This is a genomic window from Sedimentibacter sp. (assembly GCF_032080165.1).
Taxonomy (GTDB): domain Bacteria; phylum Bacillota; class Clostridia; order Tissierellales; family Sedimentibacteraceae; genus Sedimentibacter.
The window spans coordinates 57,672-115,342 of sequence record NZ_DAMASY010000005.1 but is presented as its reverse complement, the minus strand read 5'-3'; the positions used below and the strand labels follow the sequence as shown (position 1 = coordinate 115,342).

Annotated in this window: 46 protein-coding genes and 1 pseudogene (2 of these 47 cut by a window edge); 12 read left to right on the top strand and 35 right to left on the bottom strand. The window is 36.6% G+C overall.

What is annotated here, in order from left to right; all coding sequences use genetic code 11:
* The 4 genes from RT412_RS08755 to RT412_RS08740 all read right to left on the bottom strand — a co-directional run.
* Positions 1–215, bottom strand: partial view of a toxic anion resistance protein gene (locus tag RT412_RS08755; RefSeq protein WP_313340111.1) — the start only. Its footprint begins 937 nt before the window's first position; 215 of the gene's 1,152 nt are visible here — the first part of the coding sequence; the start codon lies at positions 213–215; the stop codon falls past the left edge of the window.
* A 19-nt stretch (positions 216–234) separates the two neighbouring features.
* Positions 235–1,500 (bottom strand): 5-bromo-4-chloroindolyl phosphate hydrolysis family protein, encoded by a 1,266-nt coding sequence (locus tag RT412_RS08750; RefSeq protein WP_313340109.1) that lies wholly within the window; start codon positions 1,498–1,500, stop codon positions 235–237.
* A 326-nt stretch (positions 1,501–1,826) separates the two neighbouring features.
* A complete protein-coding gene (locus tag RT412_RS08745; RefSeq protein ID WP_313340107.1) occupies positions 1,827–3,434 on the bottom strand; it encodes a hypothetical protein in 1,608 nt (535 codons plus the stop codon).
* Entirely contained in the window at positions 3,431–4,339 is a 909-nt protein-coding gene (locus RT412_RS08740; protein ID WP_313340105.1) for an ABC transporter ATP-binding protein, read from the bottom strand. The genes RT412_RS08745 and RT412_RS08740 overlap by 4 nt, the downstream gene beginning before the upstream one ends.
* Positions 4,340–4,494: 155 nt before the next feature.
* Between RT412_RS08740 and RT412_RS08735 the strand changes: the two genes are divergently transcribed.
* Positions 4,495–5,094 carry a TetR/AcrR family transcriptional regulator gene (locus tag RT412_RS08735; protein ID WP_313340103.1) on the top strand — a complete coding sequence of 200 codons (600 nt, stop codon included), beginning with the start codon at positions 4,495–4,497 and terminating at the stop codon, positions 5,092–5,094.
* A gap of 100 nt (positions 5,095–5,194) precedes the next feature.
* Here the strand turns inward: RT412_RS08735 and RT412_RS08730 are convergent, their stop codons facing one another.
* The 8 genes from RT412_RS08730 to RT412_RS08695 all read right to left on the bottom strand — a co-directional run bounded on the left by RT412_RS08730 (position 5,195) and on the right by RT412_RS08695 (position 13,787).
* The gene (locus RT412_RS08730; protein ID WP_313340101.1) at positions 5,195–6,547 is read right to left on the bottom strand and encodes a DUF3788 family protein; all 1,353 of its coding nucleotides are present in this window, start codon (positions 6,545–6,547) and stop codon (positions 5,195–5,197) included.
* Between the two features lie 154 nt (positions 6,548–6,701).
* On the bottom strand, positions 6,702–6,947 hold the full coding sequence (locus RT412_RS08725; RefSeq protein WP_179238998.1) for a type II toxin-antitoxin system prevent-host-death family antitoxin: 246 nt from the start codon (positions 6,945–6,947) through the stop codon (positions 6,702–6,704).
* Positions 6,948–7,093: 146 nt separating this feature from the next.
* On the bottom strand, positions 7,094–7,552 hold the full coding sequence (bcp, locus tag RT412_RS08720) for a thioredoxin-dependent thiol peroxidase (RefSeq protein WP_313340098.1): 459 nt from the start codon (positions 7,550–7,552) through the stop codon (positions 7,094–7,096).
* A complete protein-coding gene (yaaA, locus tag RT412_RS08715; protein ID WP_313340418.1) occupies positions 7,524–8,303 on the bottom strand; it encodes a peroxide stress protein YaaA in 780 nt (259 codons plus the stop codon). Before yaaA ends, bcp begins: the two co-directional genes overlap by 29 nt.
* A gap of 96 nt (positions 8,304–8,399) precedes the next feature.
* Positions 8,400–10,061 carry an AAA domain-containing protein gene (locus RT412_RS08710; RefSeq protein WP_313340416.1) on the bottom strand — a complete coding sequence of 554 codons (1,662 nt, stop codon included), beginning with the start codon at positions 10,059–10,061 and terminating at the stop codon, positions 8,400–8,402.
* Between the two features lie 135 nt (positions 10,062–10,196).
* Complete coding sequence (locus RT412_RS08705) at positions 10,197–11,405, bottom strand: AAA domain-containing protein (RefSeq protein ID WP_313340096.1); 1,209 nt, start codon at positions 11,403–11,405, stop codon at positions 10,197–10,199.
* Between the two features lie 299 nt (positions 11,406–11,704).
* A complete protein-coding gene (locus RT412_RS08700) occupies positions 11,705–12,763 on the bottom strand; it encodes a 5-bromo-4-chloroindolyl phosphate hydrolysis family protein (protein WP_313340095.1) in 1,059 nt (352 codons plus the stop codon).
* A 460-nt stretch (positions 12,764–13,223) separates the two neighbouring features.
* The gene (locus RT412_RS08695) at positions 13,224–13,787 is read right to left on the bottom strand and encodes an SLOG family protein (protein ID WP_313340094.1); all 564 of its coding nucleotides are present in this window, start codon (positions 13,785–13,787) and stop codon (positions 13,224–13,226) included.
* A gap of 104 nt (positions 13,788–13,891) precedes the next feature.
* Here RT412_RS08695 and RT412_RS08690 point away from each other — a divergent pair, with 104 nt between their 5' ends.
* Positions 13,892–14,188 carry a helix-turn-helix transcriptional regulator gene (locus RT412_RS08690; RefSeq protein ID WP_312813810.1) on the top strand — a complete coding sequence of 99 codons (297 nt, stop codon included), beginning with the start codon at positions 13,892–13,894 and terminating at the stop codon, positions 14,186–14,188.
* Positions 14,189–14,231: 43 nt separating this feature from the next.
* Here the strand turns inward: RT412_RS08690 and RT412_RS08685 are convergent.
* The 4 genes and pseudogenes from RT412_RS08685 to RT412_RS08670 form a co-directional block, all read right to left on the bottom strand.
* Positions 14,232–14,762: pseudogene (locus RT412_RS08685) on the bottom strand (O-acetyl-ADP-ribose deacetylase); the annotation flags it as partial.
* 296 nt (positions 14,763–15,058) lie between these two features.
* Positions 15,059–16,060 carry a DNA cytosine methyltransferase gene (locus RT412_RS08680; RefSeq protein WP_313340092.1) on the bottom strand — a complete coding sequence of 334 codons (1,002 nt, stop codon included), beginning with the start codon at positions 16,058–16,060 and terminating at the stop codon, positions 15,059–15,061.
* Between the two features lie 136 nt (positions 16,061–16,196).
* The gene (locus RT412_RS08675) at positions 16,197–17,153 is read right to left on the bottom strand and encodes a HaeIII family restriction endonuclease (RefSeq protein ID WP_313340090.1); all 957 of its coding nucleotides are present in this window, start codon (positions 17,151–17,153) and stop codon (positions 16,197–16,199) included.
* Between the two features lie 2 nt (positions 17,154–17,155).
* Complete coding sequence (locus RT412_RS08670) at positions 17,156–18,157, bottom strand: DNA cytosine methyltransferase (protein ID WP_313340088.1); 1,002 nt, start codon at positions 18,155–18,157, stop codon at positions 17,156–17,158.
* A 289-nt stretch (positions 18,158–18,446) separates the two neighbouring features.
* Here RT412_RS08670 and RT412_RS08665 point away from each other — a divergent pair, with 289 nt between their 5' ends.
* Positions 18,447–19,271 carry a MerR family transcriptional regulator gene (locus tag RT412_RS08665; protein ID WP_313340087.1) on the top strand — a complete coding sequence of 275 codons (825 nt, stop codon included), beginning with the start codon at positions 18,447–18,449 and terminating at the stop codon, positions 19,269–19,271.
* Between the two features lie 88 nt (positions 19,272–19,359).
* Here the strand turns inward: RT412_RS08665 and RT412_RS08660 are convergent, their stop codons facing one another.
* Entirely contained in the window at positions 19,360–21,165 is a 1,806-nt protein-coding gene (locus RT412_RS08660) for an ABC-F family ATP-binding cassette domain-containing protein (RefSeq protein WP_313340086.1), read from the bottom strand.
* 285 nt (positions 21,166–21,450) lie between these two features.
* On the opposite strand from RT412_RS08660, the gene RT412_RS08655 reads away from it, so the two are divergent.
* Positions 21,451–22,140 (top strand): LytTR family transcriptional regulator DNA-binding domain-containing protein, encoded by a 690-nt coding sequence (locus RT412_RS08655; protein WP_313340084.1) that lies wholly within the window; start codon positions 21,451–21,453, stop codon positions 22,138–22,140.
* Positions 22,141–22,434: 294 nt separating this feature from the next.
* Positions 22,435–23,115 carry a LytTR family DNA-binding domain-containing protein gene (locus RT412_RS08650; protein WP_313340082.1) on the top strand — a complete coding sequence of 227 codons (681 nt, stop codon included), beginning with the start codon at positions 22,435–22,437 and terminating at the stop codon, positions 23,113–23,115.
* Between the two features lie 140 nt (positions 23,116–23,255).
* Here the strand turns inward: RT412_RS08650 and RT412_RS08645 are convergent, their stop codons facing one another.
* The 18 genes from RT412_RS08645 to RT412_RS08560 all read right to left on the bottom strand — a co-directional run bounded on the left by RT412_RS08645 (position 23,256) and on the right by RT412_RS08560 (position 48,407).
* Positions 23,256–23,624 carry an HIT family protein gene (locus tag RT412_RS08645; RefSeq protein ID WP_313340081.1) on the bottom strand — a complete coding sequence of 123 codons (369 nt, stop codon included), beginning with the start codon at positions 23,622–23,624 and terminating at the stop codon, positions 23,256–23,258.
* 8 nt (positions 23,625–23,632) lie between these two features.
* Positions 23,633–25,867 carry a DEAD/DEAH box helicase gene (locus RT412_RS08640; protein WP_313370221.1) on the bottom strand — a complete coding sequence of 745 codons (2,235 nt, stop codon included), beginning with the start codon at positions 25,865–25,867 and terminating at the stop codon, positions 23,633–23,635.
* Positions 25,868–25,983: 116 nt separating this feature from the next.
* Positions 25,984–26,757, bottom strand: a complete 774-nt coding sequence (locus RT412_RS08635; protein ID WP_313340079.1) for a radical SAM protein — start codon at positions 26,755–26,757, stop codon at positions 25,984–25,986.
* Positions 26,754–27,983 (bottom strand): three-Cys-motif partner protein TcmP, encoded by a 1,230-nt coding sequence (gene tcmP / locus RT412_RS08630; protein WP_313340077.1) that lies wholly within the window; start codon positions 27,981–27,983, stop codon positions 26,754–26,756. Before tcmP ends, RT412_RS08635 begins: the two co-directional genes overlap by 4 nt.
* Before the next feature lie 238 nt (positions 27,984–28,221).
* A complete protein-coding gene (locus RT412_RS08625) occupies positions 28,222–28,917 on the bottom strand; it encodes a hypothetical protein (RefSeq protein WP_313340076.1) in 696 nt (231 codons plus the stop codon).
* Positions 28,918–28,922: 5 nt separating this feature from the next.
* Positions 28,923–29,447, bottom strand: a complete 525-nt coding sequence (locus RT412_RS08620; protein ID WP_313340074.1) for a hypothetical protein — start codon at positions 29,445–29,447, stop codon at positions 28,923–28,925.
* A gap of 174 nt (positions 29,448–29,621) precedes the next feature.
* Entirely contained in the window at positions 29,622–29,864 is a 243-nt protein-coding gene (locus tag RT412_RS08615) for a methionyl-tRNA formyltransferase (protein ID WP_313340072.1), read from the bottom strand.
* A gap of 507 nt (positions 29,865–30,371) precedes the next feature.
* Entirely contained in the window at positions 30,372–30,593 is a 222-nt protein-coding gene (locus RT412_RS08610; RefSeq protein ID WP_313340070.1) for a PC4/YdbC family ssDNA-binding protein, read from the bottom strand.
* Positions 30,594–30,613: 20 nt separating this feature from the next.
* Positions 30,614–32,719, bottom strand: a complete 2,106-nt coding sequence (locus RT412_RS08605) for a Z1 domain-containing protein (RefSeq protein WP_313340068.1) — start codon at positions 32,717–32,719, stop codon at positions 30,614–30,616.
* Between the two features lie 20 nt (positions 32,720–32,739).
* Complete coding sequence (locus tag RT412_RS08600) at positions 32,740–33,450, bottom strand: hypothetical protein (protein ID WP_313340066.1); 711 nt, start codon at positions 33,448–33,450, stop codon at positions 32,740–32,742.
* A 10-nt stretch (positions 33,451–33,460) separates the two neighbouring features.
* A complete protein-coding gene (locus RT412_RS08595) occupies positions 33,461–36,640 on the bottom strand; it encodes a type I restriction endonuclease subunit R (RefSeq protein WP_313340064.1) in 3,180 nt (1,059 codons plus the stop codon).
* A complete protein-coding gene (locus RT412_RS08590) occupies positions 36,641–37,882 on the bottom strand; it encodes a restriction endonuclease subunit S (protein WP_313340063.1) in 1,242 nt (413 codons plus the stop codon). It lies immediately after the preceding gene.
* A complete protein-coding gene (locus tag RT412_RS08585; RefSeq protein WP_313340061.1) occupies positions 37,872–39,353 on the bottom strand; it encodes a class I SAM-dependent DNA methyltransferase in 1,482 nt (493 codons plus the stop codon). The genes RT412_RS08590 and RT412_RS08585 overlap by 11 nt, the downstream gene beginning before the upstream one ends.
* Positions 39,354–39,363: 10 nt before the next feature.
* Complete coding sequence (locus RT412_RS08580; protein WP_313340060.1) at positions 39,364–40,947, bottom strand: restriction endonuclease subunit S; 1,584 nt, start codon at positions 40,945–40,947, stop codon at positions 39,364–39,366.
* A gap of 112 nt (positions 40,948–41,059) precedes the next feature.
* Positions 41,060–44,245, bottom strand: coding sequence for a reverse transcriptase domain-containing protein (locus tag RT412_RS08575; protein WP_313340058.1), 3,186 nt, complete (start codon positions 44,243–44,245; stop codon positions 41,060–41,062).
* A 38-nt stretch (positions 44,246–44,283) separates the two neighbouring features.
* Positions 44,284–47,571 (bottom strand): DEAD/DEAH box helicase, encoded by a 3,288-nt coding sequence (locus RT412_RS08570; RefSeq protein WP_313340056.1) that lies wholly within the window; start codon positions 47,569–47,571, stop codon positions 44,284–44,286.
* A 366-nt stretch (positions 47,572–47,937) separates the two neighbouring features.
* Positions 47,938–48,147 (bottom strand): DUF2922 domain-containing protein, encoded by a 210-nt coding sequence (locus RT412_RS08565; RefSeq protein ID WP_313340055.1) that lies wholly within the window; start codon positions 48,145–48,147, stop codon positions 47,938–47,940.
* A gap of 35 nt (positions 48,148–48,182) precedes the next feature.
* Positions 48,183–48,407 (bottom strand): DUF1659 domain-containing protein, encoded by a 225-nt coding sequence (locus tag RT412_RS08560; RefSeq protein ID WP_313340054.1) that lies wholly within the window; start codon positions 48,405–48,407, stop codon positions 48,183–48,185.
* Positions 48,408–48,635: 228 nt separating this feature from the next.
* On the opposite strand from RT412_RS08560, the gene RT412_RS08555 reads away from it, so the two are divergent.
* The 7 genes from RT412_RS08555 to RT412_RS08525 all read left to right on the top strand — a co-directional run.
* Entirely contained in the window at positions 48,636–49,250 is a 615-nt protein-coding gene (locus RT412_RS08555) for a TetR/AcrR family transcriptional regulator (RefSeq protein WP_313340053.1), read from the top strand.
* A 65-nt stretch (positions 49,251–49,315) separates the two neighbouring features.
* Positions 49,316–51,073, top strand: a complete 1,758-nt coding sequence (locus RT412_RS08550; RefSeq protein ID WP_313340052.1) for an ABC transporter ATP-binding protein — start codon at positions 49,316–49,318, stop codon at positions 51,071–51,073.
* Entirely contained in the window at positions 51,070–52,806 is a 1,737-nt protein-coding gene (locus tag RT412_RS08545) for an ABC transporter ATP-binding protein (RefSeq protein ID WP_313340051.1), read from the top strand. Before RT412_RS08550 ends, RT412_RS08545 begins: the two co-directional genes overlap by 4 nt.
* 97 nt (positions 52,807–52,903) lie before the next feature.
* Positions 52,904–53,518: a TetR/AcrR family transcriptional regulator gene (locus tag RT412_RS08540; RefSeq protein ID WP_313340049.1), complete on the top strand. Its 615-nt coding sequence runs from the start codon at positions 52,904–52,906 to the stop codon at positions 53,516–53,518.
* A 177-nt stretch (positions 53,519–53,695) separates the two neighbouring features.
* A complete protein-coding gene (locus tag RT412_RS08535) occupies positions 53,696–55,465 on the top strand; it encodes an ABC transporter ATP-binding protein (RefSeq protein ID WP_313340047.1) in 1,770 nt (589 codons plus the stop codon).
* Positions 55,462–57,249: an ABC transporter ATP-binding protein gene (locus RT412_RS08530; RefSeq protein WP_313340045.1), complete on the top strand. Its 1,788-nt coding sequence runs from the start codon at positions 55,462–55,464 to the stop codon at positions 57,247–57,249. The genes RT412_RS08535 and RT412_RS08530 overlap by 4 nt, the downstream gene beginning before the upstream one ends.
* Positions 57,242–57,671: the 5' end (the start) of an MATE family efflux transporter gene (locus RT412_RS08525; RefSeq protein WP_313340043.1), read on the top strand. Its footprint extends 956 nt past the window's final position; the window shows 430 of its 1,386 coding nt (coding positions 1–430); the start codon lies at positions 57,242–57,244; its stop codon lies off the right edge, out of view. Before RT412_RS08530 ends, RT412_RS08525 begins: the two co-directional genes overlap by 8 nt.

Here is a 57,671-nt window from a genome sequence, read left to right as displayed (position 1 = left end):
CCATACTGAAGAATCTGATTTGATTTTGTTAAGTCAATTTGATTTACAAAATCATCAATCATCTTTTTCTCTTCCGATGTCAGTGTACTTTCATCAAATACCGGCTTTTCAATCTGAGTGCTGTCCTTTTTTGCTGTTTCACCGTATAATTCCCCTTTAGCAGATACCTCATCACTAAAAGGTTCAAGGATTAATTTAGGTACTTCATTATTCATTGTTTTCTTCCCCTATAGTTTATTTTATATTCTTTTGGGCTAATCCTTCCTGCGCAAGCATGGTCTCCAATACAGATATATCTGTAGATACATCCATTGCTGCATCCTGGAACAGATCATCCAGCAAATTCTCAAATGCAAGATTAATAGTATCCATGGTATCTTCTATCTCTTTCTTGGCAGTTGATATATTTTCGCCTCTTACAGAATGGTAATCAAATTCTCTGTACGCATCCAGTAACTTTAATGTTGTTGGTAAAAAATACTCCGTAAATTTCTTTATTTCAGGAAATTTTTCAGGATGAGACTCCACATAATCAAAAATTTTTCCGGTTACTGCTTCAAGTCTGTCTAATTTTCGGGAGATTTCTTCTCCCGGTATCTCGCTATTTGCATTTCTGATTTTCCGAACATATTGCCGTCCTTCATTAATTGCTTTTCTGATTTCCGGCTCCAATGTATCCTTCTTAATAAATCTATCTTTCTGCGCCTGTTTCTGACGCAAGATCTCTTCTTTATTTTTTGCCTGTTCCTCCATTTCCCTCATTCTCATATTTTCCTGTAATTTAAGATACTGTTCATAGCTTTCGTTATTTAACATAAAACAGGTCTGTTTTTCATCAATATGCCCTTCAGGGAACATTCCGATATCAATCATTTTCCGCAAATCCTTAGCTATATATTTGCTGCTTCGTCCTGTAGCAGATGAAAAGTCCTTAATCATGAAGTAATTGCGGTCATGCATCTGTGCTACATACCTTTGGAACCTCTTTAATCTCTTTCGGATTCTGCCTCCGTTCAATAATAAAGCCGTACTTACCACAAAGCAGGGCAGTAGTATAAAGGTTATGATATCATACATAATGCCGATTCCAAGCTTATAGCCTATTATTGCCAATACGATTGATGCAATTAAAAGTATACTGCTTCCGATTGAACCAAATACAGTAAGTAACATGCCTGAAACCTTTCCAACCGGGACAGCAATTTTATCCGACTTAGGAACCGATTTATTTTTTTGATATCTTCGTTGATTATTATTAAAATTCCATGTTTGTGAAAATCTGTCATGACCATACTGATAATCATTACCCTTCCACGACTGATTATTCCATGTCTTATGATTGGCATGATTTCCTGCAATTGACCTTCTGGCCTCATCAAGTGCACCATTAACAACATTCCTGACATCATGATTCAGTCTATTAAAATCCATATTGTTCACCGCATCTTGAACAATATTACGAATTTCCTCACCTAAATTTAAACCTCCACGGTTATTCATATTAGCCTCCAAGCTTTTACCTTTTGAATAAGGCTTTATTCATTTAGCTAAATGATAAAATCTTCAATCAGCGTCTGATTAAATATTCTCCTAAAATCCACTTATTTCATTTGATAAATTATATCATATCCGGTTTTTGAAATCAATATTATTGAAAGAGTGCTTTTATTTGATTATATCATCAAGCCCATCAAGCGACAAATATATTCTTTACATTTTATAAAATAAAAAACAAGCAAATCTATTAGCTTAATTGGAAGCTATAGATTTGCTCAAATTTTTTCCGGTTTCATATAATATCTGCGCCGACAATTCAGTTAATTCATTTATATCTTTGTTAAAACATTCCTGTTTCTAAATCCCCAAAGTCCAATCACAGTCAGTATAGAAGAAAGGCAAAGGAGTAAAAATAGTGAGGTCAGCGGCAGATTTGTAATATCAATAGTGTAGTGAGTATATGCGAAAGGAGATATCTGCATTAGCGACCAATCAATAATCTGCCCTTCCCATGCCAGTTCCAGCATAACAGATGACAGCCAAACCCCCCACCCAAGTACCATCATTTTAGGGTACAAGCCATATAATAGCGCTGTTATACCTAAAAATATAAGTACAGGAGGGAGTTTTGAAACGCTCATAGTCAAAATAGACCAAAATCCACTGCTTACATCTCCAGCCGCAATTCCATAAAACAAGCCTCCCACAATACCCATAACCAGCAACAATGCTGCAGAACATAAAGCGGCTGCAATTAAATGACTGCTCATCCAACGAATTCGACTGACAGGCTTATCTAAGAGCATTTCTACCCTGCCTTCAGTTTCTTCTTTTTTAAGACGTGACACAGCGGTCATAGCATAAGCAGATACAAAAATTGACATCAGATAGATGCTGACACTAATAAATACATAACCTAACCCCGCCTCTTCTGACCAGCTTGTGCCTCCTAAACCTGACAGCCAATTACTCATTCCACCATCATTGGATAAGGTAGGTGAAATGGCTGCAAACACAGCAATATACAGTACTATTCCCACCATCCAGCCGGTAAAGCTTTTCTGGTGTAATCTCCAGGCTAATGCCAAAGGATTAGAAAAACGGGGACTTGCCTCCGGCAATCCTGGTCTGGCTAAAAGAATACCGGCTCCTATATCTCTGTGAGCAGATAGTTTATAGGCGATAATAGTGGGCACAGTCGCAAAAACAGCACAATACAGCAAAGCCCGGCTATAGTTACCTGCAAAGGGGCTGGTCACTCGCTGCCATGCCATTGGAGTTATCCATTTCAATAAGGTATAACCTCCTCCAAAGTTGTTCAGAATCGCCATCACCAACCCTATACCCAGCGCTGCAATACCAATGCCCCTGGCAGTTGAGCTGTTTTCGCGAAGTTGAACACCTAAAGCACCTACTCCGGCAAAAAAATACCCAATAGTTGACAGAGTTGCTCCGAAAATAAAAGCTCCTCGTGTATCACCCCCAAGAGCAATGATACTTAAAGCAATTAGTATTCCTGCTATTAAATTTCCAATAGTTGTAATAATGAGTGCCGCAGTCAGACTGGCATGGCGTCCTGCCGGATAAGCTCTGATCAGCTCACTGCGGCCTGTTTCTTCATCTGTACGTGTATTTCTGATCACTATAAGCAGGCTGCCAATTCCCAATGCTAACGACAGCTGTGAAACACCCCTCCATACAATAGCTCCGGAAAGATCAACAGACATGGCCGGACCAAGAAGGGCAGAAATCAATGGATCTTTATTGAATTCACTCAGAACATCCCCAAGATTCTGTCCGCCTATTGCAGTGAAGGTTACAGCGGTTACAAAAATTAGTGCAACAGAAAAAATTATCCAAAGAAGCAATAAGAATCTATCCCGACGTAAAAATAATTTAACAAGAGTTCCGGTACCTATAAAATCATTGGATTTCATAATTTTACTCCTCCTTTTTCATCAATATCATCACCATAATGACGCATAAAGAGTTCTTCCAGGCTGGGAGGTTCAACCGTCAAGGATCTAATCCCTAAAGGCAGCAATACCTCCATTATTTTCGTCATTGCACTTGAATCCACAGAAAAGCGATACTTCAATCCATCTCTGGATACATCGTGAATTCCAGGCAGGTTTTCTATTCCGATAGCGGTCTTGCCTGTTTCTACACTAATCGTTGTGCGGGTAAGGTGACGTAAGTTCTCTAAAGTACCTGATTCTACGATTTGTCCTTGTCGAATAATACTGACCCTGTCACAAAGGATTTCCACCTCTGACAGGATGTGACTTGACAGAAGTATAGTTTTCCCGGCTTTTTTTACTTCCGCCACACATTCCTGAAATATTACCTCCATTAATGGATCAAGCCCCGATGTAGGTTCATCCAGAAGGTACAATTCTGCATCACAGGAAAAAGCCGCTATTAGTGCAACCTTCTGTCGATTTCCTTTAGAATAAGTTCTGCTCTTCTTAGTTGTATCCAATTGGAAACGCTCTATGAGCTGATTTCTTTTAGAAATATTCAGCCCTCCATGAAGCCGCCCAAGGAAATCAATGACTTCTCCTCCTGATAGATCAGGCCACAAGGTAACATCACCGGGAACATAGACTAATCTGCGATGCAGTTCCACAGCATCCTTCCACGGATCTTTATCAAACAATGTTATTTCTCCGGCGGTTTTTCGTAAAATTCCTAACAGGATACGAATTGTAGTAGATTTTCCGGCACCATTTGGACCAATAAAACCATGTACTTCCCCTTTTTTCACTTCAAGATTAATTCCTTTTAAAGCCTGAGTTTTCCCAAATGACTTAGTCAAGTTTTGAATGTGAATTATATTCATATATATTCTCCTTTTATTTTAGATGTTTTATACCATTATAATATATATCTCTAAAACTATAATATATGACTACGGAATCTTTGTCAACATATTTTATATAATTTATATTGACCTATTATAAAACTTTTAGTATGATTAAATTGAGGTGAAAACATATGAATGGATATGAACGTAGATCGGAACTAAAAAAAGATAAAATACGTGCTGCAGCTTTAGATTTCTTTAGTATATACGGCACAGATAAAACCAGTATTAATGAAATCGCTCAAAGAGCAGGAGTTGCACCTGCCAGTATTTATAATTATTTTGGAAGCAAGGAAGGTCTTATAAAAGAAACAGTCTTAAATCTACTTGAAAGTAGTTGGAAAGAAAGAAAAGAACTGTGGGAAACGGATCTGCCTTTTCCTGAATTGCTAAAACGTACTTTATCAATGAAAGATGATTTCTTTGATCAAACTAATCCGGAGCTTTTAAGCATATTTGATACTGATATTGAGATTAAAAAGCTGATAGATAACTTCCATAAAGTCAGATACCCTTATATTGTCGGTTTATTTCTTGAAAAAGGACGCAAAGAAGGATATATACGAAGAGAGCTTTCCATTGAAGCTGCCATGCTTTATCTGAAAATGTATCAAAATTTAGCTCAAGAGCATGAACTACTAAAAAACGGAAATAAGGATTTGCTGAAAGAAGTATTTGACTTAATGATATATGGACTGATAGGAAATCCTATCGATGATGAGTCAGAGTAAATCATGCTCTGCTTCTGTTCATTTTTTTCTAAGCAAAAAACCTTGAATCAATTTTTATTAATTCAAGGTTTTTTTGGCAGTATTCGTATAATTATTGAATTTAATTCTTTTTTCTACCTCTTCGGATGGCTACACATTGTTTAACATCCTCCAATACGGCGGCATCTGTCACATTAACCATCAGCCACTTCTGACCCATACCCGTCTTTGTTTCGTGATATAACCGATGAAAATAATCTGTGAAATAGGGAAGCATCAGTTCAGTCTCCGTCCTCTCACGATCACCGATAACAATAAGGGCGATAAAGTATCCTTCCATTGGATACAAGGTACACAAAGTACGTCCTGCCTTTTTGTATTTCACATTCCATCCATACTGCATGGAACATCTGCTATATTCAAGCAATGGCTTGCTCTGATATTCTGTCTCTAAATGTTGGCACAGTTGTTCAAACAAAGGGCTGTTAACATAAGCACTGATTGTTGTCAATGATGGTTTTTGTACTCCGTTGGTTTTATCCCATGTTTCCTTCACTTTCAGCATCCTCTGTGAAGAACCTAATGGCAGCCATATCTCCATATAGCTTGTATCATAATTTGTATCATAATACATCTCCGCAGCAAAATTGCCGCAAGTCAGACTATGATCTTTCATCCATTTGTTCATGAATGCGGATGCTTTAAAAATTACGGAATTAATAAGCTCTGTAAAGTTTTCTGCCTCAAAGCAGCAAACAGCATATTCACCTTCCGGGAGCGTATAAGAAGCATATCCATCTGCTTGCGTATTTCCAGTGACTTCGGCTCCGGCCATATAAGTACAGCAGCCTTCTCTGGCATCTCCCATATAAAGAATTCCAACTTCATTGCCGTCCGGTAATAAATTCATAATATTTGATTTCTGGCGATGAAACTCATCCCATATAATCCCTGTAGTAGCTATACCGGTAGTTTTGCCTCCTGTTAATTCGGTATCGGGCACTTCACCTTTAATTCCAACAAATGTACGCGGTTTATCCAGTTTTCTGCGGGTCACTTCAACCACAATGCCATCAGCAATTAACGGTACATCTTCGTCAACTCTGACATAGTTCAATAATAAATCAGGCTTAATAAAATGATTAAGTATAACAGGACAAGCACGATACTCTTCAGGCGTAATTCCATACGCATCTTTAAACGCACGAGTAAAGTTGGAATGGTCCGAAAATCCATAATCAAGTACCACATCAACGATTCGTTTTTCTTTGCTTTTAAGAGCTTCCGTAGCTTTTGCCAGTCTCCGCAGCCTCACATATTCATTTACAGATTTTTTCACTAAACGTCCAAACAGACGCTGAAAATAATATGGTGATAATGCCGCTACATTTGCAAGAGCTTCTGTCTTTATATCCTCGGACAAATGATCTTCGATATAGTTCAAAGAATTTTGTACTGCTTCCCATGCATGCATATTAACACCTCCATGTATATAGAGTATCACAGATATGATCTGACCGCTTGTCACACAATGCTCTTTTGATACATATTAAATTCGCTCCTCATATTTCATTGCTTAGCAAACATCCTTGTGATCTATATTTCTTCGCTATCAACATTTAGCATTCTTACAATCCTAAAATAGCTTCAACATCTTCCGCTGCAAGCCACCCTTTCTCTCTCGCTGACTTTTCTCCATCTTCTATGTCAGACAACAGTCTAATCGCAGCCTTCAATTTTTCTAACTCTGATATTTTTACGATTGCATATTCGCCTCTGCCATTTCTTGTTAAATAAACTGGGTTACCTTCATGAACTTCATTAAGAACCTCTGTATAATTTCTTAAATCCGAAACCGGTTTAATATTTGGCATAATAATTCATCTCCTTAAACATTATTATACTCTTTACGCTGTGTAATATCAGGACAAATTAACATGTTAATTTGCAGCATCCGGACTACATTCCGCCCAGTCCAAGCAAGAAAATTTACATAAATTATAATTGTGAATCATCTTTGCTATCTTCTTAAATAATTTAGTACATCCGCTGCATTGGTATCCGTCTTCACTTTTCGCATAACCTCTTCTATAATTCCGTTTTCATCAATAACATATGTCGTCCTTACGACACCCATGCTTGATTTGCCATAAAGCTTCTTTTCCTTCCACACATCGTATGCTTTAATGGCTGTAAGCTCCGGATCTGAAAGCAAAATAAAGGGCAGATTATATTTATCTGCGAACTTCTGATGAGATGCCGAGCTGTCCTTGCTCACTCCTATAACAGCTACATCCATCTCAATGAATTCATCATACATACCCGCAAAGCCGCATGCTTGCTTTGAACATCCAGGGGTATTGTCCTTTGGGTAAAAATACAGCACAACCTTTTTCCCCGCAAAATCTGATAAAGCTACTTCATTTCCATCCTTATCCTTCAATATAAATTCAGGTGCCTTCGTTCCCTTTTCCAGCATATTGTTTTCCTCCTTTTATAAAAACATATGTACAATCGTCTGACAGACTATCATTATAAGAATAACCAAGCCTGTCAAACAATTTAATTTCTTCCGCATTTTTTGTCTTGTTTTCAGCCATAAAGCGTACCATTTCTCCTCTGGCCATTTTCACCTGTGTTCCCTTTTCAACTACCTTTTTTTCTTTCATTTCACCGAAAATACAACTGATAAATCTTATACTATTATCAACATACTCGGAAATACACCTGCTGTATTCCTTTGATGCAAGATTTACAATACAGTCACTCTGAGAAAATATCTCCTCAGCCAGCCTTTTACCCCAAAAATCATAGAGCGAATCAAATTTTCCAAGCTGCAGCTTCGCCTGCATTTCAAGCCTGTATGGCGTAACCCCGTCAAAGGGCTTTAGCATCCCGTAAAAGCCTGACAAAATGCGCAAATGTTCCTCTATATATTCAAACTCCGACCTTTTAAACACTCCCGGCCCCATGTACTGATATTGTATTCCTTCATAGGAGAGTATGGCAGGAGTCAAATTTGCGTATAAATTCATTCTTTGTATTCTTTCGTAATTCAGTTTAGCAATATTATCATTGCATTTCCATACATCCTTTGCCTCCGCATAGCACAACCCCTTCAAATACTCCAAAAGCACCTCTGTTTCCTTCATAAACTCAGGTGTACCCATATTCAAGGGAAAATCAGTATCTACCTTCATCTTTTTTGCCGGTGAAATAATAATTCTCATTTTCATCACTCACTTTTTTTGATTGATGTTTTATGACAGTCTCTTTGCTTGAACTGTTAAGTATTTATTAATAGTTGCATAAAACTTCTTAAACTATCAATAGCTTCCTTCAAAATAGTTTATCAATATATCCTTAATATAATTATATCTCCTTGCATAGGAGTTTTCTATCCTGATTAGTTCGAAACCGTGTTTTTTGCATATTGCATTCTTTTTTTCATCTCTTTTTCTTACGGCATCATCCTCCATATGCTCTTTACCATCTAATTCTATTGCAAGTATGGGAATTTCTCTTTTACCGTATTCCTTTTCATAAACTACAAAATCAAATCTGCCGGAATAAAATAAATCGCTGCCGGAAATATTGTCTTTGAATACATGAGAAATACTGACTTCCTTATGAACCGTACATTTCCTTTTATTGTACAAAACATTGTCCAAGGCAAGCTTTAAGCTTTGTAAAAACGCTTCTTCTGTTTCCGTCGTATATGGCTTTACACCTAATGCTCTTGATGACACGGATTTTTCCGCTACCATGTATTCACCGTTTGTCTTCACATATTCGGTTAAATCATACAAATCATCATCTGAATTATTTTTATGCAATCTGTCTAAATTTTTACCGCTGGAGAACACGATTAATTGTTCCTTTGCCCTTGAGGTTGCAACATTAATTAATTCTTTGTTGTTTTTCAGCCACTCATATGTACGTGAGGTTGTTTTGTCAGTTACAGCCAGTGAGAATAATATAACGTCCTTTTCATCTCCCTGAAAAGCATGAACCGTACCGCATGTTACATCATTAATTCCTTTTTCCTGCAGCAGGGCTTCAATATGTTTTTTCTGATTTACGAATGGAGTTATTATCCCGATTTTTTTATCTCTGTTTTCCTCAACAAATTTAACTATCTTATTTGCTTCTGTCGGTGATGTATTTTTTATATCTGTATTGTTATCTTCAACATCTATAAAAACAAGAGGCTTTTCGTTATTTATACTGCTCTTTATATTCAGTTTTCCGTTATAATATTTTTTATTGTTGAACTCAATAATCTTTTTGTGACATCTGTAATGATAGCTTAAAAGTATTTCATCACTGACAGCATCACATGCTAAAAACGTCTTATATATTGAGTTGCTGATGTAATCATACTCATTAGCTGCAGAATATTTTTTCTTCAGAATAGCATTGTCTCTCTCGCTAAGCAGCACAACCGGATTCAGCTGCTGAGGATCTCCCACCAGCATTAGATTTTCTCCCCTTATTATTGGAACCAATGATATTGCAGTGTTACATTGACTGGCTTCGTCAATAATGACCATATCAAAATATTGCTTAGGCTCCCCAAGTTTATGTGCTGAAATACAAGTTGTGGCACATATAGGAAAAACGCGCATAAATTGCTTAAGTTTTTCTTCATCCTTTAAGTACTGATTAAACAGCTTAGTTTTGAGCTCTTTATCCTCAAGATATATAATCTCCAACAAATCCTTATATTTTGGTTCATCAAGCCTTTTAATATATTTAGCCGAAATATAATATAAATATTTTAAAAAATCCTCTTCATCATCGGATATCAGGCTAACTGCCTCCTCATCCGTCACTTCACCCAAGGATTTCAATAATTTCTCAACTTCATACAGCTGTCTTCCCTGCAAATCCGCCTGGAAAGTAAATTGATCGTATGTGCTTATAAGCTTTTCGATAGTTTCCTTTCTTTCCTTGAGCTGAAGAATCTGCTCGTGCTTTTTTAACAGCTTAGTCAGTTTTTTAGCTCTCTCAATCTTATCTCCCTTGTTCTTCTCGAGAGTTTTATCAAATATATCTATTTTTTTAGTACGCTCGTATATATCCTTTATAAAGTCGAGACTTTCCGCTACCTTTTCATTGTTTCATAAACGTACAACAGGAAAAGGTACAATCTTATCCCTGTAACTTATACTTTGAAAGGTTTGAAACACACTGTCAATGGGATGGTTGTTGTATGATGCGAACAAAACGGTTCTTTCATTAAAGAAAGCTGTGATAATTGTATTGATAATAGTATTTGTCTTACCTGTTCCGGGCGGTCCCTGGATATACGCAATGGGATATTTCATGGCAATGTTTATCGCCAAAAGCTGATCTATATTTACTTTCTTATTTAAAAGAGCAATGGGATACTCCTTCCTTCTTTCGGGATGCTTTACTAAATCTCCGAAGAAAGCTTTAACAGGAATCGTAACTTTATCCTCACTATACATATTGATAATTGCTTCATATTCATGTTCAAGGTCAATAATCAGATCCATACCTATTGCTATTATGTAAGGCATGTCATCTACACCGTTAATCTGAGGATTTGAATTTGTGATTTTATCCTTAATTATTTCCTGATTCTTTTCAAATTCATCCAACAAGCAGTAATCATCCGCATCCAAAAACTGTCGTATGCTTTGCTTGCTTCCGTCTATTGAATACTCCTGACAAATGGTTATTTCATCATCTGCTTTTAATAATCTGTTGCGAACATCGAGATTAACTCTTCGAAATGCTAAAACATACAAACCCTTTTTAGTATTGATGCTCATCACATTTACACAAAGCTGTTTTAATTTATTCCGGGTATGTGAGTTGACAGCTTTATGCTGAAAGCTGTTGACGATATCCTTAAATTGATCCTCGCTCAGCTTATAGCTTCCGGAAGCAAGACAATCCCTGTCTAAACGGTCAATAAGAAAATATTCGCATTTATATGGAGTGGAGTCCAATTTGTTGCAATCTGCCAGATAGCTCAGTATTTTAAAATTGGCTGTATTTTGAAATAAATTTTTGTATTTATGAGGATTAAGATGTATATCTTCAACCAATGTATTATTTATACGACAATATGACCCGTCAATCACATGAGACTTTTTAATTGAATCTATGTAAATATTAAGCTCGCACAAGCTGTATTGTGACAAATGAAGGCCATCCACAATAAGTATTTTGCGTACCGGATCAATATTCTTAATTCCAATCCAATATTTAGTTACCTTGTCTTCCTGATTTTTATATTCAATGCTTAACCATTTTCCTTCATGTACAGCTTTGAATATGTCCCTGTAAATACTGTTCATAGCGCACCCTATACAGTTGATGTAATTATATTTAACAAAAATATTATATCATATCCGAACCGAGTGCAGCGCAAGCTCGCTTGCATTGCCGAGGTGATGGTATGATATATGCATTATACCATAATTTTGCAATTATAACAGTAAAACTTATACAAGCTATGAAATACTGAGCTTTCCTCTATAATAAAGAATACGTGTTGTAAATCTTAATAAAATATAAAAAAGGAAGACCCCGCTCTCAGGATCATCCCTTGTAAGAATTCAGGTACTTCATTATCATTGTTTTTCTTACCTGTAATTTATTTTATATTTTTTTGTGATAATCCTTCCTGCGCAAGCATGGTCTCCAATACCGATATATCGGTAGATACATCCATTGCCGCATCCCGGAACAAATTATCGAGCAGATTCTCAAATGCAAGATTGATGGTATCCATGGTGTCTTCTATCTCTTTCTTGGCAGTTGATATGTTTTCACCTTTTACAGGCTGATTGTCAAATTGTCTGTAGGCATCCAGTAATTTTAATGTTGTCGGTAAAAAGTACTCCGTAAATTTCTTTATTTCAGGAAATTTTTCCGGACGAGACTCTACATAATCGTAAATTTTTCCCGTTACTTCTTCAAGTCTGTCTAATTTGCGTGAGATTTCTTCTCCCGGTATTTCGATATTAGCATTTTTTATTTTCTGAACATATTGCCGTCCTTCATTGATTGCTTTTCTGATTTCAGGCTCCATTATATCCTTTTTGTTAAATTTATCTTTCTGCTCCCGTTTCTGCCGCAAGGTCTCTTCTTTTTCCCTCATTCTCATATTTTCCTGCGACCTGAGATACAGTTCATAGCTATCGTCGTCTAACATAAAATAGGTCTCTTTATCATCAATATGTCCTTCAGGAAACATCCCTACGGCAATCATCTTGCGCAAATCCTTAACTATATATTTGCTGCTTCTTCCCGCAGCAGAAGAAAAGTCCTTAATCATGAAGTAGCTGAGGCCATGCGTCTGTTCCACATACCTTCGGAACCTCTTTAATCTCTTTCTTATTATACTTCCGTTCGCTAATAAAACCGTACTTCCCACAAAACATGGCAGCAGTACAAAAGCTGTGATACTGTACATAACGCTGATTCCAAGCTTGTAGCCTATTGTCCCAGTTACCATTGATGCAATTAAAAACATACTGCTTCCGATTGAACCAAGTACAGTAAATACTGTACCTGAAACCCTTCCAACCGGAACAGCAGTTTTATTCGACTTAGCAGACAATTTGCGTTTTCCCGCAACTGACCTCCTGACCTCATCAAGTGCACCATTAGCAACATTTCGAACATCATGATTCAATCTATTAAAATCCATACTGCTCACCGCATCCTGAACAATATTACGAATTTCCTCACCAAATTTAAACCTCCGCGTTTATTCATATTAGCCTCCAATCTCTTACCTTCTGAACAGAACCTTCTTCCCTGAATAATAAAATCATCATAGTGTCCGATTAAATATTCTCCTGAAATTTTCTTATTTCATTTGGCAAGTTATACCATATCCAATTTTTGAAATCAATATTATAGAAAATGCAGGCACACTCTTTCGGTACTTACTCCACAAAATTTATCCCTTTGGCAGCCTGAAGCAGCAATTTCATTAAAATATCACTGCAGAGCACAAATAAATAGCGAGCATGTCTTAAGCATTACCCGCTATAATTATATGCTATTAAACTATTAGTCTCATTAGACTTTCATTAATTCTTGCTTAAAAAATATCAAGAATATATATTTAAACAACAAAACTTACACAACATCTCAGGGTTACCTTAAATAATTGGACGCATTAAGCTTTTATGTCTTCTTTCTTTTAAACTATACGAACTGCATACGTTAATTACAGGTACAGCCTTACTTTCTGCATATTCTACTATATATCTTGTCCCATCAATGCTTCCGTCATAATAACAAATTAATCTGCTGCTGTTATCCACCATGTACCTGTTTCTTTCATGATAGCATCCGCTTTGATAATGTTTATATAAAGTAATTACCTCATCACATCCGGACAAAATATTAAAATATTTTTCTCTGTCCTGCTCTTTCCATCTCGATGCTTGTTCTTCAAACGGTACTACTGCAATAAGGTTAATATGAACAGGATCTGTATGCCTTACTATTTGTTTTCGCAATAAAACCTGCTCCGCGCAAATCAAGTCAAACCCATAACATGCACCAAACATGAATGTATCGTAACCATCTGATATTGCTTTATTAATTTCACAAATCAAGCTTTGTATCATTAAATTAAATTCATTCCTGCTTTTAGGTAATTTCTCGGTTCTATATCCGCTGAAGCACAGGGTTTTATTTACTTTATACTCTTGATTCATAACAATCTCCTCTATTGCGTAAAACATGTACTAATTGTACTGTACTTTCGGTACATTGTCAATGCTTTTTACTATAAGTATAATGAATCTAAGAGGTGTTATCTATGGTTGGAAAAATAATAAGAAAATTAAGAATCGAAAAGGGAATAACGCAAAACGAATTATCAAACTATTTAGGATTAACCCCTAAAATGATTTCTTTTTATGAATTAGGTGAGAGATTTCCACCATATGATATTATTAATAAGCTTGCTGATTATTTTAATGTTTCCACAGATTATCTGCTAGGAAGAAGCGACATAAAAAATCCGGAGAAATTGCTTAGTGATTATAGCAATTTAAGCACAGATGATTTGAAAGTATTAGAAGAATGCATAGAACTAAAAATAAAAGATAAATGATATAGAGCCCATTGATTTCAGCGGGAGATTCGCTAACTCATTGTTCTTCTATATATTTATCATCAATATATTGTATAATGGAAGAAAATAATTTTTCAGATAATACAAATGTTTCCTCATCATAAACAACAAGAAATACCGTCATTTCATTTTTCAGAAGAAAGTCTCCTATAACTGAAATAGCTACTTTCAATGCTTCATCCTTTGGATAACCAAATACCCCTGTAGATATCAGCGGAAAAGCAATGCTTTTTAGCTTATATTCCTTCGCCAATGCAAGTGAATTTTTATAGCAGTCACCCAATAATTTTTCTTCACCATATTTTCCACCCTGCCAAACAGACCCAACCGTGTGAATCACATATTTTGCCGGAAGCTTGTATCCTTTTGTTATTTTAGCTTCTCCTGTCCTGCATCCGCCAAGGGTACGGCACTCAGCAAGCAGCTCAGGTCCTGCGGCTCTGTGTATTGCACCGTCAACCCCTCCGCCGCCAAGCAATGATGAATTGGCTGCGTTTACGATGGCATCGGCGTGGACCTTGGTTATATCGTTTCGGATTATTTTAAGCGGCATGTTGGTACCTCCTTATTTTATGGCTCTCAAATAAATGCTCCCATTCCATTATCATTATCCCTTATGTAATTCCATCCTCATACTTTAAATATTATACCATATTTCTGTAATTATAAAGATTTTATTTATTATTAGGATCTTACTATAGTACAAACAAATAACGAGCATGTCATAAACATTGCCCGCTATTATTATATACTATTAAACTGTTTGCCTCATTAAACTTTCTCTTTTATCTGTATGAAGCAATAATAACTTCATTGCATTTCTGAAATAACTTAATAATTTTTTCCTGTCTAACTTACCAGATCATTATATTTGCCAATCAAAGAATCCTTAACGGATAATGCCATATAATATGCCATCCTGACCGGCACGGCATTTCCCACCATTTTATAACCGGCACTGAGATTGTCATAATAAAATTTAAAGATGTCCGGAAAGGTCTGAATGCGTGCACATTCTCTTACGCTCAATCTCCTGTATAAATGTTCCTGTCCCGGCACAAATATTCTTTTATTATAATCAATGAAAAGCATTTTCGGTGCCTGAGGATGTATGGGGGCATGTCTCCCGCCGGCCTGGATGGTGAATGATGGTTCGTCCCACGAACGAACTCTGTTGCGTGACATATATATTGATGAAAAGTTTCCCGTCATATATTCGTGATTGCTAATGATACAGCTGTTTCCGTTAGTTTTATTATGATTTAATGCAGGTATGGCGTTATCCTTCAGATCCCATATTGCATATCTCAAATTATATTTTTTATTATTGACTGAAGGAAATCTGTAGCTTATTTTCAAGTCTTTTCTGAAGCCTACATAAAATACTCTCTTTCTGTCCTGAGGCACACCATAATCAATTGCATTCAGCAGATTTATATAAGTATCATAACCGGCGTCACAAAGCATTTTAATTATGTTATTTACCGCCGGTTTATGTATTTCCGACAACATGCCCGATACATTTTCGGCAACAAAAAATTTAGGTTTTTTATCTTCTAAAATTCTTATAAATTCATAAAACAACTTTCCTCTGTCATCATTTATACCTCGTTGAGTTCCCGCTTCGCTCCAGCTCTGACACGGCGGTCCGCCTATTATGCCGTCACATTCCGGAATCTCATATGATTTTATTGCTCTTATATCCCTTACATCCAATAAATGCGAATGATTTTTTCTGTAGGTTTCAAAAATTGCTTTGTCAAATTCATTAGCCCATACAATATTAAAGCCGGCATTTTTAAATCCTAAATCCAAGCCTCCCGCTCCCGAAAATAAACTTACTAATTTCATTTTTCCACCTCTGCCATGATCTTATAAAAACAACATTTCCGAACATTCGTTCTATGTGGAGTATATAACATTTTACATTTATTGTCAATAATTTTGTGAAAAATAAAAAACAGCCTTAAATTATCAAGACTGCTTACTACTGCCACGGTTCATATTGTGTATATAGGCTTTGTGGTATTCCAACTAAGTTTACATCAAATTTAAGACTCGACTCAACCAGTGTACTGGCACTGTGTATTCTCATTGATATAGCCCATCCATTATCACATGTTGTAATTATAGTATTTTTTGAATTTGATTTGTACCTTATATCATAAAATTCAGTAGGCATTATCAACCTCGGTACTATGGTCTGAGGTTTTATTTTTTCAAAACTCTTGTTTAATGTACCGTATATATTAAAAGCAGATATCTGAGTAACCTTTTTACTATTTCTGCTGATTACCTTATAAAAATCATTCCTGCCAAGCAAATAGCTCAAAAATCTCTGAGGTACAATTGCAGGATGTTCCGCTTCCAATCTCCGAAGCTCTTTTACAAATGAATTCAATATAGGAACATAAACCTCATCCTCCTTGTTTTTTACAGCTCTCCATTCAATTCCTCCTGCCTTCAATTCTTCAAGCATATTAAAAACCGGCGAAATATCATTGAAGTACTCCTCAGAACAAGGAATTTGAAGCCATTTATCCCCGAAATCAATCGTCTTAGACAACCGGGAATGCTTCACGGCAGCATGATTATGCTTACAGCTTATGCCTATTTCCCAATCAGAATCCTTCCTCAGTGCAAGAATATCCCTCACATCTCCTTCCTTGCCTGCTTTATCGGGTTGTAACGTAAGAAATAATCTTTCATTATGCGAATTTGTAAGCATTGGTTCTAAACGGGCAATAACTCTGACCGCTGCCATAGCAGCCTTATCCATTTTATTTCTTAAGTCGGTGCTTAATAAAGCATAGTCTCTTTCAGCCACTATCACCGCATCGGCAGCTAAAATTTCCACCGTATTGTCCGAATTCTCCAAAAATCTTTTAAATGCAATCAAGCATGCATATTCGTAAGCCTTACCGTTCTTAGATTGTACAGCCATAACTACACTTCCGCACTCATATTTCTGTTATTAAGGCATCTGTCCAGCCTTTCTTTGACAGCAGATGCAACCACCTCGGATAATTTTACGGGAACAGCGTTGCCTATCTGCTTGTACTTGCTGGTAAGATTGCCCGAAAAATACATACCCGGAGGAAATGTCTGTATGGCAGCACATTCCTGCCAGCTGAACCTGCGGGTATTTCCGTTGTCACCGAATTTCCATACATCAGCCGATTCTTTTATCATATCAGGACTCGAAGGATGCAGCGGAACCTGCTTTGCCATTGCCGGTATGGTATAGCTGGCTTGATTCCAGTTCCTTTTTCTGTTACGACTCATAAATCTTGATGAATATGAGGCATTGCAAATGTCATGAGCATCAGACTCCTGAATATCCTTTAAAGCATCATAAAGAGTTGCCTTATAGTCAAAAGGTTCAGGAAATTCAAATGTTTTTATGAACAAATCCTTTCTGAACCCGATCATCAGCACTCTCCACCTGTCCTGCGGAACTCCGTAATCTGCGGCATTGACCAGATTAGGATAGACATCGTATCCTTTTTCCGAAAAGTCCTCTATAATTGCGGTGATAATCTCTCCGTCGCCTAAGGTCAGTATTCCCTTGACATTTTCCGCAACAAATGCATAAGGCTGATTTGTTTCCAGCAGCTTAACAAAATATCTGTACAATGAATTCCTCTTGTCGTCAATTTTTCTCGGTCCGGCTAACGAAAACCCCTGACACGGAAAGCCTCCCAATACAATGTCACTCTCAGGAATATTTTCCACTCCGATTTTTCCGATATCTCCGCAAACCACTTCCGCATCGGACCATGCTCTGTGTGTCTCACATGCATCTGCGTCTATATCATTTGCCCATATTGTTTTACATCCTGAATTTTCAAATCCCATATCAAGACCACCGGCACCCGAAAACAATGAAACAACACTATATTCTTTAGGTTTTTGCAAGTCATTAAGTCGTATTATTTTGTTTTTCATTTGCATAAACCTCCCAAACGTTTCTTAATTAATATATAACAATTATAACGCAGGCAGTATGAAATGTAAAACATAAATTAATCACCGAACCCTTATTTGCTATCAATATATTACATCGGAAAGATACTCTCCGACGCACAATTGGATCATTCTCAGCATCCAGATAGTCATCAATAAATTGCATTAAATATTTTAAACCTATTCCGTAAAAAACATATTGACTCTCACATTGTGGTATACTCTATAATGTAGATGAGCTCAAAAAACACATATATGTGAGGAAATAAAAATGCTGAAAATAGGTGATTTTTCAAAACTATCAAGAATCAGTATACGTATGCTGCGACATTACGATGAAATCGGTCTGCTTATACCTAAAAGCACAGATGAATTTACCGGTTACCGCTATTATTCGGAAGATCAGTTGTTGGTTGCAGGTAGGATTACAGCTCTTAAAGATATGGGATTTGGCCTTGCTGCCATTACTGAAATTTTTGAAAACTACGATAATCCGCAAGCATTGGCTAAATTTTTATCGGTAAAGCGGGCTGAGGTTCAGTCGCAAGCTGATGAAACGGCGCACCGTTTGCTGCTTCTTGAAACAGCCGTCAAGCGGCTGAGAAAGGATGGAACTGCTATGAATTACAATGTAACATTAAAAACTCTGCCGGAACGATATGTGGCCAGCGTCAGGCAGATTATTCCCAATTATGATCAAGAGGGAATCCTATGGCACCTTATGATGAAGGAAATCGCACATCTTAATATTCAGGATGGCACTCCCTGCTATACGCTTGCGATTTTTCATGACAAGGAATATAAAGAAGATGATGTAGATGTTGAAGTGCAGAAATCCGTGAAGGGCAGTTACCCTGACACCGAACACGTTGTGTTCAAAACGGAGCCTCCCGTACAGATTGCTTCTGCTACCTACAAAGGCGGCTATGACCAAATAGATAAGGTAAATGAAGCTGTTGCTAATTGGGTGAGGGATAACGGATACGAATTTTATGGAGCTATGTTCAATATCTACCACGTAAGCCCCCACGAAACACAGAATCCAAAAGAATGGGTGACCGAGGTCTGCTATCCCGTTAAAAAAAATAATATATAAAACAGCAAGCGGGTTACTGAAAGCATAGCCTAACAAGGAAGCTTTCACAACCCGCTTCTTTTTAAAATCATCTATTGTAACTGCAAGTTTATTGTTTCTCTATTTGTTCTGCCAAATCATTAAGGTAAATCCATCTGTTCATTTTTTCTTCCAGCTGCTGTTCCGTTTCTTGCTTTTCATCCATTAATTTCTGCAGCTTGACATAATCAGCTGCATGAACTCCCATCTGTGATTCCAAATCAGCTATTATTGCTTCCAGATTTGCTATATCCTCATCTATAGTGCCATATTCCTTTTCTTCTTTAAATGAGAATTTAAGCTTCCTGGGCTTTTCCCTTATTTCTGTAAATTCCTTTTTTTCATATTTTTTAACTTCTTCGCGGCTTCTGTCTTCTGCTATCCAGGCTGCGGCATAATCAGAGTAACCTCCGTTGTATTCCCTGACTGTTCCTGTATTGTCTCCGGGAAGTTCTAATATTGTTTTTACAACCTTATCCAGGAAATATCTGTCATGAGACACAGTTATTACAGCTCCGTCAAAGCCCTCTATATAATCCTCCAATATGGTCAGTGTTTCAATATCTAAATCATTGGTTGGCTCATCCAGCAATAATATGTTGGGTGCCTTCATCAGGATGCTTAAAAGAAACAGCCTTCTTCTTTCTCCGCCGGAAAGTCTGTAAATTGTGTTATACTGTACATCCGGTGTAAACAAAAATCTTTCAAGCATTTGCGATGCGGTTATTTTCCCTTCCCTTGTCTCAACAATTTCCGCTATACCCTTTATATAATCTATAACTCTTTGAGAATCATCAACATCATCTGCTTCCTGTGAAAAATAACCAAGCTTAACCGTGCTTCCAATATCAACATATCCACTGTCAGGCCGGATTCTTCCTGCTATTATATTCAATAATGTAGATTTTCCGGCTCCGTTATTTCCAACGATACCGATTCTTGCATCTCTGGTAACAATGTATTCAAAATGTTCAACAATAACTTTTTCATCATAACTTTTTGAAATATTTTTAATTTCTATGGTCTTTTTACCAAGTCTGGACGAAACAGAACTTAATTCTAATTTCTCCTCACTATCTGTTCCTATCTGTTCCTTCAGCTTTTCAAATTCTTGTATTCTACCCTTTGCCTTTGTGCCTCTCGCTCTGGCTCCTCTTTGAATCCAGGCATACTCCTTCTTGTATAATGCCTGTTTTTTTCTTTCACTGCTCATGTCGTTTTCTTCACGCAAAGCTTTTAGCTCCAGAAATTTTGAATAGCTCCCTTCATAAGAATATATACTGCCTTTATCCAGTTCAACTATTCTGTTTGAAATTCTGTCCAGGAAATATCTGTCATGAGTAACCATCAATATAGCACCCTTATATCTTTTCAAATAATTCTCCAGCCACAGTATCATGCCATTATCCAGGTGATTGGTCGGCTCATCCAATATCAACAGCTCGCATGGATTCACCAATGCGCTTGCTATTGCAACTCTTTTTCTTTGTCCAACGGAAAGTATATTTACATCCTTGTCAAACTCTGTTATGCATAGTTTGTTTAATATTGACTTTGCTTCATATTCCATCAGCACCTTGGTTTCAGTAGAAGCATTGATAAAAACCTGCTCTAACACAGTTGTATTTTTATTGAATTCAGGATCCTGAGGCAAGTAGCAGACCCTTACACCATTGCTGTATACAACATTGCCGCTGTCAGGCTCCTCGATCAGAGAAGCAATCTTAAGCAATGTTGATTTACCGGTTCCGTTTACTCCTACAAAACCGATTTTATCGTTATCATTAATATATAAAGTTACATCATCCAGTAAAGCCTTTTCTCCAAAGCTTTTAGATATATTTTCAAGTGTTAAAATCATATAATTGCCTTTCATAAAGTTTGCTCTATTATATCATATCTGAGCCGAGTGCAGCGCAAGCTCGCTTGCATTGCCGAGGCGATGGTATGATATATGTATTATATCATTTTAATCTAAATAAATATATACTAAACCTCAAGATAAAATTATTGTACTGTACTTTGAGCCTGCCACACAGATCCCACCGTGTGAATCACATGCTTTGATAACAAGCTGTAACAATGGTCGTATTGCCGAATACTATGGTAGTACAATATATTTAATATTACGTATAGATTTGTATGAAAGGGAATGATGTCTGTGTTAAAAATATTGTTGTTCGGCAATGCCGAAGAGCGCAAAATCCTTGAGGAAGCTTTGCTTCAGCCTCTTAAGGAATATAAGATTACCTTTGAAATTCACAATTTATCGAATCCGCAGAAATTTATGAAAAATTATCTGTTTAATAATGACTATCATCTCATTGTAATGTGCTCAGACGGCAATACAAAATATATATTCAAAAGCTGCAGCAACACACCGCTCATTCATGTCGTTACAGGCATCATGAGCTTTCCGCCCACAGCAGAGGAAATTGATGATAAACTTATGAGAAACCCGGAGCTGGCAAGCTTTTTCTCCCCCGGAGAATACACAATTACCCACCGTGACTGCACATGTAAAATTCCTTACATGGATATAGATTACATTCAGAGAGATAACGATAAAACTATAATACATCTGACAAACGGAGAAACTGAAACCACTTCAAAAAACATAGGAAAGGTAATGTCGGAGATTAACAGGGAATATTTTGCAAAAAGTTCTCCCGGACTTTTTGTAAACACCCGCAACATTTGCAAAATACACAATTCATGCCAACATTACAAGACTGTGGAGCTTAAATCCGGTGCCATGGTAGAACTGAAAAGCATATATTTTGACAAATTCAGAGATGCCTATTCCCTGTCGGTTGCAAAGCTGGCCAGCTTAAAGGTACTCGACGATTAATGCATAACATTTATGCTTTTATGCAGGTTGTAAAAAGTATGAACTCATGAAATCGCAGGGTTTCGTTTAACTTATTATAAAACCTTTTTGTAAAAAAATTAAGTTTTCGTTGCAAATATCACGTTTACCAAAAACAGGAAGCTCAAAATGAATATATGCAGCTTTGCATATAATTATACACAGAAATCCCCGTATCCAAAAGCGGTTTTAAAAACTGTCTTTAATTTTAAATACAAAAGTATTTGATTATTAATACAAGATAATAAATCAGAATTCTAAAAAGGTTTGTTCATTATGAAAAATAAAATTGCACTTCTTGGAGATGCCGAAAAGCGGGGTCAGATGGAGGCAGTATTGTCCAAATGCCTCAAGGCACACGATATTCCCTTTGAAATACATCATGTTTCCGACTCACAGAAATTCATACATGAGTTTCTGTTTAATAATGATTTCCGTCTTTTTATGGAAAGCACAAGAGGAGCCATAACATATATGCTGAAAATCTATACCAATTTTGACCGGCAATGCTCACGCCACGTTGCAGGAACCCTGAAACCCCCTTTGACACAAAACAAGTTTATAAATCATATGCTTGAAGTCATCAAATCATCGAATGTCTGCCCATATGGTATGTACGCGGCAAAAAATGCAAAAATGTCCCGTCTGATTCCCCATGAGGACATCCAGTTCATCTATAAGGAAAAATACAAATCGATGATTTACCTGCACAACGGAGAATACGTAGAAGAGGTAACAACCCACGCCAAAGTCCTGAAGGAGCTGGACACAAGCTACTTTTTCAAGTGTCACCAGAGTTATGTTGTCAACTTCTTTAATATTGAAGAAATAAGCGATGACTACAAATTTATCCTTATGAAGTCCGGCGACATAATTCCAATGTCAAGACTTGGATTCAAGCAATTGGTAAAAGCCATTTCGCTTTCAATTACGGGTGTCAATTCATTTGATTATTGATGCATCTGCACTGCCCTATTATGCTTTCTTTCCTGCACAATATGAGAATTAAATATGTTGACTATCCCCTTAGGGACTGGCTTAAAATAGTTCTGAGAGTAATCAGAATTATGTAAGGAGTACATTTGCAATAAATTTCGTCAATAAATACGCTTATCCGGAATTACTCCCCTCACTCCGCCTCTTGGATTTTCCATATCACCGCTGTATCTTGGGATCAGGTGAATATGTAGATGCATTACTGTTTGCCCGGCTGCGATACCACAGTTGATTCCAATATTGTAGCCTTGAGGAGCAAATTTTTCGTCAGCCATTTCCTTGCATTTATCAACCAATTCCCACAATTTTAATTTTATTTCTTCATCAACTTCAAAATAGTTTTCAATATGCTTTTTAGGTATTATGAGCATATGACCTTTACTAACCGGAAACGCGTCATAGATAACAAAAGCATCTTCATTTTCTAAAATTATTCTATTTTTATCTGTATTACAAAATATACAGCTCAATTTATCACCTATTCATTATAATATTTTTTTAAAGCTTTATCGCAATAACTGATTATAATCTTAATTTTTTCATTTGTAAGTTTATTCCATATATTTTTATTAAACTCTACATATTCAATATCCCTGCTGCGTTTCATAAATCCCATATCTTCAAACCTTTTAAAAGGATTGCTGAAAACATTTTGCATTACCTCATTTCTTGTATAATCAGTTCTTAGATATATACATTTCTTCTTTTCAACAATAAGACCCTTCTTCCTTCTGTCCTCATAAAAACATATAAAATAATCAATTAGATCCTCAATTGATACTTTCCCATTTTCATCTGTATTTTCAAGCATTGCATACAATAAAACAGGCTTATAAGAATATGACATGTCCATCTTTTCAACCATTTCCATGAATTTTTCCATCATATTAACAGGAGTTATTATATCCCAATTATACTTTTTGGCGTAATTTTTAACTGTATCTTCATAGAAAAAGTTAAAGTTTCTGTAACCGGTTTCCACTGCTCTGTCAGGAATAATTTTACCTTCATTGATATACCTTGATATTGTTTCATTTTGAACTGAAACCATGCGAACAAATTCATTTTGAGAAATCATATTTTTCACTTCATCTCTCCAGTTAAAAATATTTATTTCTTCATAATCCGTTTCATAAATAGGTATATCCAAATATAAATGTGGTCTTTCACCCCTTCTCCACAAATCAAACTCAAACCTCTTCTTTGCTTTAGGTGCCAAAACAAAGCTTCCCGGTCGGTATTCCTTTTCATTGAACATTCTGTGCATTGATAGTGCTTCGTTAAACACGTTAGCATTGTCCACAAAATCAAACACCGTCAAACATTCCTTATCCTCGGACTTTCTCATACCTCTTCCAAGCTGCTGCATATATATTGTTTTAGACATAGTGGGTCTTGCCATAAATAAGACTTCTGTTTTTGGACTGTCCCAGCCTTCATTCAATAAGTCACATGCACACAAAACATTGATGCTGCCATTTTCATAATTGCTCAATATCTCTTTTCGTTTCTTGGAATTTGTGCTTCCTGAAACCGATTCTGCAAAAACGCCTTTTTCTTTCAATAAGCGTGCAATTTCTTCACCATGCTTAACGGATACACAAAATATGACAGTCTTCTTGTTTTTAATATAATTAATGTAGGTATCAACTATAAGATTATTTCTTTCCGGTATGTACATCTTGTTTTCCAAATCAAGAAAGTTATATTTAATTCCATTAAATCTTACATGAGTCAAATCTATATTTGTTTTAATTCTGATACATCTTACAGGAACCAATTCGTCCTTTTCAACCGCAGTCAGCAAGTCCAATTTATGAGCGACATTTTTAAATAAATCAAGTATTTGCTCTCCGTCAGATCTTTCAGGTGTGGCTGTAAGTCCTAAAGTAAATTCAGGCTTAAAATAACCTAATATTTTTTTGTATGAATCAGCCGCACTGTGATGAGCCTCATCTATTATTATATAATGAAATTCCTCCGGATCAAACTGTTTTAAATTAGCATTGACACTTTGAATGCTGCCGCAAACTACATCCCCATATCTTGATTCAGCGACATAAATATTTACATCAGCCTCCGACCACATCTCGCTGAATGTATCATAAGCTTGAGTTATAAGTTCATTTCTATGTGCAAGAAACAAGGTCTTTTTCCCCACAGTCTTTGCGTCTGCAACCGCTGTTACAGTCTTGCCTGTTCCGGTAGCATGATAAAGCAAAGCTATGGAGTTTCCTTCCTCTCTAAGCTTTGCCAAACTATTCAACGCTTCCTTTTGATGATCCTTTAGTTCAATAATTTTACCTTTTTGCTTAGGTAAAAAATCCAGCAACTCTTTAAACACCGGATACTCGCCTAAAAACAAAGCAAGCTCATCCTTAACTCTATCAGAAGACTTTGCCAATTGCTTGTCAGTCCATCGGTAAAGCTTCCAGTTTTCATAAATTAAACTGTTTTGACGCATCAACTCATCATAATATTTTTCATCGGAAATTTTCCTTTTATCATGAACTATTTCACCGTCAATTTCTACAGCTATTTTTATATCTTCACTTTCAAAGGCAAAATCTATAAATCTATTATTGCCGTAAATATCAACAAAAGGATACTGTATTGCTATGTACTGAGTATTTTCGATTCCGAAAACATCGGTAAACAATTCTATGAACTTGTCTTCTGCTCCGCTGGATAAATGAATTTCACTTTTTTTCATATTGTCACCTTCATCATGCATCTTTTTATATTTTGCATACATTACCGTATGTCCGGTTCCTCTGCCACTTCCGTCTATAATGCAAAAATTATCCTGTTTGAAAATATATTTATTTTTTATTTATCCATAGTTCCTTTTTTTATATGATATTTAATGCCTCTATTTTGACAGAAATCAATAACTTTTTGCGCTTCTTCATTATAGAAAACTTTATGATCGGAGTATGCTGTTATTTCTTTACTATAATTAGTACGACCAAAAATAATCTTATCTGTAAATGAAATTGTTTCAAGTATTGAATAAATATCTTGAGCCATTAAATTTGGAGTTGGATAGGGCTCAACACTTACCCAAGTCTTATATCCAGAATCATGTAATTTTTGTAATGATGATAATCTGTCTTGATATGTAGCTGAACCAGGCTCTATTTTCTTTCGATATTCCTCATCTAAAGAAATAAGAGTAATTCCGTATTCATTTTCTTTTGAAAAGGTAGATAATTCAATTGGTAACACACCCTTAGTAAGAACTGTACATTTAATATTAGCATCATTCAATTTTTTTATTGCTGCAAGACTCATTTCCTTTATTTCATCGTAGCCATACATGAAAGGATCTGTAGTAAAGCAAAGCTGTACGGACTTAATTTTCGACTTCAAGCGTGGAATTTCTTTATCAAGTAGATCTAGGGTATTAGTAACCAAAAACGGTTCTAACCACCCTTCGTATGACAAAACCTTTCCAAAGCGCTTGGCCATAAGAAAAGCATAACATGGATATTTGCAGCCATGTGAGCATCCAAGTACATGGTTCATAGTGTAATCTCCATACTCCACACCTGTTTTATAAAGCATAGATTTGCGTTCTATATATCCTTTAACGGTATTCATTTTGTAGCCCTCCTTATTATTACGCTTTGCCTTTTGCTCTCAGTAAATGTGCGACTTGGTTTGTTATTCTCCGTAAGCGCTGGATTACGGTCAACAGATATTAGTCCGCTATCCTCCATGGTTTTCCATATCTTCTTGATTAATCCTGTTTTGCAGATAACACCATACTCAGTAAAAAAACATGCTAATAATTTATCAGCTCCAATACCTTGAGGAAAATTATCTAAAAAAACCTGCATCTTATCTTGTATTTCATCCATATTGATGATTTCATTCTCAACATTAAGGTCAAACAAGCTCAGTTGACCTCCTCGTTGAATTTCAATAAATAGCTCATCCGAACGCGATGCCATATTATCAGCCATCAGAATACATCCATGCTCATGGTTACTAACATGAATCATTCTGTATTTTGGTCGTTGACCAGGTTTTAAACGTATAGGCATATCTAATACATATGTGTATTTTTCTCTTAATCGTTCTTTATATTTTGTTGAAAAACGATTTTCAGCTTCATACCCATCAAATTTCTTAGCCTTGTAATCCATTACAATGTCTTTCCAATAATCTCCACCAGCTATATTACTTAATAATTCTTCAGATTGTTGCGATACGCTAATATACGTTGGATCATACTCAACAATTTCCTCAAGACTATTTAATGCCTCATCATTTTTATAGTCTACTTGCATGACACGGCAAGCATCTCTAAAAAAGCCAAAAGAATTCATATTAATCAATAATTCAATACTATAGAAACCATAAGACGCAAATTTATCAAATAAATTTGAATCTAATGCCCGAATTCCATATGGATCAATATAAAGAAAAATATTAGCTCCTCGTTTATTCGAAAGAATTTGTTCTATCTTTTCTTCATATTTGCCTGATATTACTGTTAATGATCCACTACTATCGCAAAAATCAGCAATATTTGCTTTTAATTCATCCGCATAATTCAAATCAATAAAACAAGTATTTATACGAGCATTTTCTGCCTTAGAACGTTTTATGCAATCATCTCGTATTTTTAATGCAATTATTGGTGAGCCATCATTTCCATCATCAAATTTTCCTTTGCCTGCAAAACAGTCAACATAAAATATTTCTTTTCTTGTCATTAATAACTTTTGAAAATATTGAGGTAAATAGCAGCTAAGTAATCGATCCTTAATTTCTGACCAACTATTTTTGCTTTTAAAAAAATCTTTATTATCTTTAGACATACAATTCTCCTTACAATCTAAGCTGAATTCCGAATTATGTCCTTTCAAAATATGTTTTCATATCAATCTAATTTACTATTTTCAAATGTTTAATCTTTATGTTATCCCATAACAATTACAGAATTAGCAATTCTTCTCTCTCTTCCATCAGGCGTAGTATAAAATCGCTGTTCTATTCCATATAACAAAAGTTTAAGTTCTTTCTCATTACTAATTTTAAAAGAGTCGTTTTCAGCAATTAAGTCAGACAATAATCCCTTATACAATCAAACACTATCGTCCTCTGAGCATCATCAAAACTATTAATCGCATCGACTGCCATTGCAATTCTTTTTCTGTTCGCTTGCTTAACATTCTCAGCGGAAAATCCTTCTTGTAAACTTATAAACTCATTTTCTAAAAACTCAACTGTTTCTTCTTGTGTAGCCTCTCGATATAGAGTATCAATTCCAACAAAAATTTTTGATATTGAAGACAGTTTTTTAAAATATAATATGTCTACATTATTTATGTAAATTGCATCGGGTATTGAATTAATTGCTATGTCACGACTATTCGATGTGAATGTAAATCTGTCTCCAAGATTGATATATCTTCGATTGTACTGCAACTGACTTTTTGTAATATTTTGGAAATAATACGCATTGTCATCTTGATATGAAAATATAAAATCAATTCTATCTGCTTCTTCATGTCTTAGACATGTACTATATTCAGCAGATACGAAATCTTTCTGCAATATATCCAGACAATATTCTTTTTGTGAAAAATCCTCTATTCCAAACCAACAATCTTCATCTAGATTGTGAGTAGGACTATATTCCACATGATTTGTAAGGTCATCAGGTAAAGTATACAAAGTTTCTCCTGTTAGTATTTTACGATATTTGAAGCCTGTACCTTTTTGTCTTATTTTTGCAATTGTATGATTCATGTTCTTTACTCCTCCTCATCAATGAATGTAGTGTTGTTAATTCGTCTTAACCTTGGAAACTTAATGCCTTTAGTTGTATTAATTTCCTTTTTGCTTATAATAAACAGCTTTACATTATTTATTGTCATTATATAATAAAACTTGTAACCAAACAATAAAAACAAGGGGTTATAATACAAAGTTTGTGATAAATATGTAAATATAAAAACTATAAAATATACAAACATTATTGTTTCCGTTGACTCAACTCCAAGTGCTACAAAGAAGTAACCAAGATAACTTGGTAAAAATACATTGTTTGCTTCTTCAACATTCAATAACTCACAATTTATGTCATCTCGGCTCAAAAACCTTTTCATCCATAAACTTATTATAGTTAGTAACAAAGGAATTAAAAGAAAAATAATATATGAAATCCAGACTGGAAACTTTTCTAAGAACAGAAGATAATATCTCTCTTTTATCAAGTAAACAATAAGCATTGTTGATGTTGAATTAAACGTTAAGAATAATTTAAATGTAAAATTCATCTTGACTCCCTCCCAGATATTTGTCTTCAATAGCCATATTATTCCTCTTAATAGTATTTTATAGAACATTTGTTCGTTTGTCAACAATAAGTTTTTATCGTATTTATTTATCCATACTTAACAGCTGGACTCTAAAGTGCACTAATTGATAAAATAAACTTTTTCAAATGACGTCTAATTATTTAAATTAAACTCTTTAATAAGAAGTTTGACCATAAAACGTGCGGTCTCTTCATCTAATTGAATCGATTGACTAATCTTTTCAGGATTTTCACGTTCAGTCTTACCATATGTGTCAAATTGAATGAACTTTTCTCCGTTTTTTTCAAATAAGGTATATGTAGTATGAACTTTTTCATGAATTGTATTACGTTGTTTTTCAAGTTTCTTAATACTGCTTAAATCAATCTGTGCCAATGAAATCATCTCCTTTTAATTTATGTATTTACAGGCATTTTCGAAATACCACAACCAAATGTTTGTGCTAACCTAGGTCAACGTCTCATCAAAAAGTAGGTCAATATAAGTATATTTAAGAGATGAAAAAGTAAATTAAATAAATGTTATTGCTTAAATTTTCCTCAACTGTTTGCCATCTCTTTTTATTATACACATAATTTATCTGCTCCCCCAAATCAACAGTTTCTTGGCTTTACAAGAATTATTTACATAATAATGCGCGGCTGCTAATATCTGTTGTAAAACACGTGAAATATATTCACTCAGGAAGAACCCCCAGTAAAGTTCAGTCCAATAAATCCAATGTTGATAGTGACACCTTCAAATTTAACATTTGATAATGCTTGTTTTATTCCTTTAAACATCATACGGCATCCCTCCTTTATTTCCTTAGCTGGGTTTGGTTGGTGGTCCTCCAAGGATTGGTCCTTCCAGAGTGAATATATACTAATTTAGGTGAATTATTTACAATTCAATAGCATTTAATATGTCTTTTAACTTCTTGATTTCCTCATAAGTCAGCGTAACACCCTTACCCATCTTTTCATGAGCAGGATCCCACTCTCTCAAGTCATACTTGGGTTCTTTATCATTCCAGCTTACAAGATTAAGCTCCTTAGCCCAACCTTTTGCCGATTCTGAAATAACACCAATATTTTCTTTTATCTCGTATTTGATTTCAGCCATTAAGCATTCTCCTTTTCATACTATTCCTGCCCTAACGAAAACACTGATGTTTCAGCATTCTCTTGAATAACCATGACAGGCCACCAAAACGGAGCACCACTCCAGTCATTCTCTTTCAAGCCTTCTTGTCTAAGCATTATAATTGCAGGCTCTTCTTTTGCCATATTTCTTGCTGGTTTCAAATCCCCATCTCTGTTATCAGGCATATCTGAATAATATCTTGATTTTCTATGTTTTTTGATGTTTCTTTTATCACGTGCAACAATATGAACTTTTTCCTTTGATAGATAATCTATAATAGCAATAAATCTCTGCTTGTCTACCGTGTATGGATTCTCAATATCAAGACATTCATACACATTATTTATCAATTTCAGTGCATCTTGCTTTGAGATTGTAAATTCACCTCTTAGATTCCCATTGCATTTATCACTAATAAATCGATCTATATACCAAATATATTTTCGTGAATAAGTTATCGGTTTATTCTTAAAACCAACTGGCAATATCCTTTCATGCGATCGGATTACTTTCGTCTTTGTAAGTAAAATCTTTTGCGGACTACATGGAATCACCTTATCTTCATCATCAATAGCAAGAAAAACAACACCCGATTGATTCTTCCCGTTCTCAATATCAACTCGAAGTCTTGAGTCAAATTCATTAATTCTTGCCATACGTTCATAAAGATCTACCGTCGTATAAAACTTAGTAACTGCAAGATCTCTTTTGTCTCTATATCCATACATCCTTGAGTGCTGCAAAACCGTATCCTGCTGCATTTTTTGAGGGCGCCTTCCATAGTAGAAACCAATCATATTTTCGATGGTCACTCCTCTATCAAGAATTTGTCCACCAACAAAAATAGTCATTGGCACGCGCAATTTCAATTGCCCATTGTCATCAAGCAATGTATCTATCTGATTTTCCGAGTTTACTAATACACTTTTTATCCAACCGTCCTCAATAGCTATATAGAAAGTGTTTTTAATTTCTTGAATACCTGGAACACTAAAGCCATGTGCTGAAACGGATGTAATCATTTCTTGTATGGATTGATTAATGTACTCTTCGATTAAATCACTCTTTCTTCTTGCTTCAATTTCAATCTGATTAACCATTTCTTCAATTAAATCAAACTGTCTAGAATGAGATGATTTTTTCGTTTCGGTATGAACTAGGAAACTAAACTTATTTTTACTACCTTTCGCTTCGCCTCCATTTTGAATGATTCTAATACATGCCCCAATGATAAAATTAAAAATTGATTTTCTAAGTCCAATGATTTTTTTACTATAAAGAGCTTCTTCTTCCTTCAACCTTCTTCTATCACTGGATTTAAGTATTTCTAGTTCATCAAATTCAATTTCAGAAAACAATAAATCTCTATGAGGATTGACATGGTCATCAAAGTAGTAACCTCCACCAACATAACCTTCACCAAATGGAACTAATACTGTATCAAATGGCTTAATGGGTTCTATTCGTTCACCTCTGACTATGACACTTTCTGGTTGAAGATAAAGCGAGTATGGCGTAGCAGTTACTTGAATGAACTTATATGACAAGCGCACTCTTAACTCATTAATCTGTGAAGCTATTTTTCTCAGATCAAATTCTTCATCATCCTTATTTTTTTGAAATCCAACTGATGTAAAATCCGCCTCATCATCAATTATTAAGCACTTTTTATTACCTTCAAATGAATATCTTTTTAGAAAATTCAATAGAGCCGGCAAATTCTCATGCTGTTTCTTGACTACTAAAATGATTTTTCTGTTGATTTCATATTTAGAAAGTTCATTAGGCATAACCATAACGTCATATACGCCTAAATGGTCATTATCAATAAATGACTTGAACTCCCTATTCATTCTGGCAGTCGTTTGCTTTACGAGAGCCTTAGAGTTTTTCGTTAACACAATCGAAAGGTCGTACCCATTATCGAATGCTAATGAGATCACACCAATAAATGCTCTCGTTTTTCCGCTTTGAATTCTACCAAGCATCATCAATGGAGTATCAACGGTTTCTTCTAGTTTTTTTAGCGACTCTTCAATACAGTTTTTTAGTTTTTCATCATATTCTTTGCTTTTCTCAGTATAAAAAATCCCATCAAATATCATTTACTCACCTCAATGCTAAATTATTCATGCCTCGCGGTATAATCCGCTTTAAGAAACAGCTTATAATCATTAACCTTTATGCCATATTTTCTGAGCATTCGCTCAACGACGTTACGCACTTGATTGGCACTCATATTGGTCATTACAAATACGTCCGTTCCATCCACTTTTCTAGGTGCTCTTATCCCTTTGGGATCCTTGCAAAAGTAAGATACTTTTCTTCCCTGCATGTTTTTATCATTCACAAACGTCTCAAAAGTCGCTCTATCTTTCTTAGCTAATGCTTCACATGTGCTTACAAATACATCCTTCCAATCTTTTGCATCTTGACGAACACCAAAAATTTCAAATCCAGCCGGTCTTTTATATGTATAATCATCATACAAAGTGTACGGTATATTTTGATCTACTCGTAGGGAATCATAATCCGGAAGCTCTTTCAATTCATCGATTGAGTTGTCATCATTTAAAATGTCTTCTTCAATTTCTTCGTCTAATTGCAGACGCTCCGTATACTCTTCTAATTTTTCTTGGACTTGATCAACTGTTTTAAGCATCTCTTGTATGTTCGACATTTTTGTATAATCTCGATTATCAAATGCCCTTCCTAAAGCATCTTTTATGCTTTTAACACTACCTCCAATGCATTGATTGAGTAGCTCAATGCATTCTTGAATCTCTAATGCATCTTTAGGAAATTCAGTTTTCAGAAATGATATTAATTTTTCCATCTCTATCCCCCTATCGTACTTCATTCTGGCACATCAACTTAGTTTGCTCTAATACAATATCCACCGCTTTCGCAGTTTTGTCAGGTGGATATCCATACTTCTTAAGCAACCGCTTAATCGTCATTTTCATTTTTGCCTGGACACTATCACGGATTGCCCAGTCAACACTGATGTTATTCTTAATAGAGACTGTAAGGTCTCTTGCAATTTGTTTAAGAATATCGTCTCCCAAGATTTCTTTAGCTGAATCATTGTCTGATAGAGCATCATAAAAAGCCAATTCATCCGGAGTCAGCCCTGTATTTTCACCTCTCTTTTGAGCTTCGCTTATTTTTTTTGCAAGCTCAATGAGCTCCATGATGATTTGAGTTGTTTCAATAGCCCTGTTCTGATACTTCCTAATCGAAGCTTCAAGTAATTCCGAAAACTTTTTAGACTGCACAAGATTTCTCCTTGAAAACGACTTAATATTACCTTTAAGCAGCCTATTGAGAAGTTCTACTGCTAAGTTTTTCTGTTTCATTCCTTTGACTTCTTCAAGAAATTCATCGGAAAGTATAGCTATATTGGGCTTAGAAAGACCCACTGATTCTAAAATATCAACAACTTCATTGGATGAGATTGCTTTAGAAATCAGCTGATTTAACTCATTATCTAATTGAGTTGTCGTTTTCTTCTTGTTGTCCTCACTAATAATTTTAACAATACTTGCTTTGACAGCCTTATGGAAGCCTACTTCAAGATTAAATCTTTCAGCAATATCCGTTGTCGCACAAAGCGAGTATGCTCTTGCCATCTCATTCACAAGCTTAATATAGTCATTTTTACGCTCTTCACGAAGACCAATAATGTAGTCCATTGTTTCAACAATCGCCTGCATCTTTTCACTTGGCTTACCTGTGAAGAATTTGCCGTAATCATGACCATGAAGCAATTCCTTTATCAGATCATACTTTTCAAGTAGCAGCTGTGCTGCAAGCTCAGTATCGACACCGGTCGTCTTCTTATCACTTTCAGTATACTGATTAAGTGCTTCTTTAAGATTTTCAGCAATGCCAATATAATCGACAACAAGACCACCTTGTTTATCCTTAAACACCCTGTTAACTCTTGCAATAGCTTGCATTAAGTTATGTCCACTCATTGGCTTATCAATATACATAGTATGCATGCTTGGCACATCAAAGCCTGTGAGCCACATGTCACGTACAATCACAAGTTTTAACTCATCATTCTTGTCCTTCATGCGCTTGGCAAGGGTTTCTCTGGTAGCCTTTGTTCCTACATGCTTTTGCCAGCTTGCAGGGTCCGAAGAGCTGCCCGTCATAACAATCTTAATTTTTCCTGCCATTACATCGTCACTGTGCCACTGCGGTCTTAGCTTAATGATTTCATTATATAGATCAACCGCAATTCTTCTACTCATGGCGACGATCATGCCTTTGCCTCCATCATCTACCTGAGCCTGTTCTCTCTTTTCAAAATGCTCAACAATATCATGAGCAATCTGCTGCACTCGCTCCTTTGCACCGACAATGACTTCAAGTCTCGCCCACTTGCTTTTGAGCTTTTCTTTCTCTGTTAATTCCTGATACTCGGTGATTTCTTCATATTCTGTATCTACTTTTGGCTTCATTTCTTCAGGAAGCTCAAGCTTCGCGATACGGCTTTCATAGAAGATTTTAACGGTAGTTCCATCATCGACAGCTCTTGTCATATCATAGATGTCAATGTAATCGCCAAATACAGCCTTTGTATTTTTATCCGTAAGTTCAACCGGCGTGCCCGTAAAACCAATGTACGAAGCATTCGGCAGGCTGTCACGCATGTATTTTGCATAGCCATATTTTATATCTGCTTTGTCATCACCTTTTACAACTTCAGCACCAAAGCCATATTGACTTCGGTGAGCCTCATCTGCTATTACAATGACATTTTTTCTATCTGTCAGTACCGGAACTGTATATGGCACACTGCTCTCTGCAGCTAAGTATTCCGAAACTTCTTCTTTTAATTTATCAGCTGTCGGTGCAAATTTATGAATGGTTGTAAATATAATGCCACCGCTTGTACGATTATTTAAAAGCTCTCTCAAATGGTCTCTGTCATCAGCCTGAACCGGTGTGCATCTGAGTAAATCCTTTGATTTTAAGAAAGTGCTATATAGCTGATCATCAAGGTCATTTCTATCAGTGATAATGACAATTGTAGGGTTTTCAAGCTCCTCATTTATAACTAATTTTCCAGCATAGAAAACCATAGACAGACTCTTACCACTGCCTTGAGTATGCCAGACAACGCCAATCCTTCTATCTCCTTTTTCATTGGTTGCTCTTTCTGTACTGTCAACAGCCTTATTGACCGCATGATATTGGTGATATCCAGCCAAAATTTTAAAGGTATCTTTACCATCTGTCTGAAATAGAATAAAATGCTTGATAATGTCTAAGAAACGGTCTCGCTGAAACATACCTTTTATAAACACTTCCAGCTGTGGGATTGAAGCCGGTGCAGTACCATCCCCATCAATTGTTCTCCATGCCATAAATCGATCTTCATCAGAAGTCAACGTACCCGCTCTTGCATTAATGCCGTCACTTATTACCATGAAAGAGTTATAAGTAAAGAGTGATGGTATCACACTTTTATAAGTCTGAAGCTGGTTATACGCATCGCTTATATCCACGTTTTCATCAATAGCACTTTTAAGCTCAACAACAACCAACGGAATCCCGTTTACAAAGACAATAATGTCCAGTCTTTTTTCTACTCCATGCTCTATAATAGTGAATTGGTTTGCTACCATAAGCTCATTGTTTAGTGGCTTTTCATAGTCAAACACATAGACTTTTTCCGTTCTATAGCTTGAATCTGCCTGCTTAACCCGAACATCAATACCATCGGTAATCATCTTTTGAAATGATTTATTGTTCATAATTAAGCTTGGACTTTGTGGAATCGCTATTTGCCTAAAAGCATCTTTAATAGCTGAAGCTGGCATCTTGGGGTTTATCCTCGTTAGAGCATCTTTTAATCTTTCAGCCAGAATAACATCACTATAATCCTCACGCTCAGGGTATTCACCCTCAGGTGCAATATCTGGACCAAAGGCGAGTTCATATCCCAGTTCTTCAAACCATTCAAGAGCAGCCTCTTCAAGCTGTGATTCATAAAAAGTATTCTTTGCCATCTATTTCACCTCCTCAATTGGTACTCTGATTTCGCCGGACATTAGTTTTGGGAGCAATGAATCTCTTGTATTTACTAAAGTCACATTCTGTTTTTGAAGCCATAACCGCTGGGCTCTTATTACTTCAACAACTTGTAAAAATTCTTGTTGAATGTCTTTAGGCGGGCAAACAAATTGATATTTCAACAAATAATTCATTTTCATGTTAGGTCTTGTAGACGATTCACTTTCAATTCTTCCAATGTACTCTCTGTATTTATCCGTATTGATAACATAATAGAAAAAAGTTGGTATAATTTCATCACTTAGGCGTAGTCTAATCAAACCATTATTAAATACCGCCATTAAGTCTTCTTCAACAATTTGGTTTAATCCTAATGTAGCAGTTCTAGTTACAATAATATCGTTCTTTTTCAATTGATATTTCTTGAAGTTATCATCATCAACCTTACAGTATCCCCAACCATCAATACCTCTTTGATTAGAAAGATCACCAACTCTTACACATTTTACTCCAGTATTATAGTCAACCATCGGAGTTTTTTGAATGGCATCACCACCAGTACAAGAGTGAATAGTAACTGAGTCAACATTAACTACTCTCCACCCCTTAGGAATCAGCCCTAACTCGCTTTCTTCAAACTCGCCATCTTGAAAGGGCTCAAAATCAACAAACCAACTTTTAAAGATTGCCTGTGCTATTTCTTCTAGAGTTTTGTTCATGCAATTATTGAGTTCAATTTTATCATCGAGGCATGATAGGGTTGCGGCTATAGCCTTTTGCTCTGGGAGTAAGGGTAAATTAATCTTTAAATTCTCTAACTCGTCTTGTTGAACACGTTGCCTACCCGAAGACCCTACCATAGACTTTATTGCTACTTCTCGAAAACTAGGACTAATTGCTAAGTAAAATACATAATCATCATCCGTAATACCTGTTTTTTTTCTCATTACTATATACTCTGTAGATCCAAAACCTACTTCATTATCTCCAAGCAATGTTACTTGCGATGTTTTCCCATTTTCGAGACAAGGTGTTATTCTAGCTAAAAGTGTATCTCCATTTCTAAATTTTGTTCCACCTTTAAATTCTGTAATCTCATAATCATCTATAACCTTTGAAAACGGCTTGATTTTTTCCATAGCTATTTTTTTAGCTAATTCATTTTTAGGCAAACTTTCACGTGGATTGAAATCAATTACCTCTTTTAATTCTACTGTTTTCCACTCATTAGAACTCATATCCAACCGCCCCCAATCGTTGCCTGATCTCTTTCTCCAAATGATGAGATTTAGCAAACATTTCAGACAGCTCTTCCGTCAGTCTTGCCATTTTCTCTTCAAATGGCTCATCATCTGCTTCAGCCTCTTCAATACCGACATATCTACCTGGGGTTAAGATATACTCGCGCGCTCTGATTTCTTCAATTTTAGCTGATTTGCAGAAACCTTGAATATCTTCATACTCTTCTTTTCCATCTCTCCAATTATGATATGTATCGCAAACCTTTTTAATTTCTTCATCTGATAGTTCTCTGTGCTTTCTGGTAACCATGGTTCCCATCTTTCTACCATCAATAAAAAGCACCTTGTCCTTTCTATTTTCTCGTTTCTTGGACAAGAACCACAAACACACTGGAATTGTTACGTTATAAAACAGGTTTGTAGGCATTGTAACTATACAATCTACAAGACCAGCTTCAAGTATATTTTTTCTAATTTCAGCCTCCGCTTTCGTTGAAGTACTCATTGAACCATTGGCTAAAACAAACCCAGCTACACCTTTAGGAGAAAGCTTGCTAATGATATGTTCAATCCAAGCATAGTTGGCGTTATTTGCTGGTGGGATACCGTATTTCCAGCGTACATCGTCTTGAACCAGTGTATAGTCACTAACATTAAACGGTGGGTTTGCTAGGATATAATCCGCCCTAAGTGTTTTATGCATATCATTTCCAAAGGTATCTCCATCACGTTCTCCCAAATCTCCATCAATACCTCTGATGGCAAGGTTCATTTTGCAAAGTCTCCATGTAGTTGCCGTGTATTCTTGCCCATAAACACGAATATCATCTTTTCTACCTTGGTGTTCTTCAACAAACTTAGCCGATTGAACAAACATTCCACCAGAACCGCAGCATGGGTCATAAACTCTGCCCTCAAATGGTTCAATCATCCCAACCAGCATCTTAACAATGCTCGGTGGTGTATAGTATTCGCCCTCACTTGATCCAAATTTACCTAAGAAATATTCATATACACGTCCTAAAATATCCTGAGCCCTGGCTTCTTTACTTCCAAGATTAAATGAAAAAAGGTCAACAAGCTCACCAAGCTTTGTTTTGTCCAATTCCGGTCTTGCATAGTTTTTCGGGAGAACACCTTTCAGGTTCTTATTTTCTCTTTCTATTGAGATCATCGCATCATCGATAATTTGACCTATGGTGCTCTGTTTTGCACTTTTCTTAATAAAATCCCATCTTGAACTTGGAGGCACAAAGAAAATATTGTCCTCTGCATAAGCGTCTCTATCTTCTTCAAACCCATCGCCTTCTTCAAGCAACTTGTTATGTTTTTCTTCGAAACTATCTGAAATATATTTAAGAAAGATCAGCCCCAAGACTACATCCTTATATTCTCCAGGTTGAATATTTCCTCTGAGTTTATCTGCCATTGCCCACAAATCATTTTCAAAATCTAAATTTACTGCCATTATGCTCCTCCTAAATGAATTTATTGTATACTTGATCCTTTACACTACTCCACTTCATTTCTGCTTCATAAATCTTGTCTTTATAGCTCTTAAATTCCTCGCAATACAGATCTATCATTTCATACTGTTTTTTTAGTTCCAACACTGGTATTTCCATCTCCATAATATCTGAATGGTTAATGTTCATTATGGTTGTACCTCTTTGGAAACTCTTAATGATAGCCATACCTATTGGGCTTTCAAAAAATATCTTAATATAATCACCCAAAATTTTACCTTTTGGTCTAATAACAATCAAATTTGCAGATGCAATAATTATCTTGTTTTGTTTTTTGAATACTGCTGTCTTTATGGCCGTTCCTCTGCAAGAAAGCACCACATCACCATCTTCAAGTTCATACCTCTTGATTTTTCGTTCATCCTCTTCAATGGTATCCATAACAGAATAATCAATCTCACCATTATCAATGTTTGAAATGTTTAAAATACTTATACTGCCAACAGTTGTATCCTTTTTCAATATTGACTTCCCTCTAAATACTTCCGTCACTTCTTTGAGTTTGACTTTTTCAAGATTAGAACTTTTGAATTTTTGGATATTGGCATCATCATCTGACAACAAGAGCTCAATTCGCCAATCCTCATGACTAAGAAATTCTTGCTTTGTTATTGATTTTAATCCATTTGGTACAAACCTATCTTTTTCTAGTTCAAGGGTTCCAACTTCAATTCTCTCAACATCTCGATTGGTTATTGAAAAGAAATATGTCTTAATTGCAGTTGATGGTCTGAATGTCCCCTCAGGTAATATAAGGATGTTTTTCACATTGTAATGCTCTGCAATAAATGATCTTAGCTTTTCAAAACCTTGAGCTGCAAAGGTTATTTTTGCAGGAACAATGATGTCTAACGTTCCATTTTCAGCTAAGTGCGTCAGCATATTTTCCATCGCTATTCCATCACTCTCCTTTGTCATGAAAGCTTTTCCTATCTCATCCGGCTTGTACCCAAATATGGGAAATGTGTAAATGTATTCGTATTTCATATCTCTAAGACATTCTGAATAAATGGATTCAAAAACTACATTCACATTTGTATAGTCCTGAAATGCAAATTTTAAAAATTTATTCATTAAGTTGTACTGAGTTGTTAATGTAATGGGGCGTTCCTTAAACTCATCAACGAACTCCTTCAATCCAGATAAATGTTTCTCTGCTTCTGGTATAAGAATATTTTTCGGATTTATCGTCCTTACCTTATCATTTATATACGTTGTCAGATAATATGGTGAAATAACCATTCCCATCCTATCATTCTTGTAAATATCTAAAGTAAATTGAATCAAATCTATTTCTTCGAGTGCAGCATAGATATCATAGAAGTCATCTCTATCAGCTGGAAAAAAACCAAGTTCTTCTTCCGTTGCTTTCTTCATAATTTGAAACAACTTCTCTTTATCTTGTTTTATTTTCGGCTCTTCGTTTATCGCCTTACTTGTCATTTTAACTCTTAACATTTCACCAAGTAGCTGTTCCCTGGAAGTAATCTGCCTGCGGTACAATTCATTTAAGGCTATTTCAATTGTATTGTTCACCTTAATCCTCCTTTCTGCACTTTATTACAATTTAATTATAAACTATTATTATTTAGTATGTCAATACTAAATAATAATAGTTTATATGTTAATGCCTTATACTTTCTATATACTAAAGATTCCTCAAATAATTAAGAAGTGTTTTGTTTTGCTTATGCTCAATAATGCTTGTCTCAAAATTTGGTGGTGTTGGCTTAAACCGACCATCCTGACGCTGAAGTTCATACTCTTTATATTGAAAATCTCTCAAAGCACAGATATCAATTTCGTCCACAAGAATCGTGCTGTTTTTTCCACCCTTAGTTTTTATTATATCACGAGTTTCAGATTTTGTAGGAGCCATTACACGGCTATCTCCATATTCTGATGAATTAGCTTGTATACAATAACAATGAAGATCTCTACACATAGATTCGATTATACTGCTAAAATAATTAATATCTTTATTCCACTCTACAGCTACCGTGAGGTCTGCAAATGACTGGAATAATGCACGTTCATGTATTGAAGCCAATTCATAGCAGCAATATACAGAAAACCATAAATCTCTCCAATGAAAAAGTTGATACCCATCTCCCGGCATTATTATAAATCTATATCCTTCAATCATACGTTTTTCCTCAGGAGAATAATGTACTTTTTGATGATAAACAACATGTGCAAAATTATATTCGTCTTCACGATATGGAAGTATGACTGCAGTTAAATTGTATACACCACGACTTCCACTTTCGTCACGAGGAGAAACAATATGCTCTATTCCAGTTATTATTGCCATTTGATTATTTGCACATAATCTTGCAATATCCGGCACCCACTCCCACGGAAGATAATTTTCGGGAAGAACTAATAATTCTACTTTTTCTTTTATAGACGTTTTTATAAGACTAGAAAGCTGATTATATCTTTCATAAGATCTATTTGCCTTTCCCGTAAGCGCCATTTTAAAGTCATTTTCGTATAATCTTGCATTTCCAATGGCTACTCGTATTGTTTTTGATTCTTCACTTTTAACGTGTATATAATGATGCTTATTTTTATCTAATGTCATAATAGATTTAGCTTCAATCTTGTCTATATTAGCATCTTTGCTCTCACCTAAATTTGGGTAATTTAACTTCTTATATAAATATTTTATTTTTTCTAATTGGGCTTGTGGATCCACTATTTCTTTTTTATTTTTAATGTTATCACACGCCAATGCAAACGAAATTTCTTGAGGTGTGACCATGTAAGGAAAATAATAATAATTCAATTCCCAATTAACATTGACCTTTTCTAATATGTCATCAAACTTACAAAGTCTAATGTTGGATTTTTTTTCATTAAAAACCGACTCATTAATACATCCAATTGGCAATGGAATCACATACTTATTTACCATTTTACTAAGACAATATAATTTACGTTTTTCATCAAAATAATTAGATACTTCTATGGCATTCGCATCTGTAAACAATTCCAGATGATTTTTTAAAAAAATCTCAGAAATATTCGCTAAAACCTTATTAATTTTTTCTCCCCAACATAGAGCTGACGTCCTATGTATTGCAGATTTCAATGTAAGTAATAATGCCCATTTGTTACTATGACTTTTTACTTGTTTAACTAAAGATTCTGGAATTTGAAAATTATCTATAGCTTTGATAATATTCTTAACAAGTCTTTCGTAACTATCAAGTCTGTCATTGACAACCATAATTTCCAGTAGCCGTTCCCATAAAGTATAGTTTTCTATCAATGTACGGTTATCCATAATAGCAAACAAATCCTTTTCAAATGCATTTTCTTTCTTGTCTCGTATCATTCCTCCAACTTTTCGGTATTTACCTAAAAACTTGGAGAGAGAGAATTTATCTATTGATACACCGGAAACTCCACGCAATTTATGCAAAGTTTCCGTATTATTAAGTTGAAATATTTCACTATAATCACTTCTTTCCAATACAGCATCCATATCCGGAAGATGACGAAATTCACTTGCATTTTGACCAATTTGAGTTCTAAAGCAATCCAAAAGAGCTCTTGTAGCTCCTTCACGAAAATAGAACACCTTCACTTTACTATTCTGAATTCGAATATCAGATTTTATATTGGTTTTATTATTTGATGACAATATTTCTGGATTTATACGAAACACCGTAACCGTTTCTTCATTTTTGTTTGTATTTTCTCTCCTATACACTTCTAATTCTTTAGGCGTTAATTCATTTTGGGGTACAGGAGTAAAGAGTTCTTGATTGCAAGCGCCGTATTCAGGTACGATTCTATTTGACGCACAAGCACGAAAATAGTAATCAATCACATTTTTTATTGTAAGTTTTTCATCAGACCTACCTTGTGCCTTTTTCCTCAACGGACTATTTTTTTCAACCTTATCTACAATAATAATGTCATCCACATATCTTCCGTAATAAACCGGGTTAAATCTTCGTACAATAGCAGAATCAAAGGGGGTAAGTACCCAATTAGATATAATATTGGATGGATAAAATCCAATCGGTAATATTGTTCTCTCTGATATTTGCAATTCCGGATCACTACTTGCCTTTCTAACAAGTTCAGAATATTTTTTTAATACCTGATAGATAAAACGGTGTATACGAACTATCCAAGCTTCATTTTCTTCCAAAGATCTTATAATTTCTTCAAAATCATCTTCTGCAATATGCACACTATAAAAAAAGCTCTTCAGATCAAGTGTCAGTATAATCGCATCCTGTTTATCATCTAATCTTTCTTTAGCGTACTTCAGTGCCTTATCACGCCAATTTTCGTATTGTGAAAAATATGGCTCAAAAAGACTTGGTGAGTATGTAATATCTTGCGTTTCCGGATTAAACAATGATTTACGCAAGCGATTTCCATAAGAATGTTCATACATTATCGGTGTTTCATCATCACTAAAATTTTCGAGCGTTGAACCAACCTTCATCACCCATAAAATACTAAGAATATGAGCTTCAATAGGTAAGTCAATAAAATATTGAGCCTTCTCTAACTCAATTGGTTCATTATCAGAATTAAAGATAATCTGATTTTTTGAAACATCTACAAGTTTCTTAGGATATACCAATAAATCAATTTTTTCAAGAAGTTCGTCTACATAAACATTCCAATCTTCTTCATCGCAATCAATATTTTCAGATAATTTAGTTAATTTATCCTCAATGTCGGAAGTTTCAAAGGATACCAATCTATCTCGCAAAGGAAGTAATGTTTTATCAAAATAAACTGCAGCTTTTAATTTTTTATATGCAATTTTAACTCTGTCGAGCATCCCAAAATCATCATTCATTTTATCTATCCTCCAATATGTTGCTTTTTGCTTTCTTACTATGATTCTGCATGTGCAGCTTCACTCTCATCCAATTCTAATTCATAATTAATCAATTCATCATATCCCAAAAAATAATGCTCAATTAAATCCCATCTTTCGTTATTTGTTTTATCTAACAACATAAAGTTATTTACGATTTTTGCAGCTCTTTTGTGTCTCTCTTCGATCTCTGTTAACAAGATATTTTTATATTTTTCCGATTCCGAAAGTCTTTTTAATTTTAACGGATCATTAATTCTAACAAAAATCTGCGAATTACGTCCTCCCGATAATTCATATGTTGCAAGTCCAAACATCTCTAACATGGATGCAACTAATTGAAATTCGCTGTAATGTTGTCCATTCTTTGGAATTGGTAGGTATGCGATAAAGCTTTTTCTATCATCACTATTTGGTTCACTGTTTTTTAAATACCTTTTAATACTTTGCTCAACAAACCCATATTTATTTGTTCTAAAGCAGTACGAATTCTCAATATGTGTTTCGTTTGATTTTCTCCTTTTTTCTATAAACTTCCACTGTTCGGTCGGGATTTCATCATACCCAACACCTTCATAACAAAAAAGATCTAATAATAAAATTAAATATTCTCTTTTTATTTTTTCTTTATAATAATTTTGCAAATTTATGCTAAAATCATCAAAACTAAACTCTCTTCCTCCATATTTTCTCTTAATGGTGTTAAATGCCGCTTGCAGTGATGACGCAATTTTTGATAATTTATTTTTTGCGATATCATAATTTTCATTATAATGTATTTCTAATCTGATTCTTGGTGCTATTTTAACATCTGCAGAGCTGAATAATTCTCCCATGAAAAATTTATACTTAAAATTAGCAAATGTAATGTCATCAAATTTTTTCTCCCATACCTTACTCAAATCGATTTCATAAATCTTGCCTATATTATATGTATGAACTTCAGAGCTTTTTCCAAAACCTGCCGTAATTCTCGGCTTATCATCCATCATAACTTCGCAATAACTACCATATTCTTTTAAAAAATTATCTTCCGTATCACTTGGAATACAGATATAATGTATAGAAAAAATATTTTTAGCTCTGACATTAATAACTCTGAAATGATATTTTTCAAGTAAATCTGAACTCAGTAGCATTAATCCACTTTTTACTTTATTATCAATACTCTTGCTATCAAAAATATATCCGAATATTTCGGGTGATATTAGTAAATTTCTATTATTTTTCTGCACATATAAATTATACAACTTTTTCATAATTGCCTTTATTTGATAATGCCTTAACCCGGATAAGCCCCACAAAACAGATGCATAGTTCATATCATTTTTAAGATAATCTATCATTGCATAACCCCTTTCAATTTTCCTTGCGGCACGCCCAATTTCTTGAACATAATCAGCAAGAGTTCCTGTAGGTGCATAGTGATATACTACTTCAACATCAGGAATATTAATTCCCATGCCAAATGCTTTTGTAGCTAACATTATTGATAAACTACTGTTTTTAAATCTATTATAGGATTCATTTTTTTCGTATTTGTCCATCCCACTTCCGCTGTATTTCTCTATATACCTTTTATAGCTTGGTTTCATTTCTATGATCTTCTTAAAAACATCTTCTATTTGAGACACGTAAGGAAAATATACTATGGATTTTTTATTTGATTCAATCAGCTCTATCATTTTCTTACACGTCAAATCTATTTTATCCTCTTTTTTTGTATTGGATTTCTTTTCTCCGGCAACATTAATATTAAATTCAATTGAATGTGTACCATTATCGCGTCTAACACTTCCAAAGTATATATTATCCTGTGAACATACAAGACTCATGCTCTTTAACAAGTCTCCTACAACATCATCTCTACCACCAAAGACTGCAGTTGCAGTTAAGCACAAAACAGGAAATTTCATAGGATCATTATACTTGCTTCCTACCCTTAATTTTTCTATATACTCTCCTAAGAACCAATAATCCACCCTAAAATCACGACCCCAAGAAGTTACCAAATGGGCTTCATCAATTACAAATAGACCTATTTTTCTATCTCCAATTATATTTCTTATATCATTTGCTAACAGTAATTCAGGAGATAAATATACTATTGAATATTTGCCATTTTTTATTCCTATAATCCTATCTTGTCTTTCTTCAAATGTTATTTCAGAATTTATATATGTTGCAAAGTCAATATTACGTCCTTCAATTTCATTTACTTGATCGTTCATCAGAGCAATTAACGGGGAAATTACTATTGTTAATAGTCCATACTCCTTATGCAAATATATTGAGGGTACTTGAAAAAATATAGATTTCCCAGTTCCGGTCGGAGCCGTTATGACCATATCCGAATACGTTTTCTCATCCTTTGCATTTATAGACTGCTCTATTACTTTAGAAATTAAAATACCCTGTGATAAATTAACCGTTTTAGTACTTGTAGCAGGATCCTCATATATTGTTATATCTCTAAAACATGCACCTTGACCCCAATATGTTTTGAATAATTTTAAGTATTTATTTTCAAATTCATATTCCAATGTTCTTTTAGATTTATCTATTATAAAACTTACATTAAAATGTTCCCCAAAGGAATTTAAACATAAAAGCATATTATTTATTTCTTTTGACTCCGGCATTTTAATTACGTATTTTGCATCGTGTATTAATCCATTAAGAAGTTTATATTTTTCATATTCCAAATCATTTAAATTCACTACATTTCCATCTAATATATTTTCTCTGTAAACTTTTTGATTACCCTCAAAAAAATTGATTTCCTCTATCTTTTTATTTAAATCAACATCATAATGCTTATTAATATATGAAAAAAATATCTTACTGTTATAGACCTTAGCATCTGAATAGAATTTTGTTATAACATCTTCCTTATTTGAATCATCGTCAAAAATTTCCATGATATTCTTTTCATCTGCATTTATATCAATTGGAAAATAGCCATTATATAAATTATTTTTGACAACTATTATTCGACCTGTATATACATTAAAATCATTTAGAATTCCCGTAAGAGATATCAATTCTTCGTAGTATGCCCATCGCAATCCATCAGAGTTTAATAATGCATTTAGTTCCAGCCTATTGTTCATCTTTAAACAATCACAATAATAATGATTATTATTCAAATCATAACTTGACAATCTTTTATATCTCATATCATTTAAAGTTTCATAAAATATCCCGGGAAAACCTTGAAAAAATAACAATGTTTTTTCATTGTTAAACTTATTTTTCATAACAAACTGAGATATTAGTTCCTTATATACATTTGTTATAGTCATATTATCCTCCAATACATTTTTACGGCAACGTTTGGTTATGATTTACAAAGCTATAAATTTATGATTTCTTTTTAATATAATACTACAATTTGATTATTTTTACAATTATTACCGACAAAATTCCTAAAATTAATACATAATATCTTAATTATCTCAAGTTTTAAACTATTACCACCCATAGAAAGTAAAAAATTCGTTATTTCTAAGGGACTTCGCCAATTTTTTCAAGCCTTTGTAAAAGTTCTTGTTTTTTATGATAATTTACTTAAAAAAGACAGAGTACGTTTTTTAACATACTCTGTTCTTTTTTGATTTATTTATATTAACTTAATGAAATTGGGGGCTTATCGCCCCCCTATATTTTATTTAAAACAACTTATTCGTCGTAATTATCACGATTTCCGCGGATGCCTTTTCCTTCAGGCCACCTTTTATATCAAAGGCGTCTGCGGCAATTATATTATCCATTACCGTACTGACTTGTACTGCCGTCAGATCATCCAATGGATCGTCCAGATTGCAGGTGAAGGTACCGCCTTCCACACATTTGAACGACATGGTCAATATCGTAGCCATAACATCACCCCCTTGCATTCAGATTCATTTTGATATTATTCCTCTATAAGCGTATATTCTTCTTGCTTGACAATATCTCTGAGAGAATGCTTTTGGAGAGATGCAATATTTTTTGCAATGTCAAGCAAAGCCTGATCTTCAGCTCCTGACCGTGCTTTATCCAGAGTCTTATATTTTGTTATCTGCTTATCGTTGTCGTCGAGACCTGCGTCCATCACCAACCTTACTTTACTGTTCTTGTGAATTTTGATTACTGGCATAATATCACCTCCCTTCGCGCCCATTATACACACAAGCTGCAAAAATGTGACAAGCTATGGATAGCATCAGTAGTTTAATGCATTAGCACCCGTAATTGAAAGAGAAAGCGCCCTAAAAACCGATTTTCCCCAATCATCGACATTGGAATTTCCTCTTGACAACCACCCCCCACTCATGATATAACACTGTTATATAACAGTGTTATATTTCATTAAAGAGGTGGAGAAATGGTTGATGAATCTACTCAAAACCGCATCTTAGATGCCGGGAAAGCAGAGTTTCTGGAAAAAGGCTATAAAAATGCATCCCTTCGCAGCATTGCCCAGAAGGCAGGGGTTACTACCGGGGCTATATACGGATATTATCCTGACAAGGCTGCTTTGTTTGGTGCGCTTGTTTCAGAGCCTGCGAATTATCTGCGGGACTGGTATCTTTCGGTGCAGCGTGAATTTGAGGCATTTCCTGCGGAATATAAGGAAGAACAAATGCACGAATATACGAGCAATGCTTTAGATGAATTTATAAACTATATATACCTGCATTTTGACGCATTCAAGTTGGTGGTATGTCACTCTGCCGGAACCGGATATGAGTACTATATTGACAGTCTGCTTGAAATCGAAATAGAACACACAAAGAGGTTCATAGATGCCATGCGCGGCTTGGGTCATGACATCCCGGTCATTGATGATGATATGAACCACATTCTTTCCGGTGCATTTTATTACGGCATATTTGAAACTGTGGCACATGATATGCCCAGGGAGCGGGCACTTGAGTACGTCCGAATTTTAAATAAATTTTACAGTGCCGGTTGGGATTCAATTTTAGGGCTGAAATAGTCCTGAATTTTTTTAACAATAGGTTAGTTTATGCTAACTAAATACATTTATAGGAGGAATTATATATGAATCATGATTCAAGGGGAACAGTATCGTGGCTGTGGGAATTTGCCTCCCCTCACAAGGGAGGATATATTGCTTCGCTGATATTTGCTACGCTTGGTGTAGCCTGCGGAATGGTGCCTTATTTTTGTGTGGCACAAATAGTTCTTGCACTGCTGCGGGATGAAACTGCCATAGGCTTCTACGGCTTTTACTGCATCATTGCTGCGGGCTTTTGGGTGCTGCGTTACCTGTTCCATGGAATTTCTACTTCTCTGTCTCATAAATCTACTTTTGCCGTAATATCAGAGGTGCGGCTGAGGTTAACCAAAAAACTCACCGTTCTCCCTATGGGCTACCTGCTGGACACTCCATCCGGAAGGCTGAAAAATATACTTGTGGAGCGTGTGGACAGTATAGAGCCTGCTCTGGCACACGTTGTACCGGAAATGGGAGGCAACATTTTAGTGTCCGTTGCCACTATAGTTTATCTTTTCGTACTGGACTGGCGTATGGCATTGGCGGCTCTGGTTCCGCTGCCTCTGGGCATAATATGCTACATGGGCATGATGGGAGGATATGAAAAGCGGTTTGCCAACTATGTTGACAAAAATAAGCGTCTTAACGATATCGCTGTTGAATATATAGGCGGCATCGAGGTTATCAAGGCATTCAACCAGTCGGCTTCCTCTTATGAGAAGTTCACCACTGCCGCAAGGGAAGCGGCTGATTCTGCAATAGACTGGATGCGATCCTCTCTTCCATTTTTCTCTGCGGCAATGTCCGTATTTCCTGCGGTACTGGTAAGCGTGCTGCCCATCGGTACCATGCTGTACATGAGGGGCAGTCTGCCTGTCGATACATTTCTTGTAGCAATTATTCTGTCTCTTGGAGTTATGGGACCGCTCATCACTACCATGAGCTATACTGATGATATAGGCAAGGTACATACAATTGTAAATGAGGTAACAAGCGTGCTTACACAGCCTGACCTTAAGCGCCCTTCTGCTGAGGCAAGGATGGACGGCTATGACATCATCCTTGAAAATGTAAGCTTTGCTTATCATGAAAAAACAGTGTTAAACGGAATTAATCTCAATATACCGGCAGGCGGTGTCACTGCGCTGGTAGGCCCTTCGGGCGGGGGTAAATCTACTATTGCAAAGCTCATCGCATCATTGTGGGACACAGGCAGCGGCAGAATAACTATAGGCGGAACAAATATACAGGACATACCGCTTTCACAGCTCAACAGCATGATAGCATACGTTGCTCAGGATAATTATCTGTTTGATGAAACCATACGGGAAAATATCCGCATGGGCAAGCCCTCTGCAAGCGATGAGGAGGTTGAGCAGGCAGCCCGTCAAAGCGGATGCCACGACTTTATTATACAGCTTGAGCACGGATACGAAACCTGCGCCGGAGGTGCAGGCGGTCATCTCTCCGGCGGAGAGCGCCAGCGTATAACTATAGCACGAGCCATGCTTAAGGACGCACCGATTATAATTCTTGATGAAGCTACAGCATACACGGACCCGGAAAATGAAGCGGTTATCCAGACGGCGGTGTCCAAGTTAGTGGAAGGCAAGACTCTCATCGTAATTGCTCACCGTCTTTCTACCATCACCGATTCTGATAATATTGTTGTAATAGATAATGGTCAGGTATCGGCACAGGGAACACACAGCCAGTTATTGGAGTCATCTTTGCTATATAAAAATATGTGGGATGCCCATAGATCTGCTAAGGATAGTATTGTTCAGGAGGTACTTTCATGATAGGTATATTCAAAAAATTCTTTAAATTCAGCGGTGATCAGAGCCGCCTGTTTTATCAGTCACTTGGGCTTTCACTGATACATGCTATATTTGAGGCGCTGCGGATTCCGGCAATCGCCATTGTGCTTGAAGCTATCATCCGCGGAAATGTCAGCATGCAGACTGTGTGGTCTTCCCTCGTCGTCATGCTCATAAGTATTACAGGCTGCACCATTACCCGCCGCAGCCTTGCCATGAAGCAAACCGTCGGCGGATATACGGTAGCCACCAACAAGCGTGTGGAGATAGGCGAACGCTTAAAGTATATGCCTATGGGTTATTTCAATGACAACAGCATAGGCGACATTACCTCGATTACAACCAACACTGCCGAAAATCTGCAGGATGTTGCCGCACGGGTAATTATGCTTACCACTCAAGGCATTCTGACCACTGCCATGCTTACCCTTGCAATTTTGCTCTACGATCGGCGCATAGGGCTGCTGCTCATACTGGGTATTGCTGTATTCTTCGGCATTAATGCTCTCATGCAGAAAAAATCCCACAAGGTTTCTCCTTTGAAAACTGAGTCTGATACCCGGCTGGTGGCATCTGTTCTGGAGTATGTGCAGGGTATCGGAGTGGTGCGTTCCTACAATCTTGACAAAGAGGCCAACAAAACGGTTGACCTTGCCATCAGGGAAAATGAGGAAGTCAACGTGGGTCTGGAAAAAGCCTTTGTACCGTACACCTGCATTCAGAGCCTGGTGCTTAAGCTGTTTGGCATCGCCATGATTTTTCTTTCAATAACGCTTTATATAAACGGAACCATGGAGCTTATAAGCTGTCTCCTGCTTGTTATTTCATCATTTATGGTGTACGCCCAGCTGGAATCTGCGGGCAATTACAGTGCACTCCTGAGGGTATTGGATCTCTCCATGGACAAAATCAACAAGGTATTTGAAACTCCGGTCATGGATATAGACGGCAAAAAAATCAAACCCGAATCATATACCATAAAGGGGAAAAATGTCACCTTCCGTTATGAAAACAAAAAGGTAATAGACGATGTTTCTTTTGAAATCCCCGAAGGTACTATAACTGCCATTGTAGGACCCTCAGGAGGAGGCAAGACAACCCTCACAAGCCTCATGGCGCGCTTCTGGGATGTGGACAGCGGAAGCATCACCTTAGGCAATACGGATGTGCGTGAGTACACACTGGACAGCCTCCTTGCAAACTTCAGCATGGTTTTTCAAAATGTCTATCTCTTTAATGACACCATTGCTAACAACATAAAGTTCGGCAAGCCTGACGCTACCATAGAAGAAGTGGAGGCGGCAGCTAAAAAGGCGTGCTGCCACGGCTTTATCAGCTCCCTGCCCCAAGGATACGATACTGTAATCGGTGAAGGAGGCGCAACTATCTCGGGAGGAGAGAAACAGCGTATATCAATTGCACGAGCCTTGCTTAAGGATGCTCCGGTGATTATTCTGGACGAAGCCACAGCCAACGTTGACCCGGAAAATGAATCTCTGCTGCAGGATGCCATTGCCCAGCTTACTCATGGCAAAACTATTATTATGATTGCACACAGGCTTAAAACTGTACAGAATGCCGACCAGATACTGGTACTGGATCAGGGCAAAATAATTCAGAGAGGCACCCATCAGGAATTAATGAAATCCAGCGGTCTTTATGCTGAATTTGTCAGTATGCGTGAAAAATCTATCGGCTGGAAATTAGGAGCATAAAATAATTATTGACAAATTTTAAACAGTCTGATAAAGTGATAATTGAATTATCGATATTTCAATTATCACTTTACACTTTTTTCTGGAGGTTAAATAAATGTCCAAACCGGATCTCTCCATTGACCCGCGTATAATGGAGAGCGCAAAAAAAGAATTTCTTGCCCACGGGTTTGAAAAGGCTTCATTAAAAGCAATATGTGAGGATGCAGGAGTTACCACAGGTGCGCTGTACAAAAGATATAAGGGAAAGGAAGAATTATTCTGTGCCGTAGTAGAGGAAACAGTTAATGCATTGAACGATTTTGTGGAAATGCGCAGTTCTGCTGATGTAAGTGAACTGACTGATGAAGCTCTCATAAAGGCATGGGAAATGGACGAAAGCATGCTGCCATGGCTTGAGTACCTGTACCGATATCACGACGGATTTATTCTTCTGATTTCATGTGCTGCAGGAACCAGATATGCCAATTTTCAACATGACTTTGCAGAGACAATGGCAATTAAAACTCATGAATATTTTATGGAGGCAAAAAGGCGTGGTCTGACTCATGCAAATATCTCCATGGAAGAAATGCATATCCTGCTTTCCGCATTCTGGACGACAGTCTATGAGCCTTTCATTCATGGCTATACATGGCAACAGATGGAAGCACATTCTGACCTGATCTGCAAACTGTTCAACTGGAAAAGGGTTTTAGGGTTTAGTTCGTAATGACAGAAAACCGATTCCCCATTTGGGGATTTTTATTTAACCTGTAGTTAGTTAAAACTAACATTAAAGTGATAAATACAAAAATTCAATTTATATAAGGAAGGGCGACACACCTCTTTTTAACAGAGCGAATCTCTGCAGGACAGGAGGAATGTCCCCGTCAGAAGGAGGGTTATTTTGTTTAAAACAGTATTGGAATATACCGGTGAACACCGGAAAACTACTTATGCCGCCGTTGCGGCAATGCTTGCAGGCATGGTCATGCAGGTGCTTCCGTTCTGGTTTATCTACCGGATTATCCGGCCGCTGCTGATGCGCCAGCCCGTTACATACGGGTATGTTATCTTCAATATTTCTGCTATTGCAATTTGTACGGTATTATATGCCGTGCTGTACATATGGGGGCTTTCGCTGTCTCATAATGCAGCATACAACACTCTTAAAAACCTGCGAATTTCCCTGCAGGGCAAGCTTGAAAACCTGCCTTTAGGTATTATTCAGGAAAAGGGTGTTGGTTCTATCAAAAAAATGTTTATTGACGACATTGAAACCATTGAGCTGCCATTGGCTCACGCTATCCCGGAGGGAATTGCCAATATTACCATTCCCGTGCTGGTGTTCATCGGCATGTTTATTGCCGACTGGCGCATGGCGCTCTTAGCTTTGGCATCTCTTCCTTTCGGTATGCTGGCCATGATGATAATGTACAAAGCCGGCACAAGCAAGATGGATGACTACTACAAGTCGGCACAGAAGATGAATAAAACTATCGTTGAGTATATAAACGGTATGGAGGTTGTCAAGGTATTCAACAGAGACGGAGAATCCTACAAGCGCTATGAAAATGATGTTAAAAGCTATAGGGACTTCACTCTGGCGTGGTACAGGGTTTGCTGGCCCTGGATGGCAATTTATTACAGCATCGTGCCATGTGTGGCGCTTTTTGTACTGCCTGTGGGATCATATTTTGTATTACAGGGATATTCCACTCTGCCAAATTTAGCATTGGCACTGTGCATGTCCTTCGGTATCAGCACACCGCTTCTCAAGGTAATGAACTTTTTCCCTACCATGGTACGCATTAATTATACGGTAGCCAACCTTGAGAAGATGATGAGCGAGCCGCCTATCCAGCAGTCTGAAGCATCCTTTACAGGTAAGGATTACAGGATACAGTTCGAGGATGTGCGCTTTGCCTACAAAGAAGCTCAGGTGCTCCACGGAATTAATCTGAGCATACCGGAGGGCAGTCTGACGGCTTTAGTCGGAGAGTCAGGCAGCGGCAAAAGCACTCTTGCCAAGCTGCTGGTGCATTTTTATGATGTAACAGGCGGCGCTGTAAAAATAGGCGGGCAGGATATCCGCCGCATGAGTCTTGAATCCCTTAACAATCAAATTTCTTATGTGGCACAGGAGCAGTTTCTTTTCAACATAAGCCTTTTGGAAAACATCAGGCTGGGTAAGCCGGATGCCACGGATGAGGAGGTGATGGCAGCCGCAGAAAAGGCACAGTGCGGCGAATTTTTAGCAAGGCTGGAAAAGGGCATCTACACCATGGCCGGTGACGGAGGCAAGCAGCTTTCAGGCGGTGAACGTCAGCGTATTTCTTTGGCTCGTGCCATACTGAAAAGTGCTCCTGTTGTAGTTCTGGATGAAGCAACTGCATTTATGGACCCTGAGAATGAGGAAAAGATGAACGACGCCATTGCAGAGGTTATCCGGGGCAAGACTGTTATCGTTATCGCACACCGTCTTCATTCCATAGTGAATGCCGACCAGATTTGTGTTTTGGATGCCGGAAATTTAATTGCTGCCGGAACCCATGATGAATTGCTTGCAAACTGCCCGACCTATCAAAAGCTCTGGCAGGCTGCCGAGAGCAGTGCTCAGTGGAAGGTCAGCACAGAAGAAACCGAAGAGACTAAAGAGGAGGTGGAATCTATATGACAGCTTTAATGAAACGTATTTTTATGGCTTCCGGAAAATATAAGGGCAGAATTGCCTGGGCATTTGTATTTTCTTTTTTAAAGGGTATTTTAAAAAATATGCCTATAGCCTTGGCATTTTTTGCACTGGCAGCATTTTACAATGGAACTGCCACGACCGAGCTATCTATGCAGATTGGTATTGCTCTGATTATTATTATACTGCTTCAGATTCTGTTCCAGAATATTGCAGACAGATTGCAATCTGCGGCAGGCTACCTGCTTTTTGCCGACAAGCGCATGGAGCTGGGAGCTCATCTGAGAAAGATGCCCATGGGCTATTTTACGGAGGGCAACATCGGTAAAATCAGCTCGGTGCTGTCAACCGACATGGTGTTTATCGAGGAAAATTGCATGACTGTTTTAGCTGATATGATGAACTATATCTTTTCACAGATTATTCTGCTTGTGTTTCTGTTTTTCTTCAACCCGTGGATCGGCATGGCGGGATTGGTTGTAACATTTATGATTCTTCTGTTAGGAAGAGGATTAAAGAAAGAGGCTATTGAGGATTCCGCCATCAGGCAGGAGCAGCTTGGTATCCTGACTGATGCAGTTTTAGATTTTACAGAGGGAATCGGCATAATTAAGAGCTACAACATGCTGGGAGAGAAATCCAAAACCCTGACCGAAAGCTTTAAGGATGTTTGCCGCACCAGTATAGAATTTGAAGAAAATCATACCCCGTGGCAGCGCGGGCTTAATCTGATTTACAGTCTCGGTGTAGCCGCCGTGATTGCGCTTTCCACATTCCTGTATTTTAAAGGGACTATGGATGTAACATATCTGATTGGTATCATGCTCTTTGTATTTGACCTTTTCGGACCTCTTAAGGCATTGTATGGACAGAGTGCAAGACTGACGGTTATGAACAGCTGTATGGACCGTATCGAGGAAGTTTTTGCACAGAAGGAGCTGCCGGACAAGGGTGTATATACTATTCCGGAAAATACTTCGGCACCGGAGGTACAGTTTGAAAATGTAAGCTTTGCCTATGGAGAAAAGAATGTGCTGAACAATATTTCCTTCAATCTTGAAAGGAACCAAATGCTTGCTCTTGTAGGTCCTTCCGGCGGAGGAAAATCCACAATCGCAAGCCTCCTGGCACGGTTCTGGGACGTGAAATCCGGAAGGATTCTGGTACGAGGCCGCGATGTGCGGAGTGTTCCGCTCAGTAATCTGATGGATCATATCAGCATGGTGTTCCAGCGAGTATATCTGTTCCAGGACACCATATACAACAACATCATTATGGGCAGGCCCAGTGCCGGTCGTGAAGAAGTTATTGAAGCGGCTAAAAAAGCCCGTTGCTACGACTTTATCATGGCACTGCCTGATGGCTTTGAAACAATTGTCGGCGAGGGCGGAGCAAGCCTTTCCGGAGGTGAGCAGCAGCGTATTTCAATCGCACGCTGTATTTTAAAGGACGCACCCATAGTAATTCTGGACGAAGCCACTGCCAGCGTGGATGCCGATAATGAAAGTTATATCCAGCAGGCAATAAGTGAGCTTTGCAAGGGTAAAACCCTGCTTGTTATAGCCCACAGGCTGAATACTATCCGTCACGCCGACAAAATATTGGTCATAGCTGACGGAAGAATTGCAGAGCATGGTACCCATGAGGAACTGATGCAGTCAGGCGGCATCTACAATCACTTTGTAACCGCCAGAGAAAACAGCAAGGGGTGGAGCAGAAACAGGAGCAATAAGGCTGCTGTGAACACAGAAGGAGCATATCATGGATAATACAATTGCAGAAAAAGAGAAACAAAAACAGTTTATATTAACAGGGGGTCTGTGGAAGGTGATGGTACAGCTTTCATGGCCCGCGGTGGTGGCTATGGTGCTGTACGGCTTCAACACCGTACTGGACGCAATCTTTGTGGGGCAGTTCGTAAATGACACTGCCCTCGCAGGGGTATCCCTCGCTTATCCTCTTTCGCAGATAAGCGTTGCCTTTGGATCACTCATAGGTGTCGGTGCCGGTTCGGTGCTGAGCATTGCTATAGGTGCAAAGGACGTAAAAACTCAGAATAATCTGATGGGTGTGGTGAACCGCCTGTCTGTAATTTGTGCCATTCTATATATGGCAGCTGCCTTTACTTTTGCGGGACCTCTCATTGAAATGATGGGCGGAACGGGTGAAGCTCTTGCCTATGGTGTCAGCT

Bases quoted from the DNA above. Each gene is read 5' to 3' on its own strand.
- RT412_RS08750 (WP_313340109.1), bottom strand. From the start codon at position 1,500: ATGAATAACCGTGGAGGTTTAAATTTAGGTGAGGAAATTCGTAATATT.
- RT412_RS08745 (WP_313340107.1), bottom strand. From the start codon at position 3,434: ATGAAATCCAATGATTTTATAGGTACCGGAACTCTTGTTAAATTATTT.
- RT412_RS08740 (WP_313340105.1), bottom strand. From the start codon at position 4,339: ATGAATATAATTCACATTCAAAACTTGACTAAGTCATTTGGGAAAACT.
- RT412_RS08735 (WP_313340103.1), top strand. From the start codon at position 4,495: ATGAATGGATATGAACGTAGATCGGAACTAAAAAAAGATAAAATACGT.
- RT412_RS08730 (WP_313340101.1), bottom strand. From the start codon at position 6,547: ATGCATGCATGGGAAGCAGTACAAAATTCTTTGAACTATATCGAAGAT.
- RT412_RS08725 (WP_179238998.1), bottom strand. From the start codon at position 6,947: ATGCCAAATATTAAACCGGTTTCGGATTTAAGAAATTATACAGAGGTT.
- bcp (WP_313340098.1), bottom strand. From the start codon at position 7,552: ATGCTGGAAAAGGGAACGAAGGCACCTGAATTTATATTGAAGGATAAG.
- yaaA (WP_313340418.1), bottom strand. From the start codon at position 8,303: ATGAGAATTATTATTTCACCGGCAAAAAAGATGAAGGTAGATACTGAT.
- RT412_RS08705 (WP_313340096.1), bottom strand. From the start codon at position 11,405: ATGAACAGTATTTACAGGGACATATTCAAAGCTGTACATGAAGGAAAA.
- RT412_RS08700 (WP_313340095.1), bottom strand. From the start codon at position 12,763: ATGGATTTTAATAGATTGAATCATGATGTTCGAAATGTTGCTAATGGT.
- RT412_RS08695 (WP_313340094.1), bottom strand. From the start codon at position 13,787: ATGAATCAAGAGTATAAAGTAAATAAAACCCTGTGCTTCAGCGGATAT.
- RT412_RS08690 (WP_312813810.1), top strand. From the start codon at position 13,892: ATGGTTGGAAAAATAATAAGAAAATTAAGAATCGAAAAGGGAATAACG.
- RT412_RS08680 (WP_313340092.1), bottom strand. From the start codon at position 16,060: ATGAAATTAGTAAGTTTATTTTCGGGAGCGGGAGGCTTGGATTTAGGA.
- RT412_RS08675 (WP_313340090.1), bottom strand. From the start codon at position 17,153: ATGGCTGTACAATCTAAGAACGGTAAGGCTTACGAATATGCATGCTTG.
- RT412_RS08670 (WP_313340088.1), bottom strand. From the start codon at position 18,157: ATGAAAAACAAAATAATACGACTTAATGACTTGCAAAAACCTAAAGAA.
- RT412_RS08665 (WP_313340087.1), top strand. From the start codon at position 18,447: ATGCTGAAAATAGGTGATTTTTCAAAACTATCAAGAATCAGTATACGT.
- RT412_RS08660 (WP_313340086.1), bottom strand. From the start codon at position 21,165: ATGAAAGGCAATTATATGATTTTAACACTTGAAAATATATCTAAAAGC.
- RT412_RS08650 (WP_313340082.1), top strand. From the start codon at position 22,435: ATGAAAAATAAAATTGCACTTCTTGGAGATGCCGAAAAGCGGGGTCAG.
- RT412_RS08640 (WP_313370221.1), bottom strand. From the start codon at position 25,867: ATGAAAAAAAGTGAAATTCATTTATCCAGCGGAGCAGAAGACAAGTTC.
- RT412_RS08635 (WP_313340079.1), bottom strand. From the start codon at position 26,757: ATGAATACCGTTAAAGGATATATAGAACGCAAATCTATGCTTTATAAA.
- tcmP (WP_313340077.1), bottom strand. From the start codon at position 27,983: ATGTCTAAAGATAATAAAGATTTTTTTAAAAGCAAAAATAGTTGGTCA.
- RT412_RS08625 (WP_313340076.1), bottom strand. From the start codon at position 28,917: ATGAATCATACAATTGCAAAAATAAGACAAAAAGGTACAGGCTTCAAA.
- RT412_RS08620 (WP_313340074.1), bottom strand. From the start codon at position 29,447: ATGAATTTTACATTTAAATTATTCTTAACGTTTAATTCAACATCAACA.
- RT412_RS08610 (WP_313340070.1), bottom strand. From the start codon at position 30,593: ATGGCTGAAATCAAATACGAGATAAAAGAAAATATTGGTGTTATTTCA.
- RT412_RS08605 (WP_313340068.1), bottom strand. From the start codon at position 32,719: ATGATATTTGATGGGATTTTTTATACTGAGAAAAGCAAAGAATATGAT.
- RT412_RS08600 (WP_313340066.1), bottom strand. From the start codon at position 33,450: ATGGAAAAATTAATATCATTTCTGAAAACTGAATTTCCTAAAGATGCA.
- RT412_RS08595 (WP_313340064.1), bottom strand. From the start codon at position 36,640: ATGGCAAAGAATACTTTTTATGAATCACAGCTTGAAGAGGCTGCTCTT.
- RT412_RS08590 (WP_313340063.1), bottom strand. From the start codon at position 37,882: ATGAGTTCTAATGAGTGGAAAACAGTAGAATTAAAAGAGGTAATTGAT.
- RT412_RS08585 (WP_313340061.1), bottom strand. From the start codon at position 39,353: ATGGCAGTAAATTTAGATTTTGAAAATGATTTGTGGGCAATGGCAGAT.
- RT412_RS08575 (WP_313340058.1), bottom strand. From the start codon at position 44,245: ATGAATGATGATTTTGGGATGCTCGACAGAGTTAAAATTGCATATAAA.
- RT412_RS08570 (WP_313340056.1), bottom strand. From the start codon at position 47,571: ATGACTATAACAAATGTATATAAGGAACTAATATCTCAGTTTGTTATG.
- RT412_RS08565 (WP_313340055.1), bottom strand. From the start codon at position 48,147: ATGGCTACGATATTGACCATGTCGTTCAAATGTGTGGAAGGCGGTACC.
- RT412_RS08560 (WP_313340054.1), bottom strand. From the start codon at position 48,407: ATGCCAGTAATCAAAATTCACAAGAACAGTAAAGTAAGGTTGGTGATG.
- RT412_RS08555 (WP_313340053.1), top strand. From the start codon at position 48,636: ATGGTTGATGAATCTACTCAAAACCGCATCTTAGATGCCGGGAAAGCA.
- RT412_RS08550 (WP_313340052.1), top strand. From the start codon at position 49,316: ATGAATCATGATTCAAGGGGAACAGTATCGTGGCTGTGGGAATTTGCC.
- RT412_RS08545 (WP_313340051.1), top strand. From the start codon at position 51,070: ATGATAGGTATATTCAAAAAATTCTTTAAATTCAGCGGTGATCAGAGC.
- RT412_RS08540 (WP_313340049.1), top strand. From the start codon at position 52,904: ATGTCCAAACCGGATCTCTCCATTGACCCGCGTATAATGGAGAGCGCA.
- RT412_RS08530 (WP_313340045.1), top strand. From the start codon at position 55,462: ATGACAGCTTTAATGAAACGTATTTTTATGGCTTCCGGAAAATATAAG.